We start from the raw sequence: 56,188 nt of genomic DNA, 5'->3' as shown, positions 1-56,188 counted from the left end.
TCAGACATGATTACTCCTGTTTCATCATGATGACCCTGATCGGATCAGCTAAGGGTGAATGCTTTTTCTGCCGGTAAACTGGTTAAACGCATCAGGCGTGCGGCGGGCTCGTTGGCGCGCTCGGGCACATCAGGAAGGCTACGCCATCCCTGTTGGCTGTCAAATTCCCAGATTTTCATGCGTTCGATGGCGGGGGTAACCGCAATGGACCAAATGAGCACATCCTCTGCGTCGCTGAGCGCCTCTACCAGCGTGGCCTGAGTGGCGCGCAGACGTCCGGAGCCTGGAAGCAGTTGCAGCATGCTGGCGTCGTCTGAGGCGCATCCACAGAGCTTGCGAATGCTCTGGCGCAGGGTAATGAGCTGGGCTCGGGCTTCGACAGGATCGTTCTGGTTGCGTACCCACAGCTTCTCATTGCTGGAGAGCGGATAGTCTTCATGCGCATTACCGCCATGGAAGCTGCGCGTCGCGCGCTGAAGTTCCATGTCGAGCCCACAATCCCCTTCGGTGGTCAGCGCGACGCCAATGATATTGCCCGCGTAGGCAATTGAAAAACGTGGGAGCTCCGGGTCGGCAAAGACCGGGCGCCCTTCGGGTTGGGTAATTATATTAGGCAGCTCGCTGGTGCCGTACAGCATAAACAGCAGTTCTGCGAGAAGCGCTCTGGACGCTAAAAACCGCGTTCTGCGGTGTTCCGGGAGAGTGAGAGCTTCACTGTGACAGGCTGAAGAAATTCTTGCCGATACGAGACGTCCTTCCGTAAGTATCCCTCTTGCAAAGTGCGTAGCCATTTTTCGCTCCTTGATAATGGTCGTAATCGGTTAAACGGTTACATGATTATCGCTTAACTTGACTCCTGTTTTAATCAGTAAATGGGAGTAAGAGAAGCCTCAGGACCGAACTTTACATTTTCTTAGGCAAAAATTGGATCGCTGGCACCGTACAGCGCCTTGATGGTTTCCCGCAGCCAGAGGATTTTCGGATTATGGCTGTTCCGTTTATGCCAGATCAGCGTGAAGGGAACGGTAAGCTTTTCAGCCTGCGCTTCGTCAATGGGAATGGGCAGCGCGATCAGCTTCCGCTGGTGGAGTTGATTGTAGTGATGACAGTAGTGCGGAGCCGTGGCGATATAGTTGTGACCGGGCTGCGCTGCCATAAACATCGACTGCTCAAAGCCCGGCACGCTCATGGCAATGTTTCTCTCCTGACCCATCTCCTTTAGCACTTCGTCCAGTGCCCAGGTGTCGCTGCGTTCCCAGAAGATGCTGATGTGCGGGTAGCGCAGGAAGGTCTCAAGATTCCATTCGTCCTGTAGCGCGGGGTGATCCTCACGCAGATACACGCACGGACGGTCGCTGAACAGGATCTCATAGTCGATGAACCACGGCATTAGCTTCAGCAATTCACGCGATCGCGGGTGCGTTTCGCGTCCGGTGAATCCCAGATCCACCTCTCCACGCGTAATGGCGTCCAGCGAGTCATAATCCCAGTGACGCATCTTCACCGTAGCCTGCGGATAGCGCTGGTTCACCTGCTCCAGAAGGGCGTTAAAGCGGATCAGCATCAACGGTGTTTCGGCGGCCAGCACAAACGTTAGCCCGCCCGGGGAATCATGGTGGAATTTATCGAGGATCTGGTTGCCGATTTGCATCCAGTCAGCCAAATCCTGCTCGAGGCTTACCGTCAGCGGGGTCGGCAGCAGCCCCAACGGCGTTTTGACAAACAGCGGGTCGTCAAACCAGTCACGCAGCTTGGCCAGCGATTTACTCACCGCAGACGGCGTCACGTTCATCCGCTTCGCCGCTTTGGTGACGCTGCGCTCCTGCAGCAAAAGCTGCAGGCACAGCAACAGGTTAAGATCGAGACTGCTGATGGGCTTCTTCATAATGCGCCGCGGGCTGGATGACCATAAGTAAGGTAATGCACAGTATGCTACAGCCAATCAGAACCCCGATCAGCATATTCAGCGCGTTAAGCCCGATGACCGCCGCCAGCCAAATCCACAGCGACGAGCCGCAGACCTGCGCAATTCCCAGCACCGAGCTTGCCACGCCTGCCCGCAGCGAGAAGGGGCCAAGCGCCTGGCTCATCGCCACGCCAAAGCCAACCGAGAACCCGGCACAAATAAGGGTAATACCCGCCAGCATCACCGCATGCGAGCTGGTGGTTGCCAGGATCGCGCCAGCCGTGAGGAATAAAACCTGTGAGGTCAGCATCAGCGTGCGCTGGCGGAAGATATTCAGCGCAAACGGCGTCGAAAACGAAACGGCCATACTGACCATCGCGGTTAATGCCATCACCGTTGAATACTCACCGCGATCGAAGCCCATGGTCTCCATCAGTAAAACCGGGGAAACGTTTACATAGGTCAGGATCACCGCCACGCTTAACATGGTCACGGCCAGACGACTGAGGAAAAAGCGGTTAAGCAGCTTCTCGGCTGGGTGAATGGTTGCGGTATGACCGGTATTCTGCGAGCCCGGGTGGGTCTCTTTCAGCACGCCGATGGACAGGATAAACACCAGCGCGCCCATCGCCGCCATGGTCCAGAACAGGCTCTGCCACGGGAATTTCAGCATGATCAGATATCCCACGACCGGGGCCAGCACCGGGATAATGCAGGTAATACCGTTCAGCATCGAAAGCACCTTAGCGCGACGCTGGGCGCTGAGGGTGTCGCGCAAAATGGCAAACGCGACGACGTAGCAGCCACCTGCTCCAATGCCCTGAATAAACCGTCCGGCCAGGAACAGCGTGCTGTTTTGCGCCTGTGAGCAGAGAAGGGAGGCCAGGGCAAAGATGATGGCACCCGTTATTGCGACGGGCTGACGGCCTGCCTTATCCGCGATCTTCCCGGCAAAGACCATCGACGACGCCATCCCCGCAAGATAGGCCGAAAATGCGATGTGCAGCTGCGCCTCGCTGGCGCCCAGATCGCGGGCGATGTGCGGCAATCCTACCAGATACATATCAATGCCGGACGGATAAAGCAGAACTAATGCGAAACTACAAAACAGAAAACGCGCCATAAACCCCCCATAGATGCAGGCATGCAGGATAGGGGGTGAAAAGAGATTAGGCGAGTTGCCATTTGGACAATGGTGATTTCCAGGGAGGAAATCACCATTGATTAGCGGGAATTACTTACCAATACAGAAGCTCGAGAAGATCCGTCCCAGCAGATCGTCCGACGTAAACTCCCCGGTGATCTCGCTCAGATTCTGCTGCGCCAGACGCAGCTCTTCCGCCAGCAGTTCACCCGCCCACGCGCCGATCAGCTGCGCTTTACCCTGAACAAGGTGGTTCGCCGCCTCTTCCAGCGCCTGCAGGTGACGACGACGCGCCAGAAAGCCGCCTTCCATGCTGGTATCAAAGCCCATGCTCTGCTTGAGATGGTTACGCAGGTCGTCAACGCCTTCACCGGTACGCGCCGACAGGCGAATCAGTGAGTGACCATTTACATCGCTGATACCCAGCGTTTCGCCGGTGACGTCCGCTTTGTTACGCACCACGGTGATGGGCAGTTTAGCCGGCAGACGGGCGATAAAGTCTGGCCAGATCTCAGCCGGGTCAACGGCGTCGGTCGTGGTGCCGTCCACCATAAACAGCACACGGTCAGCCTGCTCGATCTCCTGCCAGGCACGTTCGATACCGATGCGCTCAACCTCGTCGCTGGCATCGCGCAGGCCGGCAGTGTCGATGATGTGCAGCGGCATCCCGTCGATGTGGATGTGCTCGCGCAGCACGTCGCGAGTGGTGCCGGCAATGTCGGTGACGATCGCCGCTTCACGGCCCGCCAGGGCGTTCAGCAGGCTCGATTTCCCGGCGTTAGGGCGTCCGGCAATCACCACCTTCATCCCTTCGCGCAGCAGGCTGCCCTGGCGCGCTTCGGCGCGAACGGCGTCGAGATCGGCCATCACCTGGTTGAGCTGCGCTTCGATTTTACCGTCAGAGAGGAAGTCGATCTCCTCATCCGGGAAGTCGATAGCCGCTTCCACGTAGATCCGCAGGTGAGTGAGTGCTTCCACAAGGTGATTTACGCGGGCGGAGAATGCCCCCTGCAGCGAGTTCAGAGCGGAGCGGGCCGCCTGTTCTGAGCTGGCGTCGATCAGGTCTGCAATCGCTTCTGCCTGCGCCAGGTCGAGCTTGTCGTTGAGGAAGGCACGCTCGGAGAACTCGCCCGGCTTCGCAATGCGCAGGCCCGGCAGGGTCAGGATACGTTTTAACAGCAGGTCGAGGATAACCGGGCCGCCGTGGCCCTGCAGCTCCAGCACGTCTTCGCCGGTGAAAGAGTTCGGGCCGGGGAACCACAGCGCAATGCCCTGGTCCAGCGGCGTGCCGTCGGTATCTTTAAACGGCAGGTAATCAGCGTAGCGCGGCTTTGGCAGTTTACCCAGCACCGCTTCGGCCACCTCGCGCGCCTTCAGGCCGGAGATACGCAGAATGCCTACACCACCGCGTCCCGGTGGGGTTGCCTGGGCGACGATAGTGTCGTTATGGCTCATGGTTGGTCTCGTTCAATACAAATAAAAAAGGCGGTCAATCGACCGCCCTTATTTTAGCGTTAACTTACCGAATCAGGACTTTTTCTTTTCGCGGCTATGCAGGCCACGTTTTTCCAGACCACGGTAAATCAGCTGCTGCTGGATGATGGTCACCAGGTTGCTGACGATATAGTACAGCACCAGACCTGACGGGAACCACAGGAAGAACACGGTGAAGATGACCGGCATAAAGGTCATGATCTTCTGCTGCATCGGGTCGGTCACGGTGGTCGGCGACATCTTCTGGATGAAGAACATCGTCACGCCCATCAGGATCGGCAGGATGTAGTACGGGTCCTGTGCGGACAGGTCATGGATCCACAGTGCGAACGGCGCGTGGCGCAGCTCAACGGAACCCATCAGCATGTAGTACAGCGCAAGGAAGATTGGCATCTGAATCAGCAGCGGGAAGCAACCACCCAGTGGGTTCACTTTCTCTGCTTTGTACAGGGCCATCATTTCCTGGCTCTGACGCTGTTTGTCATCGCCCAGACGCTCACGCATTGCCTGAATCTTCGGCTGCAGCATACGCATCTTCGCCATGGAGGTGTACTGCGCTTTAGTCAGCGGGTACATGATGCCACGAACGATGAAGGTAATAACGATGATGGAGAAGCCCCAGTTACCCAGGAAGCTGTGGATGAACTTCAGCAGCTTAAACAGCGGCTGAGAGATGAACCACAACCAACCGTAATCAACGGTCAGATCCAGGTGCGGCGCAACAGCGGCCATTTTGTCCTGAATTTCCGGGCCGACCCACAGGGTGCTTGCCATCTTACCGGTTTGACCCGGCTGAACCAGAACCGGCTGAGATTTGTAGCCGATGGCTGCAAGACCGTTGCCCAGGTTCGCGGTATAGAAGTTATTCGTACCGTCGTTGTTTGGGATCCAGGCCGTAGCGAAATACTGTTGCAGCATCGCAACCCAACCGCCTTTGGAACTAACGTTCAGGTTTTCGTTATCCGCAATGGTGTCGAATTTGTATTTCTCATACTTCGCGTCTGGCGTGGAGTACGCCGCGCCACGGAAGGTATGCAGCGCAAAGTTGCTGCTTCCGGTATCACGGTGAGACGGCAGATTGATGGACTGCTTCAGCTGGCCAAAGGTAGACAGTTCCAGCGGTTTCGCACTGGCGTTCTGTACGCTGTAGCCCACTTTCACCGCATATTCACCGCGCTTCAGGGTGAAGGTTTTAGTGAAGGTGTTGCCTGCGGCGTCGGTGTACGTCATCGGGATCGCGAGTTCGTTCTGACCATCAGCCAGCACAAAGGTGTCGCTCTCGACGTTATACAGTGGACGCGCACCGTTAGCCGGGTTATCCGGGCCATCACGACCGGTCAGGCCGCTCTGCGCCTGATAGATAAACTCAGGCGTGGTTTCCAGTAACTGGAACGGTTCGTTAGACTTCAGCTCTTTCGGGTAGGTCAACAGCAGCGCCTGCTCAATATCACCACCACGGGTGTTGATTGTCAGCTCAAGCACATCGGTCTTAACCGTAATCTGTTTCCCCTGGCCACTGGCCGGTACGCCCTGGTCGGCGGCGCTACCCGCTGCGGTGGTCGTAGTCTGCGTGGTCTGCTGCTGGGGTTGAGGATTTTTATCCTGCTCCCATGCCTGCCAGATCATGAAAGACACGAACAACAAAGCGATGATAAGAAGATTGCGTTGCGAATCCATCGTTAGTGTTCTCTGGTATCAAAGGGTCCTGGGGGGACGGGGTCGTCTCCACCTGGGTGTAAAGGGTGGCATTTTAATACGCGTTTCACCGTCAACCAACTGCCTTTTATCACTCCAAACCTGCGCAATGCCTCAATTCCGTAGCTTGAGCATGTTGGTGTGAAACGGCAGTGCGGCCCGAGTAGCGGACTAATCAGGCGTTGATAGACCCGAATGAGGGCTATCAGGACCCGTGAGCCAGGCGACAGTGGCGGCGCCATAATTTTTCCAACGCTTCCGAGAGAGCACGGTTATCGAGGTCGGCAACCCCTTTCTTCGCCACCACCACGAAATCCATTGAAGGCAGTTCGTGCTGACGTAAACGGAAGCTTTCACGCGTCAGACGTTTAATCCGATTGCGTTCATGCGCACGCTTAACATTTTTCTTGGCGACTGTGAGACCGATGCGGGGATGCCCCAGCGAATTTTGGCGGCCGAGGATGGTGATTTGCGGCGTGCCAGCCCGTAGTGGCTGCTGGAAGACGAAAGTGAAATGAGCGGGAGTTAACAAACGTAACTCCCTGGGAAATGCTAGCTTAACCACTCAGGGGTTAGCTTTATTACTTGGAAACGGTCAGACGAGCGCGGCCTTTAGCACGACGACGTGCCAGAACCTGACGACCATTTTTAGTAGCCATACGAGCACGGAAGCCGTGAGAACGGTTGCGCTTCAGTACAGACGGTTGAAAAGTGCGTTTCATGGCGATTTCTACCTAAACTTGAATAAATTCACTGACTTTTGCGTATACCCGAACGAGTTTCGAACGACTAACGCCTCAGCGTGGGTGATTAAAGAGGCCGGATTGTAATAATTGTACACTCCGGAGTCAATTCTCTTTCCTTATTTCCCGCGTATTTCCGCACGTTTTCGCGTGGAAAATGAGCAACGGACGACGCAGGAAGATGAGCATCACGCGCCGGGTCGAGGATTATACGGCCTCGCCAACAAAGCGCAAGGATCGTCCCGGATCTTCGTTAGATCATTTAAGCAATAAATTATCTGTGCTCATTAATTTTTCCAATATGCGGACTAAATCGTGGGGCACTGGCGCCAGGATCGTTTACACTTACCCGGTTCCGGATCTTCCTGTGGATAAATCGGGAAGAATCTGTGAGAAACAGAAGATCTCTGGCTCAGTTTAGGCTATGATCCGCGGTCCCGATCGGGAGCCAGCGATCCTGGCCGGGTATAACCGCAGATAGCGGTTCGCACATCACCCTCATTGGGTCATGTCGATGTGCGCCAACAATCATGAATATTCAATAGTTTTCTTTTATTGTTCGAGTGGAGTCCGCCGTGTCACTTTCGCTTTGGCAGCAGTGTCTTGCCCGATTGCAGGATGAGTTACCAGCCACAGAATTCAGTATGTGGATCCGCCCGTTGCAGGCGGAACTGAGCGATAACACGCTGGCTTTGTATGCGCCAAACCGTTTTGTGCTCGATTGGGTAAGGGACAAGTACCTTAATAACATTAATGGACTGCTGAACGATTTCTGCGGGTCAGATGCCCCGCAGCTGCGCTTTGAAGTGGGCACAAAGCCGGTCACCCAAACCGTTCGTGAAACCGTGAACGTAGCAGCACCCGCTCAGGCCGCTCCTGCTCCGGCCCCTCGCGTCGCACCCGCTCGTCAGGGCTGGGATAATGTCCCTGCACCGGCTGAGCCAACCTACCGCTCTAACGTTAACGTGAAACACACGTTCGATAACTTCGTTGAAGGTAAGTCGAACCAGCTGGCGCGCGCGGCGGCTCGTCAGGTTGCTGATAATCCCGGTGGGGCCTACAACCCGCTGTTCCTTTATGGCGGCACGGGTCTGGGTAAAACGCACCTGCTGCATGCGGTGGGTAACGGCATTATGGCCCGCAAGCCCAATGCCAAAGTAGTGTATATGCACTCCGAACGCTTCGTTCAGGACATGGTAAAAGCCCTGCAAAACAATGCGATCGAAGAGTTTAAACGCTACTATCGTTCCGTTGACGCGCTGCTCATCGATGACATCCAGTTCTTTGCGAATAAAGAACGATCGCAGGAAGAGTTTTTCCACACCTTCAATGCTCTGCTGGAAGGCAATCAGCAGATCATTTTGACTTCGGATCGTTATCCAAAAGAGATCAACGGCGTTGAAGATCGTCTGAAATCCCGCTTCGGCTGGGGCCTGACCGTGGCGATCGAGCCACCGGAGCTGGAAACCCGCGTCGCGATCCTGATGAAGAAAGCCGATGAAAACGACATTCGCCTGCCGGGCGAAGTGGCGTTCTTCATTGCCAAGCGTCTGCGCTCCAACGTGCGTGAACTGGAAGGGGCACTGAACCGCGTTATCGCCAATGCCAACTTCACCGGTCGTGCGATCACCATCGATTTTGTGCGTGAAGCGCTGCGCGATTTGCTGGCATTGCAGGAAAAACTGGTCACTATCGACAATATTCAAAAGACGGTGGCTGAGTACTACAAGATCAAAGTGGCAGATTTACTGTCTAAACGTCGTTCCCGCTCGGTGGCGCGTCCGCGTCAGATGGCGATGGCGCTGGCAAAGGAGTTAACCAACCACAGTCTGCCGGAAATCGGGGATGCGTTTGGTGGCCGTGACCATACGACCGTGCTGCACGCTTGTCGTAAGATTGAGCAGTTACGCGAAGAAAGCCACGACATAAAAGAAGATTTTTCCAATTTAATCAGAACATTATCATCGTGACGCTATGAAATTTACCGTTGAACGTGAACATTTATTAAAACCGCTGCAACAGGTGAGTGGCCCATTAGGTGGCCGCCCAACGCTGCCTATTCTCGGAAACCTGCTGCTTCAGGTCGCGGACGGTACGCTGTCGCTGACCGGTACAGATCTGGAAATGGAAATGATCGCGCGCGTTACGCTGACGCAGCCGCACGACGCGGGCGCGACCACGGTTCCGGCACGTAAATTCTTTGATATCTGCCGCGGGCTGCCGGAAGGCGCTGAAATCGCCGTGCAGCTGGAAGGCGACCGTATGCTGGTGCGCTCTGGCCGCAGCCGTTTCTCGCTCTCCACGCTGCCTGCTGCGGACTTCCCGAACCTGGACGACTGGCAGAGCGAAGTGGAATTCACCCTGCCGCAGGCGACGATGAAGCGTCTGATTGAAGCCACGCAGTTCTCCATGGCGCATCAGGACGTTCGTTACTACTTAAACGGCATGCTGTTCGAAACCGAAGGTGAAGAGCTGCGTACTGTAGCTACCGACGGCCACCGTCTGGCGGTCTGTTCCATGCCGATTGGCGACTCACTGCCAAACCATTCGGTGATCGTGCCGCGTAAAGGGGTGATTGAGCTGATGCGTATGCTCGACGGTGGCGACACGCCGCTGCGCGTGCAGATCGGCAGCAATAACATCCGCGCCCACGTGGGTGATTTTGTCTTCACCTCGAAGCTGGTTGACGGTCGTTTCCCGGATTATCGCCGCGTATTGCCGAAAAATCCGGACAAAACGCTGGAAGCAGGCTGCGATAGCCTCAAGCAGGCGTTTGCGCGTGCGGCCATTCTCTCTAACGAGAAATTCCGCGGCGTGCGCCTGTACGTGAGTGAAAACCAGATCAAAATCACCGCTAACAACCCGGAGCAGGAGGAGGCAGAAGAAATTCTGGACGTCACCTACGCCGGCGCTGAGATGGAAATCGGCTTTAACGTCAGCTACGTACTGGATGTGCTGAATGCGCTGAAATGCGAGAACGTGCGCATCCTGCTGACCGACTCCGTTTCAAGCGTACAGATTGAAGATGCCGCATCACAGTCGGCTGCCTATGTTGTTATGCCAATGAGACTGTAATGTCGCTCACCCGTCTGTTGATCCGCGACTTTCGCAATATCGAAAGCGCGGATCTCGCTTTATCCCCTGGCTTTAACTTCCTGGTTGGCGCAAACGGCAGCGGCAAAACCAGCGTGCTTGAGGCCATCTATACGCTCGGCCACGGTCGGGCGTTTCGCAGTTTGCAGATTGGTCGCGTCATTCGCCACGAGCAGGAATCCTTTGTTTTGCACGGGCGTTTGCAGGGGGCGGAGCGGGAAACTGCCATCGGCCTGACCAAAGACAAGCAGGGCGACAGCAAGGTGCGCATCGACGGCACCGACGGCCATAAAGTGGCGGAGCTGGCGCTGCTGATGCCAATGCAGCTGATTACGCCGGAGGGGTTTACTTTACTCAACGGCGGCCCCAAATACAGAAGAGCGTTCCTCGACTGGGGATGCTTTCACAACGAAGCCGGTTTCTTTAACGCCTGGAGCAACCTGAAGCGTCTGCTCAAGCAGCGTAACGCTGCACTGCGCCAGGTTACCCGTTACGCCCAGCTGCGTCCGTGGGACATGGAGTTAATTCCTCTCGCGGAACAAATCAGCAACTGGCGTGCCGAATACAGCGCAGGTATCGCCGAAGACATGGCCGACACCTGCAAACAGTTTTTACCTGAATTTTCTCTCACCTTCTCCTTCCAGCGCGGCTGGGAGAAAGAGACGGATTATGCCGAGGTGTTAGAGAGAAGCTTCGAGCGTGACCGCATGTTGACCTACACCGCGCACGGCCCGCACAAGGCGGATTTCCGCATTCGTGCCGACGGTGCACCGGTGGAAGACACGCTGTCGCGCGGGCAGCTCAAGCTCCTGATGTGTGCGCTGCGCCTGGCACAGGGAGAGTTTCTCACCCGCGAGAGCGGAAGACGCTGCCTGTACCTGATAGATGATTTTGCCTCGGAACTTGACGACGCGCGGCGCGGGCTGCTTGCCAGCCGCTTAAAAGCCACGCAGTCGCAGGTTTTCGTCAGCGCCATTAGCGCTGAACACGTTATAGACATGTCGGACGAAAATTCGAAGATGTTTACCGTGGAAAAGGGTAAAATAACGGATTAACCCAAGTTGAAATGAGCGAGAAACGTTGATGTCGAATTCTTATGACTCCTCCAGTATCAAAGTCCTGAAAGGGCTGGATGCGGTGCGTAAGCGCCCGGGTATGTATATCGGCGACACGGATGACGGCACCGGTCTGCACCACATGGTATTCGAGGTGGTAGATAACGCTATCGACGAAGCGCTCGCGGGTCACTGTAAAGACATCGTGGTCACCATCCATGCGGACAACTCCGTCTCCGTCACCGATGATGGTCGTGGCATCCCAACCGGTATTCACCCGGAAGAGGGCGTATCTGCTGCGGAAGTGATCATGACCGTCCTGCACGCAGGCGGTAAGTTTGACGATAACTCCTATAAAGTTTCCGGCGGCCTGCACGGCGTAGGCGTCTCCGTGGTTAATGCCCTGTCGCAGAAGCTGGAGCTGGTTATCCAGCGCGAAGGCAAAATTCACCGTCAGCTCTATACGCACGGCGTGCCGCAGGCACCGCTGGCCGTCACTGGCGACACCGACAAAACCGGTACCATGGTGCGTTTCTGGCCGAGCCTTGAAACCTTCACCAACGTCACCGAATTCGAGTACGACATCCTGGCGAAACGCCTGCGTGAACTGTCGTTCCTGAACTCCGGCGTCTCGATTCGCCTGCGCGACAAGCGTGATAACAAAGAAGACCACTTCCACTACGAAGGCGGTATCAAGGCGTTCGTTGAGTATCTGAACAAGAACAAAACGCCTATTCACCCGAATATCTTCTACTTCTCCACCGAAAAAGACGGTATCGGCGTGGAAGTGGCGCTGCAATGGAACGACGGTTTCCAGGAAAACATCTACTGCTTCACCAACAACATTCCGCAGCGTGACGGCGGTACGCACCTTGCAGGCTTCCGTGCGGCGATGACCCGTACCCTGAACGCCTACATGGACAAAGAAGGCTACAGCAAGAAAGCGAAAGTCAGCGCCACCGGCGATGACGCCCGTGAAGGCCTGATTGCCGTTGTCTCCGTGAAGGTGCCGGATCCGAAGTTCTCCTCACAGACCAAAGACAAGCTGGTCTCTTCCGAGGTGAAATCGGCGGTTGAACAGCAGATGAACGAACTGCTGAGCGAATATCTGCTGGAAAACCCGTCCGATGCGAAAATCGTGGTGGGTAAAATTATCGATGCGGCGCGTGCCCGTGAAGCGGCGCGTAAAGCCCGTGAAATGACCCGTCGTAAAGGCGCGCTGGACCTGGCAGGCCTGCCGGGCAAACTGGCTGACTGCCAGGAACGCGACCCGGCGCTGTCCGAACTGTACCTCGTGGAAGGGGACTCCGCGGGCGGTTCTGCGAAGCAGGGCCGTAACCGTAAGAACCAGGCGATTCTGCCGCTGAAGGGTAAAATCCTCAACGTTGAGAAAGCCCGTTTCGACAAGATGCTCTCTTCTCAGGAAGTGGCGACGCTCATCACCGCGCTGGGCTGCGGCATTGGTCGCGATGAGTACAACCCGGACAAACTGCGCTACCACAGCATCATCATCATGACCGATGCGGACGTCGACGGCTCGCACATTCGTACGCTGCTGTTGACCTTCTTCTATCGTCAGATGCCTGAAATCGTTGAACGTGGCCACGTCTACATTGCCCAGCCGCCGCTGTACAAAGTTAAGAAGGGCAAGCAGGAACAGTACATTAAAGATGACGAAGCGATGGATCAGTACCAAATCGCGATCGCCCTTGATGGCGCGACCCTGCACGCGAACTCGCACGCCCCTGCACTGGCCGGTGAGCCGCTGGAGCGTCTGGTGTCCGAGTTCAACGCGACGCAGAAAATGATTACGCGTATGGAACGCCGCTATCCGAAAACGCTGCTGAAGGAGCTGGTTTATCAGCCAACCCTGACCGAAGCCGATTTGAGCAACGAGCAGACCGTAACCCGCTGGGTGAACGCCCTGGTGACCGATCTCAACGAGAAAGAGCAGCACGGCAGCATGTGGAAATGCGATATCCAGCAGAACGCCGATAAGCAGTTCGAGCCTATTATTCGCGTGCGTACCCACGGCGTTGACACCGACTATCCGCTGGAACACGAGTTTGTGACTGGTCCGGAATACCGCCGTATCTGCACGCTCGGCGAGACGCTGCGCGGCCTGATCGAAGACGATGCGTTCATCGAACGTGGCGAACGTCGTCAGCCGGTAGCCAGCTTCGAGCAGGCGCTGGACTGGCTGGTGAAAGAGTCCCGTCGTGGCCTCGCGATCCAGCGCTATAAAGGTCTGGGCGAAATGAACCCGGAGCAGCTGTGGGAAACCACCATGGATCCGGAAAGCCGCCGCATGCTGCGCGTTACCGTTAAGGACGCGATTGCTGCTGACCAGCTGTTCACGACCCTGATGGGCGATGCGGTTGAACCACGTCGTGCCTTCATCGAAGAGAACGCCCTGAAAGCGGCAAATATCGATATTTAATCGACGTGATACCTCACGATAACTGGCCGCGCTTTTAGCGCGGCTTTTTTATGGACGCTGGAAGATCCAGTGACATCGCTGCCGGTAAACGGCTCGCCAGCGTATCTATCGCTATTCTTACCCTCAGCGGCAGATGTGGCGTCTGCTGCCACACGGCATGAACGTTGAAATGCACATCCGGTACCTGCTTTAAGAGCGGGACGAGTTTACCCTGGTGAATATCTTTGACGACCATCCAGCAGGGCAGCCATGCAATGCCGTGTCCGGCCAGCGCAGCGTCGCAGATCGCCTGCAAATCATCCATATTGAGGGACGATCGGGGTGTAAAGGTGTGCGACGTTCCTTCGTTATCCATCAGCTGCCAGGACAACACTCTGCCTGCGCTCAAATAGTTGATGGCCGTATGCTGGGATAAATCATTAACGCTTTGTGGCTGGCCTTTCTTCAGCAGATACTCCGGCGCGGCGCACAGCACCATGCGGTGTTCTCCCAGCTTTCTGGCGACCAGCACGCTGCTGTCCTGAAGCGTGCCGTTACGCACTGCCATATCAAACCCTTCCTCGACGAGATCCACCACGCGGTCGCTGAATGACATTTCCAGTTCAAGCCCGGGGTGTTCCTGCGCCAGCGCTATCAGCAGCGGGGCGACGCACTGGCGGCCAAACAGCACCGGCATGGCAACGCGCAGGCGGCCACTGACCTGCTGTTTCCCCGTTTCAAGCAGCGATTCTGCACCCCGAATCTCCTCCAGCGCGCGCAGGCAGCGTTCATAAAAAAGGGCGCCGTTATCGGTCAGACTCTGGCTGCGGGTGGTGCGCTGAAAAAGACGTACCCCCAGGCGTTGTTCAAGGCGAGCGATGCTTTTCCCCACCGCCGAGCGTGATAAATGCAGACGAATGGCGGCCTGAGCAAAACTTCCCGCCTCAACGGCGGCCACAAAAACAGGAATATCCTTCAGCGTATCGGTCATAGATTGTATCTATTTTGGCGTCAATAAAGAGAAAACTTATCGCCACTGGCGACCTTTAGTCAACGGTAGACTGTCAGGACTAAAGCTCATCTGATGGCAGGAGAAATAAAATGACAGAGACAATGCAACGCTGGTCCATGGACGCACTCGGGCGCGAGAATCTCAAGCTGACCCAGGCACCCGTTCCACAGCCTGGCCCGGGTGAAGTGCGCGTTAGGGTGAATGCTGTTGCGCTCAACTATCGCGATAAAATGGTTGTTGAAGGCACAATGCCGATCCCGCTTTCCTTCCCGTTTACCCCGGCGTCAGACATGGCGGGCGTGGTGGACAGCATTGGCGAAGGCGTCACGCGCTTCCAGCCCGGTGCCCGCGTCATCTCAACCTTCTTCCCGGAGTGGATCGACGGTAAGCCGCAGGCGGACGCGCGTAATTTGCCCTATAAAACGTCCGGCGGATACTTTCAGGGAATGCTGTCCGAGTATGTGATTGTGGGTGAAGACGCGCTGGCGGCCTCCCCGGAGACCCTGGATGACGCCGAGGCCAGCACCTTACCCTGCGCAGGGCTTACCGCCTGGTTTGCGCTGGTGGAACGCGGCCAGCTGCGCGCCGGGCAATCGGTGCTGGTACAGGGCACGGGCGGCGTGGCGATATTCGCCCTGCAAATTGCTAAAGCGCACGGCGCAGAAGTCATTGTCACATCCGGGAGCGATGAAAAGCTGGCGCTCGCCAAAAAACTGGGGGCCAGCCACGGCATCAACCGCCTTAAGGGCGACTGGGCTGAAAATACGCTGGCGCTCACGCAGGATCGCGGCATCGACCATATTATCGAAACCGTCGGTGGAGAGAACCTGAAGCATTCCCTGCGCGCCGTTGCCGTTCACGGACGTATCTCCGTCATTGGCGTGCTGGCCGGGACGGAGATTACGCTCTCTGCTGGCGAACTGTTGCTGAAATCCCCCGTCATTCAGGGGATTGGCGTAGGGCACCGCCGGGCGCTGGAAGATTTTGTCCGCGCTGTTGACGTCACGGGACTGAAGCCGGTGATCGAGCATCGCTACCGTTTTAACGAGCTTGAACAGGCGTTTGAACACCTCGATCGCGGCGCGTTCGGTAAAATTGTTCTCACCCGCGAGTAAGCCTTTGTTCCCCGGAGTAAACGTAAAAGGGGCATTCCTGTTGCGCAATGTAGCTCTATTTTTGTGTGCTTAATCGCGTTAGCATGAGGCAGCACTCATTTATCCCGGGGAACTCATGGCTATCAAACTCATTGCAATCGACATGGACGGCACGCTGCTGCTGCCAGACCACACCATCTCTCCAGCCGTTAAAAACGCGATCGCCGCGGCGCGCGCAAAGGGCGTGAATGTGGTCCTGACCACGGGGCGTCCGTATGCGGGCGTGCACAGCTACCTGAAAGAACTGCACATGAATCAGCCGGGCGACTACTGCATCACCTATAACGGCGCGCTGGTGCAGAAAGCCGCAGATGGCAGTACGGTTGCGCAAACCGCGCTGAGCTACGATGACTACCTGTTCCTGGAAAAACTGTCCCGTGAAGTGGGTTCCCACTTCCACGCCCTCGATCGCAATACGCTCTATACCGCCAACCGCGATATCAGCTACTACACGGTACATGAATCCTACGTTGCGACCATTCCGCTGGTGTTCTGTGAAGCGGAGAAAATGGACCCGGCGACGCAGTTCCTGAAAGTGATGATGATCGACGAGCCGGAGATCCTGGATAAAGCGATTGCGCGCATTCCGGCGGAGGTAAAAGAGAAGTACACCGTGCTGAAAAGTGCGCCGTACTTCCTCGAAATCCTCGATAAACGCGTCAATAAAGGCACCGGTGTTAAATCACTGGCCGATGCGCTGGGCATTAAACAGGAAGAGATCATGGCGCTGGGCGACCAGGAAAATGACATCGCGATGATCGAATTCGCCGGTATGGGCGTGGCGATGGATAACGCCATTCCATCCGTGAAAGAAGTGGCTAACTTCGTGACCAAATCCAACCTCGAAAACGGCGTGGCTTATGCCATTGAGAAGTTTGTGCTGAACTAAAAACCCGCTTGCGATACCCTGATGCGATAACTGCGCATCAGGGTATCCTCATGAAACAAATCACCTTCGCTTCCCGCAACCATCAGCTCACCAACATCAATACCTGGACGCCGGACAGCCAGTGGCTGGTCTACGACGTGCGCCCGTCCGGCGCGTCGTTCACCGGTGAAACCATCGAGCGGGTCAATGTCGGTACGGGCGAAGTAGAGGTGGTTTATCGCGCCACTGACGGCGCGCATGTCGGCGTGGTGACCGTTCATCCTGCAGAAGAGAAATATGTCTTTATCCACGGCCCGAAAAACCCGGATGCAGACTGGCACTACGATTTTCATCATCGTCAGGGAGTGATTGCGCAAAACGGTCAGGTGAGCAACCTGGACGCGATGGATATCACAGCGCCTTACACCGCAGGCGCGCTGCGCGGCGGCAGCCACGTCCATGTCTTCAGCCCGAACGGGCAGCTTGTCAGCTTTACCTATAACGACCATGTCCTGCACGACCACGATCCTAAACTCGATTTACGCAACGTCGGCGTGGCTGTGCCTTACGGCCCGGTGAACCCGGAGGGGAACCATCCCCGTGAATATTCGGGAACCTTCTGGAGCGTGCTGGTTAGCCGCACGACGCCCAACCCGCAGCCGGGCAGCGATGAAATCAACCGCGCTTACGAAGAGGGCTGGGTGGGCAACGACAGGCTGGCGTTTATCGGCGATACCCTCTCCGCGCAGGGCGAAAAAGTACCCGAACTGTTTATCGTCGACCTGCCGAAAGACGAGCAGGGCTGGAAGCGTGCGGGCGATGCGCCGCTACAGGGCACTACGGGGACCCTGCCAGCCCCGCCAGCAGGAGTAGAGCAGCGTCGTTTAACCTTTACGCATCAGAGGGCGTACCCGGGCCTGGTGAACGTGCCGCGTCACTGGGTTCGCAGCAACCCGCAGGGGACGCAGATTGCGTTTCTGATGCGGGATGATAACGGCATTGTGCAGCTTTGGCTGATCTCTCCTGAGGGCGGCGAGCCGCGCCAGTTGACGCGTACCGGGAGCGATATTCAGTCTGCATTTAACTGGCATCCTGCGGGCGGCAGTCTGGGGTTTGTGCTCGAAAATCGGATCGCCTGCTGCGACGCACAGACCGGAGAGGTGACGTTTTTGACGTCCGATCATGGCAACCCGCCGTCTGCTGATGCGGTCGTGTTTTCCCCTGACGGGCGCGTTATTGCGTGGATGGAGGAGACAGCCGGTTTCCGTCAGCTTTGGGCAACGGAAACCGCGCAGCGCTAGCGTAGAGGCATGTCAGCGGGCGGGATGACGGCGTTTGTTGCCAGATTCTCCTGCTCGCTTTTTTCTACCCGTGAGCGCACGGAGTTGTCCTTACGAAACACATCCCACGGCAGCAGAAGCGTATCCGCCACGGCCGTAAACGGCATATCCAGGATAACCAGGGATTTGGTGCCCCAGTTTGTATCGTCATCGGAGAGCATCGCCGCGCTGGCGCGCGTCCCCGGATATGTTCCTTCTTTACCGCCGGTGTGAGACATCACGCTCGAACACCCGCAAAGTAAAACTACCCCGCTGAACGTCGTCAGCTTTATCAGAACATTTTTCATCATCACTCAGTCATCGTTAATGGCACTGCATAGACCTGCAACTCAGGGTTATAGCGAGCCTTATCCAAAATGGATAGCCCGATAACCCCGCACTGTGGCAGCCATCGCAATTTAACCCTTTGTGCTGTTGTCCCAGTCTAAGCGAGATGCAGGAAAGTGCAAAAAAAAGTGCAGGTGTCGTTCTTGAAAAGCCCGATTGCAGACCCATTTTAAGAATGTGGCCCGATAACGAACTCGCCTGATGGGTGTTCGGGGGCGCAAAGGCCTGTCCATGGTGGAAGGCTACAATTTCTCGCTGATTTCAGGAGTTTTATTTATGCGTAACTTCGATCTTTCTCCGCTATACCGTTCTGCAATTGGTTTTGACCGCCTGTTTAACCATTTAGAAAATAACCAAAGCCAGAGCAACGGCTACCCTCCATACAATGTTGAGCTGGTTGACGAAAACCACTACCGCATCGCCATTGCCGTCGCCGGTTTTGCAGAAAACGAACTGGAGATCACCGCGCAGGACAACCTGCTGGTGGTGAAAGGTTCCCATACGGCCGAGCAGAAAGAACGTACCTACCTTTATCAGGGCATCGCCGAGCGCAACTTTGAACGCAAGTTCCAGTTAGCCGAGAACATTCACGTTAAAGGCGCGAACCTGGTCAACGGCCTGCTGTTTATCGAACTGGAACGTGTGATTCCGGAAGAGAAAAAACCGCGTCGTATCGAAATTAACTAATTACGCGGGTCGCGTGAGCGGCCCACCCAGACTTGCTTGCCGTAACGGGAGCATATGCGAATCCACCAGGATTTGCAGGAACAACTGCGCACAAAACTACACTGTGCCGAACTCGCTTCTCAGAAGGAGATTTAGTATGCGTAACTATGATTTATCCCCCCTGCTGCGTCAGTGGATTGGTTTTGACAAACTGGCTAACGCCCTGCAAAGCACCACCGAGCAACAGACGTTTCCGCCGTACAATATCGAAAAAAGCGACGATAACCACTATCGCATAACCCTTGCGCTGGCCGGTTTCCGCCAGGACGATCTGGACATCCAGCTTGAAGGCACTCGCCTGACCGTGAAAGGGGCGCCGGAAAAACAAGAGACCGAGACCAAATGGCTGCATCAGGGGCTCGTTAATCAGCCGTTTAGCCTGAGCTTTACCCTGGCAGACCATATGGAAGTGTCCGGCGCAACGTTTACCAACGGGCTGCTGCATATCGACCTGATCCGCAACGTGCCGGAAGCCATCGCGCCGCAGCGTATCGCCATTAGCGAGCGGCCTGCGTTGAATAGCTAATAGCGTGCGGGCTGATGCCCTCACCCCGACCCTCTCCCGCAGGGAGAGGGTGAAAAGATAAAGCCCTGCCCCGGCAGGGCTTTTTTGTGCGCCATCGCCCATACAACCGACCCCAGCTCTGAGAGAATCCTTAGCATAACTAAGGTTATGATAAGGAAGTGGGTCATGAGTGATATCGCGTTAACCGTCAGCGTGTTGGCCCTGGTCGCTGTTGTTGGCCTGTGGATAGGTAATATCAAAATCCGTGGCGTCGGGTTTGGGATAGGCGGGGTACTGTTTGGCGGCATTTTTGTCGGCCACTTCGCCGACAAACTCGGGCTGGTCCTCAGCGCCGAAATGCTCCACTTTACTCAGGAGTTTGGCCTGATCCTCTTCGTTTATACCATCGGTATTCAGGTGGGACCGGGCTTTTTCGCCTCACTTCGGGTCTCCGGATTACGGCTCAACCTGTTTGCCCTCGGCATTGTGGTGATGGGCGGGCTGGTCACCGCCATTCTGCACAAAATCTTCGATATCCCGCTCCCCGTGGTGCTGGGCATTTTCTCCGGGGCGGTCACCAACACGCCTGCGCTCGGTGCCGGGCAGCAAATCCTTCGCGATTTGGGCATCGAACCCGGCATCGTCGACCAGATGGGGATGAGCTACGCCATGGCCTATCCGTTTGGGATTTGCGGCATTCTGCTCTCCATGTGGCTGGTACGCGTTCTGTTTCGCATTAACGTCGACAAAGAGGCGAAGGACCACGAAACCACGCTAACCAACGGCCATATGCCGATCAAAACCATCAACATTCGGGTCGATAACCCCAACCTGAACAATATGGCGATTCAGGACGTGCCGATCCTGAACAGCGCCAATATCATCTGCTCTCGCCTCAAGCGTGACGATATGCTGATGGTGCCCGCGCCCGGCACCGTCATTCAGCAGGGCGATCTGCTGCACCTGGTCGGCCAGCCCGGAGATTTAAACAACGCGCGGCTGGTGATTGGCCAGGAAGTGGATACCTCGCTCTCAACCCGAGGCACCGACATGCGCGTGGAACGCGTTGTGGTGACTAACGAGCACGTTCTCGGCAAGAAAATACGCGATCTGCAGGTAAAAGAGCGCTACGACGTAGTGATCTCCCGCCTCAACCGTGCGGGTGTTGAACTGGTCGCCAGCCCGGAGGCCAGCCTGCAGTTCGGGGATATCCTCAACCTGGTTGGGCGCCCGTCGTCCATCGACGCCGTCGCGGATATGGTGGGTAACGCACAGCAAAAACTGCAGCAGGTGCAGATGCTGCCGGTGTTTATCGGCATCGGGCTCGGCGTGCTGCTCGGTTCTATTCCTGTGTACGTGCCGGGCTTCCCCGTGGCGCTCAAGCTGGGCCTGGCGGGCGGGCCGCTGATTATGGCGCTGATCCTCGGGCGTATCGGCTGCATCGGTAAGCTCTACTGGTTTATGCCGCCGAGCGCCAACCTGGCGCTGCGCGAGCTGGGTATCGTGCTGTTCCTGGCGGTGGTCGGCCTGAAATCCGGCGGTGATTTTGTCGATACCCTGGTCAGGGGCGAAGGGATGAGTTGGGTCGGCTACGGTATTTTCATCACGGCGATCCCGCTGTTGACGGTAGGCATACTGGCGCGGATGTTCGCCAAAATGAATTACCTGACGCTGTGCGGGATGCTGGCGGGCTCCATGACCGATCCGCCCGCGCTGGCTTTTGCCAACAACCTGCACACTACCAGCGGCGCGGCCGCGCTCTCCTATGCCACCGTCTACCCGCTGGTGATGTTCCTGCGCATCATCACCCCGCAGCTACTGGCGGTGCTGTTCTGGGGGATGAGCTAGCAGATCGTCCGGGTGGATGCGCCGCAGATGGTAGTCCACCTGGTAATCACTGGTATTTCGGAACATCACGGAATAATTGAGGAACTCGCCGCTGTCGCTGTAGGAGAGAGAGGTAATTCGCAGCAGCGGCGTCTGTTCCGGCAGGTTCATATAACCGGCCAGCGTTTTATCTGCCAGCACCGGCGTCAGGCTCTCGTAGTTGCCGCTGATAGTGATCCCGCACTCCTTCTCGATGTAATCAAACTTAGACCCCTCAAGATGCGCCAGCGAAAGATTGCGAAACAGCTTCACCGGCATAAAGCTGTCCTCCAGCATCAGCGGCTTTCCGTCCACGTAGCGCACCCGCCGGGAAAAGTAGATCCGCTCATCCACCTGAATTCGCAGCTGGCTGGCAATGGCGGGCGGGGCGGGCATCACTTCGAACTGCAGCACCTTGCTCTGCACCTCTTTTCCCTGCTGACGCAGCACCTCCACCAGCCCGGTTAGATTGGTGGTTTCGTGGTGAACGTCTTTGCGTGAGACAAACGTTCCGCTGCCGTGCCGTCGCTCAACCAGCCCCCAGCTCACCAGCAGATCCAGCGCCTTGCGGATGGTCATTCGCGCCACGCCGAACTCCTGCGCCAGCGTTTTTTCGCCGGGTAGCGGGCTGCCGATGTTGTAGTCCGACGAATTCAGCCGCAGCCGCAATCTGTCAGCAATAGATTTGTAGATCACCAGTAGACCTCTCTGCCCTTATCAGGGCGTGGATTGTGTCCTGACATGTCCATATTTACGCCAAAAAGTAGACCTGATTGGTCAAAATAAAACCATGAATGCGATCACGAATCGCAGCGGCACGCCATGTTCGCGCATCAGTAAGTTCTTATGCTCAGCTCAGGCCAGCAAAAAACCATAAAGGCCTCTACCCCTACAGGTTGTTTCATGAGGATTTAAAAATGCTCAGTCAAATACAACGTTTTGGCGGTGCCATGTTTACCCCGGTGTTGCTGTTTCCGTTCGCCGGGATCGTGGTGGGAATCGCCATCATGCTTCGCAACCCGCTGTTTGTCGGCGAAGCCTTAACGGCCCCCGATCATCTTTTCGCGCAGATTGTGCACATCATTGAAGAGGGCGGCTGGGCGGTGTTTCGCAATATGCCGCTGATTTTTGCCGTTGGCTTACCGATTGGCCTGGCGAAGCAGGCGCAGGGCCGCGCCTGTCTGGCGGTGCTGATTAGCTTCCTGACCTGGAACTACTTCATTAACGCGATGGGGATGACCTGGGGCCACTTCTTCGGCGTCGACTTCTCCGCCGAACCGACGGCCGGAAGCGGGCTGGCGATGATTGCCGGGATCAAAACGCTCGATACCAGCATCATCGGTGCCATTGTGATCTCAGGCATCGTCACCGCCATCCACAACCGCTACTTCGACAAGCCGCTGCCGGTCTTTCTGGGGATTTTCCAGGGCAGCTCGTTTGTCGTTATCCTCGCGTTCTTCGTCATGATCCCCTGCGCCTGGCTGACGCTGCTGGGCTGGCCGAAAGTACAGATGGGTATCGAGTCTCTGCAGGCGTTCCTGCGCTCCGCCGGTGCGCTGGGCGTGTGGGTGTATACCTTCCTGGAACGCATTCTGATCCCAACCGGATTGCACCACTTCGTCTACGGTCCGTTCATCTTCGGCCCGGCGGCGGTGGAAGGCGGGATTCAGGTCTACTGGGCGCAGCACCTGCAGGCGTTCAGCCAGAGCACCCTGCCGCTGAAAACCCTCTTCCCGGAAGGCGGATTCGCGCTTCACGGCAACTCAAAAGTGTTTGGCTCGGTGGGGATTGCATTCGCTATCTGGTACACCGCGTCGCCAGAAAACCGCGTCAAGGTGGCGGGGCTGCTGGTCCCGGCCACGCTCACCGCCGTGCTGGTGGGCATCACTGAACCGCTTGAGTTCACGTTCCTGTTTATCTCGCCGCTGCTGTTTGCCGTGCACGCGGTGCTGGCAGCCACCATGGCAACGGTGATGTATACCTTCGGCGTGGTCGGGAATATGGGCGGCGGCCTGCTGGACCAGTTCCTGCCGCAAAACTGGATCCCAATGTTCCATAACCATGCCTCGACGGTATTCACCCAGATCGGTATCGGCGTCTGCTTCACCGGCATCTACTTCGTGGTCTTCAAAACGCTGATCGAACGCCTGAACCTGAAAACGCCGGGCCGGGAAGAGAGCGAAATCAAACTCTACAGCAAGGCCGACTATAAGGCGGCGCGCGGGCAAACCACCGCCCCGGCGGCGGCCAGCCAGCAGGTTGGGCAGGCAGCCGGATTCCTGCAGGCGCTCGGCGGCGCGGCCAACATCGAAAGCATCAACAACTGCGCCACCCGCCTGCGCATTGCGCTGGTGGATATGGCGAAAACGCAAAGCGATGACGTCTTCAAAGCCCTCGGCGCCCACGGCGTGGTGCGACGCGGCAACGGCATTCAGGTGATTGTCGGCCTGCACGTTCCTCAGGTGCGCGACCAGCTTGAATCGCTGATGAAAACCCCTTTATCGAATGAACAAACCACCCTGACAGAGGCTATATCATGAAAAAATTCTCAGTTGTCATTGCAGGCGGCGGCAGCACCTTTACGCCTGGTATCGTCCTGATGCTGTTAGCCAACCGTAACCGTTTCCCGCTGCGCGCGCTGAAGTTCTATGACAATGACGGCGCGCGTCAGGAGACCATCGCCGAAGCGTGCAAAATCATCCTTAAGGAACAAGCCCCGGAGATTGAGTTCAGCTACACCACCGATCCGAAAGCGGCGTTTACCGATGTGGATTTCGTGATGGCGCATATCCGCGTGGGCAAATACCCGATGCGCGAAAAAGATGAAAAAATCCCGCTGCGCCACGGCGTGCTGGGCCAGGAAACCTGCGGCCCGGGCGGCATCTCCTACGGCATGCGCTCTATCGGCGGCGTGCTGGAGCTGGTGGATTATATGGAGCAGTACTCGCCGAACGCGTGGATGCTGAACTACTCCAACCCGGCGGCGATTGTTGCGGAAGCCACGCGTCGCCTGCGCCCGAACGCCAAAATCCTCAACATCTGCGATATGCCGATCGGCATTGAAGGGCGCATGGCGCAGATTGTCGGCCTGAAAAACCGCAAAGAGATGCGCGTGCGCTACTACGGCCTGAACCACTTCGGCTGGTGGACGTCTATTGAAGATCTGAACGGCAACGATCTGATGCCGAAACTGCGCGAATACGTCGCTAAAAACGGCTATGTTCCGCCTTCGGAAGATGCGCACACCGAAGCGAGCTGGAACGATACCTTTGCCAAAGCAAAAGACGTGCAGGCGCTGGATCCGGATACCATGCCGAACACCTACCTGAAGTATTACCTGTTCCCGGACTACGTGGTCGCGCACTCCAACCCGGAACGCACCCGCGCCAATGAGGTCATGGATCATCGTGAGAAGCACGTGTTCAGTTCCTGCCGGGCGATTATCGAAGCCGGTCACTCCTCCGCCGGCGAGCTGGAAATTGACGAACATGCGTCGTACATCGTCGATCTGGCGACGGCAATTGCTTTTAACACCCAGGAGCGAATGCTGCTGATTGTGCCAAACAACGGGGCCATCCATAACTTTGATGCCGACGCGATGGTGGAGATTCCGTGCCTGGTAGGCCATAACGGGCCGGAGCCGCTTACGGTGGGCGATATTCCACACTTCCAGAAAGGGCTTATGAGCCAGCAGGTGGCGGTGGAAAAACTGGTGGTGGATGCCTGGGAGCAGCGCTCATACCAGAAACTCTGGCAGGCGATCACCCTGTCGAAAACCGTGCCGAGCGCGTCCGTCGCGAAAGCGATTCTCGATGACCTGATCGCGGCCAATAAGGACTACTGGCCAGAGCTGCACTAATCGTCCTGACCGGCATCGCCCGATGCCGGTCTCCTTGTCCTTATCGATTTACGCTATGCTGAAGCCTGCCCGAAGCACGACAAGGAACCTTCATGAAAATTTCCCGCCTCGGCGAAGCGCCGGACTACCGCTTCTCTCTGGCCAATGAACGCACGTTTTTAGCGTGGATCCGCACCGCGCTGGGCTTTCTTGCCGCAGGGGTGGGTCTCGATCAGCTTGCGCCCGATTTCGCCACGCCGCTGATTCGCGAAGTGCTGGCGCTGCTGCTGTGCCTGTTCGCAGGCGTGCTGGCGATTTACGGCTACCTGCGCTGGCTGCGCAATGAGAAGGCGATGCGTCTGAAGCAGGATCTGCCCTATACGCGCGGGCTGCTGATCATCAGCACGATTCTGCTGACGGTGGCGGGCGTGGTGATGGTGCTGGTGTTCTATGGCGGATAGCCGCAAAGCGCGGCGCGAAGCGGACCCCGGCCTACAGCCGGAGCGGACGTCGCTGGCCTGGCTGCGCACGCTGCTGGGGTATGGCGCGCTGATTGCCCTGGCGATTAAGCACAACTGGCACCGCACAGGGGTGCCATTCTGGATTTCTATTGTTGTGCTGGCGCTGGTGGCCATCATTTTATGGCGCTATACCCGCAGCCGTAACCTGATGGACGTGGCGCAGAATGATTTTGTACAGCCGAAGGCGGTGCGGGATAAATTCCTGATCGCCCTGGCTGTGCTGTTGCTGTCGCTGCTGTTTGCGGTAACCCATATTCAGCAAATTTTGAGCCTGTAAGCCCGGTGGCGGCTACGCTTTACCGGGCCTGCAACTGCCACGAACCGTAGGCCGGGTAAGGCGCAGCCGCCACCCGGCATAATTACTTCCCTTTCGCCAGATACTTCGCCATCTCGTCTTCCGGCACCATACCGCCGCCGGTCGCCCACACCAGGTGGGTAACGCTGGCATCTGAAGGCACGCGCACCGGCCCGGCCATGCCCGCCAGCGCGGACGGCTCCAGACGGATCCCTTCCTCCTGCGCCAGCCAGCCGAGCATGTCGTACATGCTCTGATCGGAGAGCGTATAGAACCCGTCAAGCAGACGCTCCATCGCACGGCCCACGAAGCCCGACGCGCGTCCTACCGCCAGACCGTCCGCCGCCGTCACGTTATCAATGCCCAGATCCTGCACCGCGATTTCATCGTGCAAGCCGGTGTAGACGCCGAGCAGCATGCACGGGGAGTGCGTTGGCTCCGCGAAGAAGCAGTGGACGTTATCGCCAAAGGCCAGCTTCAGGCCAAACGCCACGCCGCCAGGGCCGCCGCCGACGCCGCACGGCAGGTAGACGTGCAGGGGATGATCCGCATCCACCACGCGGCCCTGTTCGGCAAACTGCGCCTTCAGGCGCTCGCCCGCCACCGCATAGCCCAGGAATAAGGTGCGGGAATTTTCATCGTCAATGAAGAAACAGTTCGGATCGCTTTCCGCCGCTTTTCGTCCCTGCTCTACCGCCACGCCGTAATCCTGCTCATATTCCACGACGATCACGCCGTGGCTGCGCAGTTTGGCTTTCTTCCACTCGCGGGCGTCGGCAGACATATGTACCGTCACCTTAAAGCCGATGCGAGCGCTCATAATGCCGATGGACATCCCGAGGTTGCCGGTTGAGCCTACCGCAATGCTGTACTGGCTGAAGAAGTCCTTAAAGCGCGGCTCCAGCAGAATGCTGTAGTCGTCTTCAACGCTCAGCAACCCGGCTTCCAGCGCCAGTTTTTCCGCATGGGTTAGTACCTCATAGATGCCGCCGCGCGCTTTAATCGAGCCGGAAATCGGCAGATGGCTGTCTTTTTTCAGCAGCAGCGTGCCGGGAATAGGCTTACCGGTTTCTCTCTCCAGCCGCTTTTGCATCGCCGGGATGGCAACCAGTTCGGATTCGATAATCCCGCCCGTTGTCGCCGTTTCCGGGAAGGCTTTCGCCAGATACGGCGCGAAGCGTTTCAGGCGCGCGTGCGCGTCGTCCACATCGGCTTTGGTCAGCCCGACATACGGCAGCCCTTCCGCCAGCGTCGTGGTGCGCGGGTTAAGCCAGGTGGTTTCTTTCAGGGCAATCAGATCCTCAACCAGAGGAAACTGTGCGGTTAAAGTAGTGATAGTTGCGTTTTCCATAATACGTCTCTTCGCGCTCAGATAATGAAGGAAAGCAGGAATGTGCCGCCAAGTGCAAGCACCGAGGCGATAAACGTCGCCGTCGTATAGTATTTGAAGGTCTCATTCAGGGTCGCGCCGCAGTATTGCTTCACCAGCCAGAAGAGGGAATCGGTCACGATCGTGCAGCCAATGGCGCCGGAACCGATGGCAATGGTGATGATCTCCGGGCTCACGTTCGGATAGAGCGGCAGCATCGGCGCGACGATCGCCGTGGCGCCCATCATCGCCACCGTCGCGGAGCCTACGGCGGCATGCAGCACCAGCGCCACCAGCCAGGCGAGCAGGATAGGGTGCATGTGCAGGTTCGATAGAATATGCGCCAGCGAGTGATCGCCAGCGGCATAGCATGGCGGAACGGGGGCCACGGTGACAACTCGGCAGCCCGGCATTGCCCGTTCCACGGTATATAAAATTCTTGAGGAAGGGAAGTCCGCTTAGAACATCAGAAAGTCGCCATTAAATTTTGGTTAAGAGCTACCGTCTGGTTACTATAGACACTTAACCCACATGGAAAATAGGGATTTTATATGGAACAGCAATATACTAACGAACTGAATCCGGAATTAGCCGCCTCACTGGCACGTCTGCCTTTCTCGGCGGAGAAAAAGGCCGGGATGTCTGACGGTGCCCGTCAGACTGTCGAAGAGCAGGAGGCTTTCATGCGTGAACATCCGTTGATGGCGATTTACCGGATCGCGGTTGATGGGGCGCTAACCCAGCGCGGTGGGATGGTTCGAGCGGCGTGGAATGGCGCTGAAATCGAGCTTGATGGCGGGTTGAAGGTCAATATTGCGCTGGTCGGGGATGAGGTGGTTTACCCTGACGGAACCACTGCCCGTATTGTTACCGGCAGCGGGTCGAAATTTCAGAAAATCGGGCAGAGTATCGCGCTGGTCGGCAGCAGGCTGAGCAACGGTGATGTGATTATCAGCACCCCACAGGAGGGATGTACGCTGAATGAGCTGAAAGGTTTGCCGATGGATGCTGATTTTTTACCGGCAGAGGGCTGAATTATGTCCATCATGAGAGGGTGTAGCGTTCACGGCAAGAATGTCGGATTACACGGAGATAAAACCTCTTCGGGGGCTCAATGTATCGCGGCCCGGCCCGGTATGTCGGTCATGGGGTTGCTAAAACTCTATATCGGCGACAAGACCACCCCCTGCCCGAAATGTGGGAAAGTGGGGATCATTGTGGATGGCGATCACCGGTGCTCAAACAGTGTCGCTGTTGCGGTGGACGGCGCGGAGATCCGTTGCGGGTGTCCGCAGGGGACCAATTTTCTGATTGCACCGGGTACGATCCCGCAGCTGTCAGCGGCAAGCGCCAGGATGGCACCGGTTGCAGCCCCGGAGCCGGAACAGCACGCACAGGCGGCGAAAAAGCCCCGCCCTGAACCTCTTCCGTTGCCGGCGCGGATTTACCAGACAGTGCGGCAGATGGATGATTACCGGGCTAAAGACATGCGCTATGGCGATCTGGACACGCTGGCACTGCGTAATCAGTTTTATATCGACGTGGACAATGTGTCCGCGAAGGTGAACCCCAGAACGCTGAAACTGCAGTCGACAGCGAGCACCGCCACCCAGTATTCCCCTTATGCCATGCAGGATCTTGAACAGCAGCAGCAGCCGTCCGTCAGCAGGGATGAGGCGACGCGCCTGATGTTTGATGAGTTTCGGGAGCTGGCGAAGCTGTACTCCTTCCACGGTCCGTACAAGAGCATCATCGCCGAGATGATTACGCATATGCAGGAGAACTACGGCACGCCGTACAGCAGCCCGTTGTTGGATCAGGCACTGAAAGAGCAGATCCTGAATGACCATTCAGATAAAAGCTCGTTGTTGAAAATAAAAAAAGCCATGAAGTCTGCCATTGATTATGAATATGGATTTATCCCTTTATCTAGGGAGAACGTTTTTTATAGAGAAATCAGTGAGGCAATACTTCCTAAGTTTGATCGTAAGATAGATAGCACCAATGGGCTGGTTATCACTGTACATGATACCTGGTCGACACATATCACGCTCGTATCACTGCAGGTTAGCGGTAACAGTTACAGGGCAATGGTTCATTACCGGGTTCAGGATCACTTTGGTCTTGATGACGATGATGTTCTTAACCCAGTGTACCGTGAGTTCCGAATTTTCCGCCTGTGGTTCGCACTCCAACGCTGGGATCAATACGGGTATAAGCCATTTATCACTGAGATGAATGCCACCGTGGAGATAACGGGAGATGTGGAGTGAATAAGCGACAGATCGGCGGTGCGATTGTAGTGGCTGTCTGCGGCTATGTACTCTGGCAGTTTCTTACGCCGGTTGAAATATCTGCTGTTCATGGGGAGAACGTGTGCAGCAAAATGTATGACTGCCATGGAGATATTTTGCTGGTCAAACATTTTCCATATCTGAAAAGCCGTCAGATCGCTTGGTGGGAAGCTAATAAGACCATGATTCAGGGAAAGTACGGTATTCCGCATAAAAATGATGATGGTTATTACAATGTAACCATTATGGACTTTGGCGATGGGTATCGGATCGACCACGATACAGATCAAGACTCTGACCTGCTTTGTTTTTATGAAATGTCTGTAGATGCGCGGTGTATAGAGAAAAAAACTCTTATGTCCGTAGGAAGTGCCCCCAATGCTGCGCTGTATTACGATTAGATATTAAACAACCACGTCGGCGTCGCGATGGGCAGAAAGCGGCTGGTGCAGAAACGGCTTGAGCGGGGCGAGCTTATCGCCCCGTTTGGTGAAAAAACTCTGAAATGCCATCAGCACTACTATATTTCGACGCTCTCTGGCCGACAGTGGCCGAAAATAGACGCCTTTATCGGCTGGCTGAGAGAACTGGCAGGTTGAAGAATTATTACGCTTTCGCTCTACACGAAATGTGAAAAAGCGTGCTAAATACAGGTAATGCTTTCGATTTATCCAGGGTAAACCGTGTTAAAGCCTTTTATTGCCTCTGCATTATTGATCTCTTCCGGTTGGGCGATGGCCGCTGAGCCGCCGCTGACGGCTGACCGTTATGCGCAGCAGCTGGGCGTCGGGATGGATGTGGACTGGGCGCGCACCGAGCGCGGCATACGCGAATTCGACCCGCTTGTAGTACGCGATTTTCGTGCAAAAGGCATTACCCACGTGCGCATTCGTGTAGCCGATGAGCCGACGGAAGCGCGGCTGATCCACCTGCGCAAGCTGGTGGAAGCCTGCGAGCAGTATGGCGTGATCCCGATAGTCGCTTATCAGGCTGATGAATATAAAAACGACCCGAAAGCCGATAACGAAAAAGAGACGATCAACTGGTGGATTGCCGTTGCGCACTATTTCGGTCAGAGCTACCCGCTGCTGGGTTTTGATCTCATTTATGAGCCAGCCGACAAGCTTAACCACAACCTCGCGTCGCTAAACCGTGTCTATGAAAAAACCATTAAAGCGATCCACGACATTGACCCGCAGCGCATGATCTTCATTGCGCCGCGCCTGCGCGCCGCGCCGGAGGATCTATCCAGCCTGAAGTTGCCCGCGCACAGCCAAAACTACCTGCTGGCGGAGTGGCATATTTTCCCGTGGGGGCCGCTGAAGAATGGCGGCAAATACCCGTGGACGTCCGGCACGGCGGCGGAGAAAGCGGCTATCCATAACCGCATCAACGCCGCGCTGCACTGGCAGCAAAAAACCGGACACGTTAGCTGGGTCGGGGGCTGGGGCGTGGGGGAGTCAAGCCGCTTCACGCCAACCGCTTCGCAAATAGCGTTCGCCACCTTTATGGCCTGCGAGCTGCAAAAGGCGAAAATCCCGTATGCGCTTAACGCAGATTTCCAGTTTTACGACGGGGAAGAGGGCGCCTGGCGGCCTGCGCCGGAGCCGTTATTGCAGGCGATGATTGCGCCCGTATGTGAAAAGCCCGGCGAGAAGCCGGGCCATCATGCGGTTAAACCGGCTGCTCGTGATGCGGAACACGCGACGCCAGCGGTAGCCAGCACAGTAAAATCAGCAGCCCCATCAGCGTCATCAGCAGGCCCAAACTAGCCTGCCCGGTCTGCGGCATCATCGCCGATAGCCAGGCCAGCGCGCCGGAGCCGATATTCTGCAAACCGCCCACCAGTGCGCCAGCCGTACCAGCGAGGAACGGGAACGGCTCCATCGCGCCGCTGGTCGCCAGCGGGAACAGCATCCCCGCGCCGAAGAAGAACAGCGCAGCCGGGATGAGCAGCGTCCAGACCGTCATCACGCCAAACAGCCCTGGGATCCACATCATCAGACCCGCCAGCAGACAGCTGATCACCGACTGCCACATCAGGGTGGAGAATCGTTTGTTCTGGCGTCCGGCAAACCACGCGCCGAAGAACGCCGCCGGGATCGGCAGAATAAACAGAATACTCACGACCATGCTGCTCAGGCCCAGCCCCGCGCCCAGCAGCACGCCGGAACAGGCTTCAAATACCGCGATGCCCGCCAGGCCGCCGATCAGCATCAGCAGGTAGCAGGTAAACGACCCGTTGCCGAACAGCGTTTTATAGCTGGTGATAAGCTTCGTGCGCGGCGCGTCCTGCGGGCGCGTCTCCGGCATCCAGCGCGCCATGCTGAAGGTGACAATCACGCACAGCACCAGCAGGAAGGCGTAGCAGGCTCGCCAGGACCACATTGTGTCCAGCAGGCCGCCAATCAGCGGGGCGAGAAGCGGGCTGACCAGAATACCCATATTCAACAGGCTGTTGGCATGACGGAGCTGGGTGCCCTGATACATATCGCGCGGTAAGGTTCGCGCCATCACCCCACCGACGCCGGTCCCGACGCCCTGCAGGGCGCTGGCGGCAATCAGTACGGTCAGGCTGTGCGTGGTAATGGCAATCACTGTCGCCACCATGAAAATGCTCATGCCCACCAGGATCACCGGGCGACGCCCGACGCGGTCAGAGAGCGGGCCGTAAAAGAGCTGCGAAACGCCATAGGTCAGCAGATAGGCTGCCATCACGCTCTGTACTGCGCCCTCGCGGACGTTCAATTCCTTTGCCATGTCGGCAATCGCCGGAATGTAGATGGTTTGTGCCATCTGACCGACGGCCACCAGTAACACCAGCATCAACAATAAGTTAACGTTCCTTTGTTTTTTCATGTCGCTGAATACTTTTGCCAAAAGAGAAAAATGAAGAATAAGTGACTGCGCATTCCCATAAATGCGCGAGGAATCTACCACAGAGAGATGACAATTTAAGCATTGTCGTGGTGAATGAAAAAACCGGGAAAGGCAGGATTTGTAAACAAGAACGGCAACTAATGTTGCCAGTGATTTACGCCATGCGCAGCAGAATGGCACCGCCGGCAATACCCAGCGCCGCCGCGATGCGCAGGCCCGCAACCTTCTCTTTTAAAAGGACAAACGCGATAAGCGCCCCAAAGAGAATCGAGGTTTCACGCAGCGCCGCGACCACCGCCAGCGGTGCCTGCGTCATGGCCCAAAGCGCCAGACCGTAAGAGCCCATGGTGCCAACGCCGCCGAGTAACCCCTTTTTCCAGTGCAGGCGCAGGTAGCCGGACGCCTCGCGCCGACGCGCCACCATCGCCCAACTCAACAGGCAGAAGCCGTTCATAAAGAAGGTCCACAGCGTGTAGCCCAGCGCGGTGTCCGACAGCCGCACGCCGGTGCCGTCCACCAGCGTATACCCGGCAATGAAGCAGGCGTTCAGGAGCGCCAGCCAGATCCCTTTGCGTGACTGCGTGCGGCCATGCATCGCCATCGCCAGAATCGAAAGGCAAATTACTCCGATGCCGGACCAGGCGAGCCAGGAGAGACGATCCCCGAGCGCCAGCACGCCGATCAGCGCCACCAGCAGCGGGGCGGTGCCGCGCATCAGCGGATAGGTCTGGCTCATATCGGAGACCTGATAGGTCTTCGCTACCAGCACGGTGTAGACCACCTGTAAGGCACAGGAGACGATCAAAAACGGCCAGCTTGCAGCAGATGGCTGTGGGGAAAACGGCAGTAAGACCAGAGCGATAAGCGTGGCGGACCCGCTGACGCTTATGGCGGAATAGAGCTTGTCCGTTCCGGCCTTAACGATGGCGTTCCAGCTGGCATGCAGCAGCGCGGCGAAGAGCAAAATGCAGAAAACGGTGGTGGTCATGGCGTATCGGGTGATGAATTGTCACTCAACTGTAACATTCACACCCTGATGCTGCCAGCCGGTTACACGGCACAAAACAGGCGGTGCGTCACCCGCGGCTCGTCCGAGACCAGCGTAAAACCCGCTTGATGATAAAATCCGTACGCGCTGTCCGGCGCGTGGGTATTCAGGAAATCAAACCAGATGCTGGCATTGGCCATCACCACGGTTAAAAGCTGTTTGCCAATGCCCAGCCCGCGGCACTTCTCGCTGACGTAGAGATGGCGAATACGTCCGGCGCGCGGCTGCTGGCTGAACGGATCGCGGTTGAGGCCGCATACGCCGACCAGCCTGCCGTTGAGAAACGCGCCCAGCAGCTTTTCTCCCGGCGCGTTAAAGCGGTTCTCGCCGCGCTGCCAGTTCTCTTCAAGCCTGCGCAGCATGTTGAAATTCAGTGCGATACTTTCAGCCTTCAGGGCGATATACCCCGGTTCATCCGGTGTGACAGGCTCAATTAACAGACGCGACATAGCATTCCCTCGTTATTAAAGAGGGGCGGTTGCCCGCCCCTCTCAGGTGCGACTTGAACCTGAATTACCGAAGGAATTTCAGGACAGCATCAAGCAGTTGCAGTACAGCAACAATGAGTTTGAGGATAAGTATCACCATATCCACTACGCTCATACGCGTCTCCTTTTGGTTAAAAGGAGCACGATGCTGGCGTACCTTTCCGCCGCCTGTTGCCAGCACCTGGATTGACGTAACACAGTGTGCTCACTTCAGGGGTTAAGGCACTGACGGCACCACCCGTTTCAGCCAGGACTTCGTTGCGCCGGTAAAACTGCGGCCCCCTCGCTCACTGCGAACACCCTCAGTATAGATAAATACTGTATGCATGAACAGTATTTTTTGGACAAAATCAGGAAGGCGATCCATACTCAAAAGCGTCAAAATCCGTGCCTGAATTGCGCGTTCGTCTTCGATCGCGTATACTTTTTGCGTTGACGTAACACAGTGTGTTCTGCGACGACCAACCGCAAAACCCTGATAAAAACCTCGCTTAGGCGGGGTTTTTTGTTTTCATCACCCAACAAACGAAACGTGATCCCTGACGCATTTTTGTGCAGATGAAAATATTTCCATTGTCACGCCCGAAAACCTGTGTTTGTATAAATTCCATCAATGATTCCAAACACAGGTCCCCAATGACTTCATCCATCTTCACTTCGACCCTACTAAAAACTGCGCAACCAGCCGCAGTGGTCGTCGTGCGTGTGGTGGTGGTCGTCGGCAATGCGCCGTAGGGACTGGATCAACACACGAATCCAAAACCCCGCCGGCGCAAACCGGGCGGGGTTTTTCGTTTAAGAGCCTCCCCGGAACGTCGGCCCAGAAGAAAAGGACTGGAGCATGGCAATTTCGGGCACAACATCCACAAAGAGGCGTTTTACTGGCGCGCAGCTGATCGTTCATTTGCTGGAACGACAGGGCATCACTACCGTTGCGGGTATCCCGGGCGGCACGGTGCTGCCGCTGTACGATGCGTTGAGCCAAAGCACGCAGATCCGCCACGTGCTGGCGCGCCACGAGCAGGGGGCAGGCTTTATCGCTCAGGGCATGGCGCGTACGCAGGGCAAACCGGCGGTCTGCATGGCCTGCAGCGGTCCGGGGGCGACCAACCTGGTCACCGCCATCGCCGACGCGCGCCTCGACTCCATTCCGCTGATCTGCATTACCGGCCAGGTACCGTCCTCGATGATCGGCACCGATGCGTTCCAGGAAGTGGACACCTACGGCATCTCTATCCCCATCACCAAACATAACTATTTAGTTCGCGATATCAGCGAGCTTCCTCAGGTTATCAGCGATGCGTTTCGCATTGCGCAGTCTGGCCGCCCGGGCCCGGTGTGGATAGACATTCCTAAGGATGTCCAGACCGCAGAGATCGAGATCGACGTTCTGCCGGAGCCGGGCGAGCGTGCCCCCGCGCCGGAATTCAGCGCTGAGAGCGTGCGCGACGCCGCCGCCATGATTAACGCCGCCAAACGCCCGGTGCTTTATCTGGGCGGCGGGGCGATTAACGCTGCGGATGAAATCCGCCAGTTTGCGGAAAAAGCCAACCTGCCCACTACCATGACCCTGATGGCGCTGGGCATGCTGCCTAAGGCGCACCCATTGTCATTAGGTATGCTGGGCATGCACGGCGCGCGCAGCACCAACTACATCCTGCAAGAGGCGGATTTGCTGATTGTTATGGGCGCGCGTTTTGATGACCGGGCGATCGGCAAAACCGAGCAGTTCTGCCCGAACGCCAAAATCATTCACGTGGATATCGACCGCGCCGAACTGGGTAAAATCAAGCAGCCGCACGTGGCGATTCAGGGCGACGTGGCCGAGGTGCTGGCACAGCTGATCCCGCAGACGGACGCAGCCGAGCGCGCGGACTGGCGTCAGCTGGTGACCGATCTGCAGCGTGAGTTCCCGGGCGCCATCCCAACCGAAGGCGACCCGCTGAGCCATTACGGCTTGATCAACGCCGTGGCCGCCTGCGTGGACGACAGCGCAATCATCACCACCGACGTGGGCCAGCATCAGATGTGGACCGCCCAGGCCTACCCGCTGAACCGTCCGCGCCAGTGGCTGACCTCCGGCGGCCTCGGCACTATGGGCTTTGGTCTGCCCGCAGCAGTCGGTGCGGCGCTCGCCAACCCGGACCGCAAGGTCATCTGCTTCTCCGGCGACGGCAGCCTGATGATGAACATTCAGGAAATGGCGACCGCGGCCGAAAACCAGTTAGACGTGAAAATCATCCTGATGAACAACGAGGCGCTGGGGCTGGTACACCAGCAGCAGAGCCTGTTCTACAAGCAGGGCGTGTTTGCCGCGACCTATCCGGGGATGATTAACTTTATGCAGATTGCCGCCGGCTTTGGCCTGCACACCTGCGATCTGAACGCCGAAGGGGATGCCCATGCGGCGCTGCAGGCGGCGATTTCTCGCCCCGGCCCTGCGCTGATCCACGTGCGTATCGACCCTGAACAAAAAGTGTATCCGATGGTGCCGCCGGGTGCGGCAAATACTGAGATGGTGGGAGAATAAGCCATGCAGAAACAACATGATAACGTCATTCTGGAACTCACCGTCCGCAACCACCCTGGCGTCATGACCCACGTCTGCGGGCTGTTTGCCCGCCGGGCGTTTAACGTGGAAGGCATTCTCTGTCTGCCGATTCAGGGCAGCGAGCACAGCCGCATCTGGCTACTGGTTAATGATGACCAGCGTCTGGAGCAAATGATGGCCCAGATCGACAAGCTGGAAGACGTCACCAAAGTGGCTCGCAACCAGTCCGATCCCACCATGTTTAACAAAATTGCGGTGTTCTTCGAATAAATCGCTCATTGCTTGAACACCCGCGCGCTTATCGTTAAGGTAGGCGCGTTTTTTTATCCGCCCGCCAGGAATGCGCCATGACCACCATCGCCCTTATCGACGACCATCTTATCGTCCGCTCCGGATTTGCCCAGCTTCTGAATCTCGAAGCGGATTTTCAGGTTGTGGCCGAGTTTGGCTCCGGTCGCGAGGCGCTGGCGGGCCTGCCGGGGCGTGGGGTGCAGGTCTGTATCTGCGACATCTCGATGCCGGATCTTTCCGGACTGGAGCTGTTAAGCCAGCTGCCGAAAGGGATGGCGACGATCATGCTCTCGGTCCACGACAGCCCGGCGCTGGTCGAGCAGGCGCTCAACGCGGGAGCGCGCGGCTTTCTCTCCAAGCGCTGTAGCCCCGACGAACTGATCGCCGCCGTGCGTACGGTCTCCACCGGCGGCTGCTATTTAACGCCGGATATCGCCATCAAGCTGGCGGCCGGACGGCAGGATCCGCTCACCCGGCGCGAGCGTCAGGTGGCTGAGAAGCTCGCGCAGGGAATGTCGGTAAAAGAGATTGCCGCCGAGCTGGATCTGTCCCCGAAAACCGTGCACGTTCACCGCGCCAACCTGATGGAAAAGCTCAACGTCAGCAACGACGTCGAGCTGGCGCGCCGCATGTTTGACAGCTGGCAATGAGTTCCGCTTTTTCACGGCTGATCGCCGTCGTCGCCAGCTTTTTTATCTTCTCCGCCGCCTGGTTCTGCCTGTGGAGCATTAGTCTGCATCTGGTGGAGCGCCCGGAGCTGGCGGTGCTGCTGTTCCCCTTCGGGCTGCGTCTGGGGTTAATGCTCCAGTGTCCGCGCGCCTATTGGCCGGTTTTGCTCGGCGCAGAGTGGCTGATGCTGGTCTGGCTGGCGCAGGAGGTGGCCCTCGCGCACCTGCCCTTATTGATGACCGGAAGCCTGCTCACGCTTCTCCCGGTTGCGCTGATTTCCCGCTACCGCCACCAGCGCGACTGGCGCACGCTGCTGCGGCAGGGGGCGGCGCTGATGGCCGCCGCGCTGCTGCAATCTCTGCCGTGGATTGGCGACAAGGAGATGCTCAATGCCCTGCTGCTGACCCTCACCGGCGGCCTGACGCTCGCGCCGACCTGCCTCGTTATCTGGCACTACCTCACCAGCACCGTCTGGCAGCCGCTCGGCCCGGGGCTGGTTTCCCAACCGGTGAACTGGCGCGCCCGGCACCTCATCTGGTATCTGCTGCTGTTTGTGGTGAGCCTGTGGCTCCAGCTTGGCCTGCCCGCTGAACTATCACGCTTCACGCCGTTCTGTCTGGCGCTGCCGATTATCGCTCTGGCCTGGCACTACGGCTGGCAGGGGGCGCTGATCGCCACGCTGATGAACGCCATCGCGCTGATCGCCAGCCAGACCTGGCACGATCATCCTGTGGATTTGCTGCTTTCCCTGCTGGCCCAAAGCCTGACCGGGCTGCTGCTCGGCGCGGGCATTCAGCGCCTGCGCGAGCTGAACCAGTCCCTGCAGACCGAGCTGGCGCGCAACCGCCGTCTGGCGGAGCGTCTGCTGGAAACCGAAGAGAGCGTGCGGCAGGAGGTCGCCCGCGAGCTGCACGACGATATCGGCCAGACCATCACCGCTATCCGCACCCAGGCGGGCATAGTCCAGCGCCTGGCGGCTGAAAACGCTGGCGTGAAGCAGGGCGGGGCGCATATCGAACAGCTTTCGCTGGGCGTCTATGACTCCGTTCGACGCCTGTTAGGACGGCTACGTCCACGCCAGCTCGACGACCTGTCGCTGGAGCTGGCGGTGCGTTCCCTGATGCGCGAGATGGAGCTGGAAAGCCGCGGCATTGTCAGCCATCTCGACTGGCGCATTAACGAATCTACGCTCAGCGAAGGTCAGCGCGTGACGCTGTTCCGCGTCTGTCAGGAAGGGCTGAACAATATCGTCAAGCACGCCAGCGCCAGCGCGGTCACGATCCAGGGCTGGCAGCAGGACGACAGCCTGAGGCTGATAATTGAAGACGACGGCTGCGGCCTGCCGCCGGGCTCCGGCCAGCAGGGTTTTGGCCTGGCGGGCATGCGGGAGCGCGTCAAGGCGCTGGGCGGCACGCTGAACCTCTCCTGCACCCACGGGACGCGCGTCAGCGTCAGCCTGCCGCTACGGAGTTACCATGTTTAAAACCCCTGCCAGCGCCGCGCCGATTGGCGATAAAGCGGAAATCGACGCCCGCTACCGCTACTGGCGTCGCCATATCCTGATGGCCATCTGGCTCGGCTACGCGCTGTTCTACTTCACCCGCAAAAGCTTCAACGCCGCCGCGCCGGAGATCCTCGCCAGCGGCGTGATGACGCGCACCGATATCGGCCTGCTGGCGACGCTGTTTTACATCACCTACGGCCTGTCGAAGTTCTTCTCCGGCATCGTCAGCGACCGCTCCAACGCGCGCTATTTTATGGGCGTTGGGCTGATCGCCACCGGCGTGGTGAACATTCTGTTTGGATTCTCCACCTCGCTGTGGGCCTTCGCCCTGCTGTGGGCGCTGAACGCCTTTTTCCAGGGCTGGGGCGCGCCGGTCTGCGCCCGCCTGCTCACCGCCTGGTACTCGCGCAACGAGCGCGGCGGCTGGTGGGCAATCTGGAACACCGCGCATAACGTCGGCGGGGCGCTGATCCCGATGGTCGTGGGTGCTGCGGCGCTGCACTACGGCTGGCGCGCGGGTATGATGATTGCCGGTGGCCTCGCGATTGTCGCCGGGCTGTTTCTCTGCTGGCGCCTGCGCGACAGGCCGCAAACCGTCGGCCTGCCGGCGGTGGGCGACTGGCGGCACGACGAAATGGAGATTGCCCAGCAGCAGGAAGGCGCAGGGCTGACCCGCAGGGAGATCCTCACAAAATATGTGCTGAAAAACCCCTACATTTGGCTCCTCTCGCTCTGCTACGTGCTGGTTTACGTGGTGCGCGCGGCGATCAACGACTGGGGCAATCTGTACATGTCCGAGACGCTCGGCGTGGATCTGGTGACCGCCAACTCGGCGGTGACGATGTTCGAGCTGGGCGGGTTTATCGGCGCGCTGGTGGCGGGCTGGGGATCGGATAAGCTTTTCAACGGCAACCGCGGCCCGATGAACCTGATTTTCGCCGCCGGGATTTTGCTCTCCGTCGGCTCGCTGTGGCTGATGCCGTTCGCCAGCTATGTGATGCAGGCGGCGTGCTTCTTCACCACCGGCTTCTTCGTGTTTGGCCCGCAGATGCTGATCGGCATGGCGGCGGCGGAGTGTTCCCATAAAGAGGCGGCAGGCGCGGCGACGGGCTTTGTCGGTCTGTTTGCCTACCTCGGCGCATCGCTCTCCGGCTGGCCGCTGGCGCGGGTGATTGACGTCTGGCACTGGAGCGGTTTCTTCGCGGTGATCGCCATTGCGGCGGGGATCTCCGCGCTGCTGCTGCTGCCCTTCCTGCACGCGCAGGCCCCGCGCGAGGTGAGCGAAGCGTGATGTGCCTCACCTTTCTGGCCCGAGTGGCGTAAAACTAAGAAATTTTCCCGGTTTTACCTGGACGCTGTCTCAGGCATCTCTCCTGGCTGATTTTTACAATGCCTGCCATTCGCAGGTAAAAATCAGCTCAGGAGCAAACCATGCTGGCCTTCCTCAATCAGGTGCGCAAGCCGACCCTGGATCTGCCGCTCGACGTGCGGCGCAAGATGTGGTTCAAACCGTTCATGCAGTCCTATCTGGTGGTCTTCATCGGCTACCTGACCATGTACCTGATCCGCAAAAACTTTAACATCGCGCAGAACGATATGATCTCAACCTACGGGTTGAGCATGACGCAGCTGGGGATGATTGGCCTGGGCTTCTCCATCACCTATGGCGTGGGGAAAACCGTCGTTTCCTACTACGCGGACGGCAAAAACACCAAGCAGTTCCTGCCGTTTATGCTGATCCTCTCCGCCATCTGTATGCTCGGTTTCAGCGCCAGCATGGGCGCGGGCTCCGTCAGCCTGTTCATGATGATCGCTTTCTACGCCCTGAGCGGTTTCTTCCAGAGTACCGGCGGGTCGTGCAGCTACTCCACCATCACCAAATGGACCCCGCGCCGCAAGCGTGGTTCCTACCTCGGCATGTGGAACATCTCCCACAACCTCGGCGGGGCGGGGGCGGCAGGCGTGGCGCTGTTTGGTGCGAACTATCTGTTCGACGGCCACGTGATCGGCATGTTTATCTTCCCGTCGATTATCGCCCTGATTGTCGGCTTTATCGGCCTGCGCTACGGCAGCGACTCCCCGGAATCTTACGGCCTCGGCAAAGCCGAAGAGCTGTTCGGCGAGGAGATCAGCGAAGAGGACAAAGAGACCGAAGAAAACGAGATGTCCAAATGGCAGATCTTTGTTGAGTACGTGCTGAAAAACAAAGTGATCTGGCTGCTGTGCTTCTCGAATATCTTCCTCTACGTGGTGCGTATTGGTATTGACCAGTGGTCGACCGTGTATGCTTTCCAGGAGCTGAAGCTCTCTAAAGAAGTGGCGATTCAGGGCTTCACCCTGTTCGAAGTGGGCGCGCTGGTCGGCACGCTGCTGTGGGGCTGGCTTTCGGATCTTGCCAACGGCCGTCGCGCGCTGGTGGCCTGCGTCGCGCTGGCGCTGATTATCGCCACGCTCGGCGTCTACCAGCACGCCAGCAACCAGTACGTTTACCTGGCGTCCCTGTTCGCGCTCGGCTTCCTGGTGTTTGGTCCACAGCTGCTGATCGGCGTGGCGGCAGTCGGCTTCGTACCGAAAAAAGCGATCGGCGCCGCCGATGGGATTAAAGGCACCTTCGCCTACCTGATCGGCGACAGCTTCGCCAAGCTTGGCTTAGGTATGATTGCCGACGGCACGCCAATTTTCGGCCTCACCGGCTGGGCGGGCACCTTCGCGGCGCTGGATGCGGCGGCCATCGGCTGTATCGTCCTGATGGCGATGGTCGCGGTGCTGGAAGAACGTAAAATTCGCCGTGAGAATCGTGCGCAGAAATTAAAAACAGCCTGAGTGTGCAGGTAACTTCTTTGCCCGGTGTGTGACGCCGGGCTTTTTTATGCCTGTCGCTGTCGACGCCGTGCGTTTCCCGCTATGATGAGCGGCTATTCATAGGAGAACGCATGGTCTGGATAATGCTGGCAACGCTTGCCGTGGTGTTTGTGGTGGGATTTCGCGTCCTGACCTCGGACTCCCGCCGCGCGATCAAACGTTTAAGCGAGCGTCTGGGGATTACCCCGATGCCGGTTGAGTCGATGATCGACCAGTTCGGAAAAACGTCGGGGAATGAGTTTATCCGCTACCTTGAGCGCCCCGACGAGGCGCATCTGCAAAACGCCGCCCAGGTGCTGCTGATCTGGCAGGTCTGCATCGTCGACGGCAGCGAGGAGAACCTGCATACATGGCACCGCATGCTGCGTAAAGCCCGCCTGGCCGCGCCCATTACCGATGCGCAAATTCGTCTGGCGCTTGGCTTCATGCGCGAGATGGAGCCCGATCCGCAGGAGCTGAACGCCTTCCAGCTACGCTATAACCAGCTCTTCCTGCCGGAAGAGGGTGTGTTTTACCTGCACTGATCCCTTGTAAAAACGACAAAAGTTGTCAAATCGTTAAATTCGTCACACTTTTGATGATAAACTGCGCGACTTTTCCGCACGTTTTTATCTTCAGGTGACGCCATGACAGAACATATCCAGCCCACGACCAGACCGCAGACCAAAGAGGTTTCACGCCCCAACTGGTCGGCGGTTTTCTCCGTGGCGTTCTGCGTCGCCTGCCTGATTACCGTTGAGTTTCTGCCGGTGAGCCTGCTGACGCCGATGGCGCAGGATCTGGGCATTTCCGAAGGCGTGGCGGGGCAGTCCGTCACCGTCACCGCCTTCGTGGCGATGTTCGCCAGCCTGTTTATCACCCAGGTGATTGGCACTATCGACCGCCGCAAGGTGGTCATCCTGTTCAGCGTGCTGCTGACGCTCTCCTGCCTGCTGGTCTCCTTCGCGGAAAGCTTCACCCTGCTGCTGCTGGGGCGCGCCTGCCTGGGGCTGGGATTAGGCGGCTTCTGGGCGATGTCGGCCTCGCTCACCATGCGCCTGGTGCCCGCGCGGACGGTGCCAAAAGCGCTTTCCGTTATCTTCGGTGCGGTCTCTATCGCGCTGGTGATTGCCGCGCCGCTGGGCAGCTTCCTGGGCGGGATTATCGGCTGGCGTAACGTCTTCAACGCGGCGGCGGTGATGGGCGTGCTGTGTATTATCTGGGTGTGGAAGGCGCTGCCGTCCCTGCCAGGCGAAGCGGCGCACCATAAGCAGAACATGTTCGCGCTGCTGAAGCGCCCCGGCGTGCTGGCGGGGATGACCGCGATCTTTATGGCCTTTGCCGGGCAGTTTGCCTTCTTTACCTATATCCGCCCGGTGTTTATGAACATGGCGGGCTTTGACGTAGACGGCCTGACGCTGGTGCTGCTGAGCTTCGGTATCGCCAGCTTTGTCGGCACGTCACTGTCTTCGCAGTTCCTGAAGCGCTCCCTGAAGGTGGCGCTGGCGGGTGCGCCGCTGGTGCTGGCGGCGAGCGCGGCGGTGCTGGTGCTGTGGGGCAGCGATAAGTGGGTCGCGTCTGCCATTGCGATTATCTGGGGCTTTGCCTTTGCGCTGGTGCCGGTGGGCTGGTCGACGTGGATCACCCGAACGCTGGCCGATCAGGCGGAAAAAGCCGGGTCGATTCAGGTGGCGGTGATCCAGCTGGCGAATACCTGCGGTGCGGCCATTGGCGGCGTGGCGCTCGACCATCTGGGGCTGACATCGCCGCTGGTACTTTCCGGCACGCTGATGCTGCTGACCGCGCTGCTGGTGGCGGGGAAGGTTAAGGCACGTTGATTGATAAGTAGTCACTTCATCGATATACTTGTACCGTAACTTGTACAGGAGGAAATATGCAGGTTGTGACGTTTACCGAAGCACGAAGCCGACTCAAAGATGTGTTGGACGACGTGAATGACAACGTGGAGACAACCATCATCAGCCGCCGCAACGGGGGTGATGCGGTGGTGATGTCTCTTCAGCACTACAACTCAATGATGGAAACCATCCATCTGATGAGTTCGCCTGCTAACGCCAGCCGACTGATGGAGTCAATCGCACAGGCAAATACCGGAAAAACCACGCAGAGGGATCTGATAGATGACCAGGCTATTGATTTGGACTGATAATGGCTGGGATGATTACCTGTGGTGGCAGGAGCAGGATAAGAAAACGCTTCGCAGAATCAATAAATTGATTGAAGATGCGAAGCGTCAACCCTTCGATGGACTGGGTAAGCCGGAACCGCTTAAAGGTAATCTTTCCGGATACTGGTCCCGCCGAATCAATGATACGGACCGTCTGGTTTATGGGGTGTCAGATAGCGCTCTCACTATTTTAATGTGCCGCTATCACTATTATTCGTAGATCACGCCGATGTCTGAACCCGTCTTCTCGAATCCATCGAAATCAGCACCACCGACGACACAATCAGCAGCGTCCCCAGCCAGTCCGGCAGGGTGAACGCCACCCCCAGCAAAATCACCGACAGCAACGCGCTGCTCAGCGGCTCGGCGCAGCTCAGAATGCTCGCCTTCGGCCCGCCGATCATCTGTGCACCCTTCAGATAAAGGCTGAACGTCAGCGCGGTGCCGATCACCACCAGGTAGAAAAACGCCAGCAGCAGGCTGCCGTCAATCACGAAGGTCGTCCCGCGTCCGGCGTAGAACGGCGTCAGCATTAATCCGGCAATCAACATACTCCAGCCGACAATCGGCAATGTGCCATAGCGGGCGATCAGCGTTGACGGATAGGTGGTGTAAAACGCGGCGGCAAACGCCGAGGCGATGCCGAAGAACAGCGCGGCAGGCGAGATGGAGAGCGAGGTTGGGTCGCCGTGGGTGACCAGCAGGAACGTCCCGACAAGGGAGGTCACAATCGCGGACAAAACAAACACGCCGGGGCGCTTTTTCCGCGCCAGCGCGAACCACGCCACGATAATGGTTGGCGACAGAAACTGCAGCACGGTGGCCGTTGCCGCATTGGATTTCTCAATCGTCAGCAGGAAAGTGAGCTGCACGGTGAGCGCGCCGACCAGCGAGAAAAACAGCAGGCTGAGTGCGTCTTTGCGCTGCTTGATGACCGAGAATATCTTGTCGCCGTGAACGAAAGAAAGCGTCAGGAGGATCACGCCGGTAAACAGCAGGCGAACCATGGTCAGGTAAGGCGAAGAAATGTGGCTTTTCTCCATGATGTACTGCGCGCAAACGCCGGAACTGCCCCATAAAACGGCGGCGATCAGAACGTTCAGCATCCCTTTACGTGTGGAACCCATTTTCTCCCCTGCTATGTTGTCGTTTATTCGGTCAACAGCATAGCATGATAGCGTGCGCTCTGATGCCCTCACCCCAGCCCTCTCCCACGGGAGAGGGAGCAAACACTAAAAACGGCAACTCTCGTTGCCGTTTTGCTTCTACCTTGCTTAGAACCACGCCTCCCACATCGCGCCGACGTTGAAGTCGTCGAGGGTTTCGTCTTTGGTGTTGTTCACGCGCGCGGTGCGTGCGTTATCCACTTTGCCGCCGGTCACGTAGAAGCGCAGCATCGGGCGGAACTCCGGCCCCATGGCGATAGACATGTTCTGCGACAGGGTCAGCTTCCAGCCCTTGTTGTCGCCGCCGTTATCGTAGTCAACGTGCTGCCAGCCTGCTTCCAGCCAGGTGGAGTGAACGTCGTTCCACCAGTGCATCGGACGCACGATGGCGTTGTAGTTCTTGCGGTTGTCGGTCTTATCGCGGCTGTTGTCGTAGTCGTGGAAGGCGAGGATGTACTCCACCTGCGTGGCCTGGGTGAATTTGTACAGCCCTTCGAAGCTGGCGTAGACCGTGGTCAGGTCCTCGGTTTTATTGAACACGCTGTTGTCCGCGTTATCGGAGTAGCGGGCAATCACCTTGTTCACGCCGCTGTCATTGGTGTGGCTCAGCACCACGCCGCCCTGCCACGCGTTCAGACGCTCGTCGCTCTCCACCGCTTTGGAGTCAAAGCCGTAGTTGGCGTACAGCTCCATGTCGATCGGGCCGAGCTTCATGCCGTGGATTTTTGAGGTCGCGGCGTAGTTGCCTTTGTCGCCCGTGCCGGAACCGCCGGTACAGGTGATGCGCGACGGGTTGGCTTCATCTTCCATCACTTCCGGGCTACAGGATTCCACCGCCGCCACGGCGGCGACGTCAAACTGCACGCCGCCGATGTCGAAGTTCTTCACCCCGGCGCCCTGGCCGTCGTGGTTCATCCAGAAGTAATCGTTGATGCCCTGCTGCGGACGCTGGTGGAAGTCACGCCCGGCCCAGAAATAGGCGTTCGGGTTGGAGGCCATAATGTTGGTCACCCCCGCGTAGGCTTTTTTCAGGTTAACTTCGTCGCCCCAGTGGTCGATCATCACGTTGATATCCCAGATGGCGCCGTTTTCACCCTTGAAGGCCTTGGAAAGCTGGAATTCCCCGCCGTTGCCTTCGTTGCCCAGACGACCAATGGCGGACGCGCCGTTGTAGGATCCGTCCACCGCCACGTATTTCTGATCGGCAGCCTGGAAGTGCGCGCCGTAGCGGGCGTAGCCAGTGAATTTAACCCCGAACGGGATCGCCATATCCGGGGATTGCGCCGCGCTTTGCGGCTCTGTCACCACGTCCGCTTTTTTCGCGACCGCCGCATCCATTTTAGCCTGACGTTCGGCCAGGGCTTTATCCACCGCTTTCGCCACAATGGCGTCGATTTGCTCCTGGGTGAATTCCTGTGCGAGCACGGAAATTGGGCAAAGCGCGGCGATAACCGCCATGGTTAATGGAAGTTTTTTAATCGTATTCATGGTTATCTCAATATAGTTTAATTTTATTCAGACAATAACCATCCCGCTCCGATCTGACAGAGTATGTCGCTATCATCAGAACAAGTGGATCTCTATTTAGGGTACTGAGGTATTACAATACTTATTTCGCCATAGACTATCTCTGATATAAATGAATAATTTCTTCGGACAGTTCACGCGCCAATAAGGAGTTCATTAAGTGATCCTGCGCGTGCACCATAATTAACGTCATCGGCTGGCGGCCTTCGCCAGCATCCTGCTCGATCAGTTTGGTCTGCATCTTGTGCGCCTGGCGCGCGTAGCCGTCGGCTTCGCGCAGCAGGCTTTTGGCTTCGTCAATATTGCCCTGGCGCGCGGCGTGCAGGGCTTCAAAGCACAGGCTGCGGGACTGTCCGGCATTGACGATAATTTCCATTACGGCTTCTTCTAATGCGATCATCATCATTACTCTTTATCAAAACTATTATTTAACGCGGTGGCGGCAAACCACTCTCCGCTTTTCTTAATGGTGCGTTTCTGCGTCTCTAAATCGAGCTGGATAAATCCGTAGCGATTTTTATAGGCATTACACCACGACCAGTTATCAATAAACGTCCACATATGGTAACCGAGACAATTGCACCCTTCGCTAATACCCTTATGCAGCCAGGCTAAATGTTCGGAAATAAACTCGATGCGGTACCGATCGTTAATCTGGCCATTTTCAATAAAGCACTGCTCGTTTTCGACGCCCATGCCGTTTTCAGAAATAAAGCAGCGTGGGTTGCCGTAATTGTCGCGCAGGTTAACCAGAATATCGTAAATACCCGGCTCGTAGATTTCCCAGCCGCGGTACGGGTTCATCTTGCGGCCCGGCATCTCGTAGCTATCAAAGAACCACTCCGGCATAAACGGCGCCTGCGGGTTCACCGCGCTGTCGCGGCACTTCACGCGACGCGGTTGATAGTAGTTAATGCCAAGCAGATCGATTTTCCCTTCCGCAATCAGAAAACCGTCTTCCGGTTTACAGGCGGGAAGCTGATCGTAAGATTTCAGTAACGCCACCAGATCTGCCGGGTATTCGCCGCGCAGAACCGGGTCAAGGAAGCTGCGGTTAAACATCAGATCTGCAACGTGCGCCGCCTTCACGTCCGCCGGGTTCTGCGAGCGCGGATAGGACGGCGTCAGGTTCAGTACGATGCCAATTTCCCCCGCGTAATGCCCGGCGCGGTAGGCCTGCACCGCCTTCGCATGGGCCAGCACGGTGTGATACGCCACGGTGGCTGCCCGACGAAAATCCACCACGTTCGGGTAATGGAAGTCGTACAGATAACCGCCTTCCACCGGGACGATCGGCTCGTTGAAGGTAAACCAGTGCAGCACGCGATCGCCAAACAGCTCGAAGCAGATCTGCGCATAGCGGGCGTAAGCCTCCACCACGTCGCGGTTTTCCCAGCCGCCGATCTCCTGCATCGCCATCGGCATGTCGAAATGGAACAGGGTCATAAACGGCGTGATGCCCTGTTCATTCAGCTCATCAATGACCTGATTGTAAAAATCGACCGCGTCCGGGTTCACTTCACCGATACCGTCGGGGATCAGGCGCGCCCAGCTAATCGAGGTGCGAAAGCTGTTGTGGTTCAGCTGCTTTAACAGCTGAATGTCCGTCTTCCAGTGCTGATAAAACGTGGAGGTCTGCTGCGGCCCCACGCCGTTGTGAAAACGGTTTGGCTCGCGGGCAAACCAGTAATCCCACGTGGTTTCCCCCTCTCTTGCCCCTTCGGTCTGGAGAGCGGAGCTTGCGCTGCCCCACCAGAAGTTATCGGGAAATGCGTATTTCATGACTCTTCCTCTTTGACTTAATTGCTGGCGGTCTCGGCGGCACCGACGGTTGCCTGGGCCTTCTGCTCTTCGTTTTTGATGAGCGTACGCTCATAGGCGCGCAGGAACGGCAGGTACATCAGCGCGGACATCACCATACAGACCAGGCACATCACCACCGGGCTCAGCGCCCAGTTCGCCGCCCACGAGGCGCCGATCGGTGCAGGGGTAGTCCACGGGGTTAACGAGACGACCTGTGCCAGCCAGCCGAGCCTGGTTGCCGCGTACGCCAGGCAGGCGTTAACCAGCGGAACGAACACGAACGGGATAAACAGCATCGGGTTCATGATGATCGGCGCGCCGAACAGAATCGGTTCGTTGATGTTAAAGAAGCTCGGCACAACGCCCATTTTGCCGATGGTGCGCAGGTGGGTAACGCGGCTGCGCAGCAGCAGGAACGCCAGCGGCAGCGTGGAGCCTACGCCGCCAATCAGCAAATAGTGATCCCAGAAGCCCTGGAGGTAGACGTGCGGCAGCGCCGCGCCGGCCGCCAGCGCCGCCTGGTTTGCGGAGAGGTTCGCCATCCAGAACGGGTTCATGATGCCGGTGACAATCAGCGAGCCGTGGATACCGGCGAACCAGAAGATCTGGCACAGCAGCACGGAGAGCAGAATGGCGGGAAGGGAGTCAGACGCGGACACCAGCGGCTCAAGCAGGTGCATGATCGCCTGCGGGATGATCATTCCGGTCTGCGCTTCAATGAACAGGTTCAGCGGGTGCAGCGTGCCGATCACCACCATCACCGGGATCAGGATCTCAAACGAACGCGCCACGCCGGTCGGGACTTCCTTCGGAAGGCGAATGGTGACGTTGTTCTGCTTCAGCCACGCGTAAACGCGGGTGGCGTAAATGGCGGTGATCAGCGCGGTAAAAATCCCCTGTCCGGAGAGGTACTGGGTCGAGATCTTGCCGTCGGCATACGGCGCGGCGACCAGCAGGAAGGCCATAAAGGCCAGCAGGCCGGACATCACCGGGTCGAGGTTGAACTGACGCCCCAGGCTTGCCCCAATCCCCACCGAAATGAAGAAGGTCATCACGCCCATGCTGAGGTTAAACGGCAGCATCAGCTGTTCGCGATAGGTCTGGGAGAAATCCAGCCAGCCGCGGGCGAAGCTGTTAGTGGTATCCGCCGAGAACGGCGGGAAGATGAACACCAGCATAAACGAGCCGATGATCATAAACGGCAGGGCGGCGGTAAAGCCGTCGCGGATGGCAATAACATACTTTTGCTGACCCAGCTTCGCGGCCAGCGGAGTAATCGACTGCTCAATCACCGCGACCATGGATTGATATAACGAACTCATGTGAACACCTTTTAGTGTGCCGCTTCGATGAGCGACAGAGCATAGTCCAGTACTTTATCGCCACGCTGCATGCCGTAGTCCATCATATCGATGGGCTGCACCGGAATGCCATGCGTCGCCGCCTTGTCTGAGAGTGTCTGTAACATGTATTTCACTTGCGGTCCGAGAAGTACCACCTGGTATTGCGGAAACTGCGTATCAAATTCGGAAACGCCGTACGCATCAATCTTTACCGGCAAACCACGTTCTTTCGCGACATCGATCATTTTGCTGACCAACAGGCTGGTGGACATCCCGGCAGAGCAGCACAGCATAATTTTGAACATCGACAACCATCCTCTAAATGTAAAAAGTTATTGCGAGGATGATTGGACATTATACGGAAACCGGTTTCCATCCATAAAAGACAGAAGTGTGACAACCATCAAGATCCCTTACTTATGAGGCTAATTAACCCGATGTGCGTCACATAATTTGGCTGTTTTGACATCATTTGGATTGGAAACGGAAAATCGGTTTCCATGAAAAACGGAAACGGATATACTCCGTTCTGGCTATAATGTGAGCCGAAGCGGTGATGGAATTTGCAGGCGCGAGGTAAGCCTGCCAGGGGAAAGAGATGTCGACAATCAATGATGTATCACGTCTTGCCGGGGTGTCTAAAGCCACGGTATCGCGAGTGTTGAGTGGGTCGCGTGGCGTAAAGGAAGCCAGCCGTCAGGCCGTATTAAAAGCGGTGGATGAGCTGAACTACCGGCCTAACGTGATAGCCCAGTCGCTGCTGAGCCAGTCGACGGGGTGTATCGGGGTCATTTGCGCGCAGGAAAATATTAACCAGACCACCGGTTATCTCTACGCGCTGGAAAAACAGCTCAGCCAGCATCAAAAACACCTCCTGCTGCGCTTCGCGCACAGCAAAGCGGAAGTGATGCACGCCCTTGAAGAACTCTCCTGCGGGCTTTGCGATGACATCCTGGTGATTGGCGCCCGTTTCCCGCTGGACGTGGAGATGGACAACGTCATTCTGGTGGACTGCATGGAGTCTGATAACGCCAACAGCATTCAGTTCGATCACGCCTTTGCCGCAGAGACCGCCTGTAACTACCTCACCAGCCAGGGGCGTCGCCAGATTGCGCTGATCCACCCGCACGGCAGCGGTTTTGCTGACCAGGTGCTGCTCGGCTACAAGCATGCGCTGGAGAAAAATTTCCTGCCCTTTAATCGCAGCCTGGTCTTTATGGACGCCACCTCCTCGTCCGTTGCGCTGCAGGAGCTGCTTAATAACGCCAGTACTCTGAACTTCAACGCGCTGCTGGTGGCTGACGAGCAGGAAGCCCAGCGGGTGATCCCGCAGCTGCAGGCGTTTAACAAATCGGTGCCGGACGACATCATGGTCTTCAGCCTTGCCGGATCGCTGCACCTGCCGGGTATTCCGGTGATCCCGGCGATTGAATATTCCATGGACGCGATGGCGGCGCGCATTGTGAGCTGGTTGACGGAGAAAACGCAGATGCTCGGGTCCTATGTTCTGCGCGGGGATCTCATCATTCCGGATATGCGGAAGCGCTGAAAAAAGCGTGAAGCCCGGCTTCACGCTTAATAATCCTCCATACAATCCACCTGACCAATCGCCCCCCAGTAGGCATCCAGGTTGTCGCGCTTCACGGCGGTAATGGCATTTTTGATCAGCAACTGATTGGCCTCGGACGACAAAATCATCGCCTGCCAGGCTTTATCGCTCTGCTTTTTCTGTGGCGTGCAGGTTTTCTTAATATCTTTAAGGACCTGCTGCTTTATTTGCGCCTCTTTCGCAGGGTCATCCTTTTCCTGAGCATGGACAAACGCGGCGAAGAGCAGACAAACCAGCAGGCAGACCAGGTGCGCAGCTTTCATCAACAACCCCCTTTCGAAGTCACAGGCTTCCCATGAAATATATCGTTACATTCAGTGTAGCGACGCCAGCCGAAAGTATGAATTTTCTCCAGGAGATCTGTGTGAGATAGTGAAGCGGCACAGATAACAAGGAGATAAAAATATGCACCTGAGCATTACTCATGCGGTTACGGCGCAGGAAAAAGAAGAGTTACTCGTCGGTCTGAGAGCCTTTAACGGACAGTTTATCGATCTGGCGAACTTTAGCGGCGACATTGGCGTTTACTTGCGGGACGATAAAGGCGCCATGCTCGGCGGGCTAATTGGGGTGCGTAAAGGCGACTGGCTGAATATTGATTTTCTGTGGGTCAGCGAGACCGTGCGCGGATCCGGCGTGGGCAGCCAGCTCATCAAAGCGGCCGAAGAGGAAGCCCGACGCAAAGGCTGCAAGCATGCGCTGGTCGACACCGCCAGCTTCCAGGCGCGCCCGTTCTATGAAAAACAGGGGTACAAGCTGCAGATGTCTTTGCAGGATTATCCGTACCCGGGCATGCAGCGACATTACCTGGCGAAAGCCCTTTAAGCCCTGAATCTGTCGGCCGGGTAAGCGCTGCGCCACCCGGCAATACTCGCATATAACCGATCCTTCTTATTGATTCTTTTTCGGTTTTTATTTCACCGCTTCGTTGTCGATATAGTCACTACAACATTCAGCAAAAGGAACTGTCTTGTGAAACGTCGATTGGGTGCTCTGGTACTGGCTGGCCTGCTGCTGGCAGGGTGCGATCAAAGTGGCAGCGATGCCAAACACATTAAAGTGGGCGTCATCAACGGCGCTGAACAGGACGTAGCGGAAGTCGCCAAAAAGGTGGCAAAAGAGAAATATGGCCTGGACGTGGAGCTGGTCGGCTTCAGCGGTTCGCTGTTGCCTAACGATGCGGCTAACCAGGGGGAACTGGATGCCAACGTCTTCCAGCATCGTCCGTTCCTTGCAGAAGATAACAAGGCGCATGGCTACAAGCTGGTGGCCGTGGCGAACACCTTCGTTTTCCCGATGGCCGGCTATTCCCGCAAAATCAAATCCGTCTCTGACCTGAAGGACGGGGCAACCATTGCCATTCCAAACGACCCGACCAACCTTGGCCGCGCGCTGTTGCTGCTGCAAAAGGAGAAGCTCATTACCCTGAAGCCGGGCACCGGGCTGCTGCCGACGGCGCTGGATATTACCGCCAACCCTAAACAGCTGAAAATTATGGAGCTGGAAGGGGCACAGCTGCCGCGCGTGCTGGACGATCCGAAAGTGGATGTCGCCATCATCAGCACTACCTATATTCAGCAAACCGGGCTGTCGCCGGTGCATGACAGCGTCTTTATTGAAGACAAAAACTCGCCGTACGTGAACATTGTGGTGACGCGCGAAGACAACAAAGACGCGGAGAACGTGAAGGAATTTATCCAGTCGTATCAATCGCCTGAGGTAGCGAAAGCGGCGGAGACGATCTTTAACGGCGGGGCGGTGCCGGGCTGGTAAACGATCTGACGGAAAACGGGTTGCTTAAATTGGCCCGATTCCATCGGTAATCGCCCTTTAACCCACAGCGTCAGCTGCGACTGCTGGCTATCCTCCTTATCACACCAACCGGAGGATAGCCCATGAACATTACCCATATTCGCAACGCCACCCAGCTGATTACCTACGCCGGAAAACGTCTTTTAATCGACCCGATGCTGGCTCCGAAGGGGGCTTATCCGGGCTTTCCCGGCACGGCGTATGCCGAACGCCGTAACCCGACGGTCGAACTCCCCGTTGACGTCAATACGCTGCTGGACGCCGACGCGGTGATCGTCACCCATACCCATGACGATCACTGGGATCGCGCCGCGGCGGAACTGATCGCCAAAGACAAACCGATCTACGTGCAAAACGACCGTGACGCCGCGCTGCTGCGCAGCCAGGGATTCAGCAACCTGACGGTCATGACCGACGCGACCTTCTTCGGCGATATTCAGATTGCGAAAACCCACGGCGGGCAGCACGGCACCGATCGCGCTTACGCCGTGCCGGAGCTGGCGGAGCGGCTGGGCGAGGCCTGCGGCGTGGTGCTGCGTCATCCCGATGAGAAGACGCTCTATCTTGCCGGAGATACCGTCTGGCGTGACGAAGTAGCGGCCGATCTGCAAAAGCACCAGCCGGACGTGGTGGTACTGAACGCCGGTTATGCCCACGTCATTGGCTTTGGGCCCATTATTATGGGGCAGGAGGATGTGCTTAACGTTCATTTCCTGCTGCCGCAGGCCAACATTGTGGCGAGCCATATGGAGGCGATTAACCACTGCCTGTTGACCCGCAGCGCGCTGCGTGAGTACGTTGAAGCCAATCAGGTGAGTGAAGCGGTGAGCATTCCCCAGGATGGCGAAACCGTTATATTCTGAGCGTCTAAAAGGGAAAGGAGAGACAGATGTCGCTAATCAACGTCGCGATTGTCGCGGTAGACGGGTTCAGCCCGTTCCACTACTCCGTTCCCTGCATTCTGTTTGGCGATTCGGTCTCCTCCGAAAAGCGCTTTAACGTGACGATCTGCGCCGAAACGCCGGGGTTCCTCATCTCAAAGGACGGTTTTGCCCTCAACGCCACGCATGATTTCACCGCTATGGGTCAGGCCGATATTGTCGTCGTTCCCTACTGGCAGCACGTCCTTGAACGACCACCCCAGGCGCTGCTCGACAGCCTGATGCAGGCGAGAGACAACGGCGCGGAAATCGTCGGGCTGTGTCTGGGGTCGTTTGTACTTGCCTGGGCGGGGCTTCTCGACGGCAAACGTGCGGCCACCCACTGGGAGTTCGAACGTCAATTTCAGTCGCTCTTCCCGCGCGTTCAGCTGGATATTAATGCCCTTTACGTGGATGACAGCAATATCATTACCTCTGCCGGTACAGCGGCTGCGCTGGACTGCTGCCTGTATATCATTCGCCAGCGTTTTGGCAGCGTGGTCGCCAACCAGATTGCCCGTCGGATGATTGTTCCGCCCCACCGCGAGGGCGGTCAGGCGCAGTTCATCGCCCAGCCGGTACCCAAAGATACCCGCGACGGACGCATTAACTGCCTGATTGACTACCTACAGCAGCACATCACCGAACCGCATAGCCTGGACTCGCTGGCAGAGGTGGTTTCGATGAGCCGCCGCACCCTGACCCGGCATTTTATTAAAGCCACGGGGATGAGCGTCGCCGACTGGCTTACCGCCGAACGCCTGCGGCGCAGCCAGATCCTGCTTGAGGCCGGAAATATGCCGATTGAGCGTGTGGCTGAACTCGTGGGATTTAATTCCCCCGTCACCTGGCGACAGCAGTTTAAGGCGCGTTTTGGGGTCAGTCCGGCGGAGTGGAGAAAAACGTTTCGTCTCCACAGCTAGTGTATTACGGCTAACTTACGATTTAAGGCTTAGTTAAATAACTTCTTATTTTTTCTTAATCTACCTCTCATTTTTCTGAAAAAATATTTTATTTTCTTCGCCCTAACGCAAATTAGATATACTCGCATTAAGAATACTCTTATATTTCGAAAATATTAATTGCGAATAAATTTTGTGGCAAGGATGAATAGCAATAAAATAGAAAGAAGAATAATTTCATTAGCAAATTATATTATTTTTATCTTATCGGGTGCGCTTCTTTCAGCAAGCATTAACGCTGCCCCCTTGTCGCCAGCCGATCGCGATACTATTCAGCAGCAACAGCAGCAGCTTTTATTACAGAACCAGCAACAGCGCGAAGAGCTGGAGCGGAGTATTCCTCGCCCCGCGCCTGCCAGGCCTCTGCCTGCAACCGGCTCCGGGCCCTGTTTCACCATTCATACCATTACCCTTTCCGGTGCGACCTTAATCTCCCCGAAAACCCGTCAGACCCTTGTCGCGCCGTGGCAGGGCCGGTGTCTGTATATGGCGAAAATAACGGAACTTCTCGCCCATATTTCTGACTGGTATATCAGCCGGGGATATATCACCAGCCGCGCCTTTCTCACCGAGCAGGATCTCTCCGGCGGTCAGCTGAATATTGTTGTGCTGGAAGGCAGACTGGAAGCAATTCGTCTGGAAGGCGAAACGCCGCACATGCTGAAAATGGCGTTTCCGGGACGGGTGGGCGGCATCCTTAATTTACGCGACATTGAACAGGGCATGGAGCAAATTAACCGTTTGCGTACCGAGCCGGTGCAGATTGAAATTCTGCCGGGAACGCAGGCCGGATATTCCATCGTTAATCTCACGGCCAAACCGGAATTTCCCTTAAGTGTATCCGTAAGCCTGGATAATAGCGGGCAGAAGAGTACCGGCGAAGATCAGCTGAGTGGCGTGCTCACCGCCAATAATATGCTGG

The 56,188-nt window shown here is 57.1% G+C and carries 59 protein-coding genes, 2 pseudogenes and 1 other annotated feature (1 of these 62 cut by a window edge); of the genes and pseudogenes, 36 read left to right on the top strand and 25 right to left on the bottom strand.

The window, feature by feature from the left end:
* From ACOTZB_RS21430 to rpmH, 9 genes are all read right to left on the bottom strand, one after another.
* Positions 1-8 carry the 5' portion of an NADPH-dependent FMN reductase gene (locus tag ACOTZB_RS21430; RefSeq protein WP_023309798.1) on the bottom strand. 559 nt of this gene lie to the left of the window's left edge, so the window shows 8 of its 567 coding nt (coding positions 1-8); its start codon is at positions 6-8; its stop codon lies beyond the left edge, outside the window.
* 36 nt (positions 9-44) lie between these two features.
* Complete coding sequence (locus ACOTZB_RS21425; RefSeq protein ID WP_047743287.1) at positions 45-791, bottom strand: 4'-phosphopantetheinyl transferase family protein; 747 nt, start codon at positions 789-791, stop codon at positions 45-47.
* A gap of 122 nt (positions 792-913) precedes the next feature.
* Positions 914-1,885 carry an HTH-type transcriptional regulator YidZ gene (gene yidZ / locus ACOTZB_RS21420; protein ID WP_421628489.1) on the bottom strand — a complete coding sequence of 324 codons (972 nt, stop codon included), beginning with the start codon at positions 1,883-1,885 and terminating at the stop codon, positions 914-916.
* The gene (locus tag ACOTZB_RS21415; protein ID WP_421628488.1) at positions 1,854-3,029 is read right to left on the bottom strand and encodes an MFS transporter; all 1,176 of its coding nucleotides are present in this window, start codon (positions 3,027-3,029) and stop codon (positions 1,854-1,856) included. The genes yidZ and ACOTZB_RS21415 overlap by 32 nt, the downstream gene beginning before the upstream one ends.
* 111 nt (positions 3,030-3,140) lie before the next feature.
* A complete protein-coding gene (mnmE, locus tag ACOTZB_RS21410; RefSeq protein ID WP_021242672.1) occupies positions 3,141-4,505 on the bottom strand; it encodes a tRNA uridine-5-carboxymethylaminomethyl(34) synthesis GTPase MnmE in 1,365 nt (454 codons plus the stop codon).
* Positions 4,506-4,577: 72 nt separating this feature from the next.
* Complete coding sequence (yidC, locus tag ACOTZB_RS21405) at positions 4,578-6,221, bottom strand: membrane protein insertase YidC (RefSeq protein WP_421628487.1); 1,644 nt, start codon at positions 6,219-6,221, stop codon at positions 4,578-4,580.
* Between the two features lie 2 nt (positions 6,222-6,223).
* A complete protein-coding gene (gene yidD / locus ACOTZB_RS21400) occupies positions 6,224-6,481 on the bottom strand; it encodes a membrane protein insertion efficiency factor YidD (protein ID WP_001307474.1) in 258 nt (85 codons plus the stop codon).
* Positions 6,445-6,804, bottom strand: a complete 360-nt coding sequence (gene rnpA, locus ACOTZB_RS21395) for a ribonuclease P protein component (RefSeq protein WP_032640303.1) — start codon at positions 6,802-6,804, stop codon at positions 6,445-6,447. Before rnpA ends, yidD begins: the two co-directional genes overlap by 37 nt.
* Before the next feature lie 16 nt (positions 6,805-6,820).
* Complete coding sequence (gene rpmH, locus ACOTZB_RS21390; RefSeq protein WP_000831330.1) at positions 6,821-6,961, bottom strand: 50S ribosomal protein L34; 141 nt, start codon at positions 6,959-6,961, stop codon at positions 6,821-6,823.
* A gap of 596 nt (positions 6,962-7,557) precedes the next feature.
* Here rpmH and dnaA point away from each other — a divergent pair.
* From dnaA to gyrB, 4 genes are read left to right on the top strand one after another with little or no spacing between them, the layout of a single operon-like run.
* A complete protein-coding gene (gene dnaA / locus ACOTZB_RS21385; RefSeq protein WP_010426558.1) occupies positions 7,558-8,952 on the top strand; it encodes a chromosomal replication initiator protein DnaA in 1,395 nt (464 codons plus the stop codon).
* 4 nt (positions 8,953-8,956) lie between these two features.
* Complete coding sequence (gene dnaN / locus ACOTZB_RS21380) at positions 8,957-10,057, top strand: DNA polymerase III subunit beta (RefSeq protein WP_008500170.1); 1,101 nt, start codon at positions 8,957-8,959, stop codon at positions 10,055-10,057.
* Complete coding sequence (gene recF / locus ACOTZB_RS21375; RefSeq protein WP_023309805.1) at positions 10,057-11,130, top strand: DNA replication/repair protein RecF; 1,074 nt, start codon at positions 10,057-10,059, stop codon at positions 11,128-11,130. The genes dnaN and recF overlap by 1 nt, the downstream gene beginning before the upstream one ends.
* A 28-nt stretch (positions 11,131-11,158) precedes the next feature.
* Complete coding sequence (gene gyrB, locus ACOTZB_RS21370; protein ID WP_421628486.1) at positions 11,159-13,570, top strand: DNA topoisomerase (ATP-hydrolyzing) subunit B; 2,412 nt, start codon at positions 11,159-11,161, stop codon at positions 13,568-13,570.
* 34 nt (positions 13,571-13,604) lie between these two features.
* On the opposite strand, the gene ACOTZB_RS21365 is transcribed toward gyrB, so the two are convergent.
* The gene (locus tag ACOTZB_RS21365; RefSeq protein ID WP_421628485.1) at positions 13,605-14,540 is read right to left on the bottom strand and encodes a LysR family transcriptional regulator; all 936 of its coding nucleotides are present in this window, start codon (positions 14,538-14,540) and stop codon (positions 13,605-13,607) included.
* 110 nt (positions 14,541-14,650) lie between these two features.
* Between ACOTZB_RS21365 and ACOTZB_RS21360 the strand changes: the two genes are divergently transcribed.
* The 3 genes from ACOTZB_RS21360 (at position 14,651) to ACOTZB_RS21350 (ending at position 17,884) form a co-directional block, all read left to right on the top strand.
* Positions 14,651-15,676, top strand: a complete 1,026-nt coding sequence (locus ACOTZB_RS21360; RefSeq protein WP_421628484.1) for a zinc-dependent alcohol dehydrogenase family protein — start codon at positions 14,651-14,653, stop codon at positions 15,674-15,676.
* Between the two features lie 115 nt (positions 15,677-15,791).
* The gene (yidA, locus tag ACOTZB_RS21355) at positions 15,792-16,604 is read left to right on the top strand and encodes a sugar-phosphatase (RefSeq protein WP_421628483.1); all 813 of its coding nucleotides are present in this window, start codon (positions 15,792-15,794) and stop codon (positions 16,602-16,604) included.
* A 50-nt stretch (positions 16,605-16,654) separates the two neighbouring features.
* Positions 16,655-17,884: a DUF3748 domain-containing protein gene (locus ACOTZB_RS21350; protein ID WP_421628482.1), complete on the top strand. Its 1,230-nt coding sequence runs from the start codon at positions 16,655-16,657 to the stop codon at positions 17,882-17,884.
* Here ACOTZB_RS21350 and ACOTZB_RS21345 read toward each other — a convergent pair.
* Positions 17,881-18,213 (bottom strand): YceK/YidQ family lipoprotein, encoded by a 333-nt coding sequence (locus ACOTZB_RS21345; RefSeq protein ID WP_047650018.1) that lies wholly within the window; start codon positions 18,211-18,213, stop codon positions 17,881-17,883. The two genes, ACOTZB_RS21350 and ACOTZB_RS21345, sit on opposite strands and share 4 nt — an antisense overlap.
* Before the next feature lie 248 nt (positions 18,214-18,461).
* Positions 18,462-18,533 (top strand) — a sequence feature (ROSE (Repression Of Heat Shock gene Expression) occurs in the 5'-region of heat shock genes and acts as an RNA thermometer to modulate expression.).
* On the opposite strand from ACOTZB_RS21345, the gene ibpA reads away from it, so the two are divergent.
* The 3 genes from ibpA (at position 18,527) to ACOTZB_RS21330 (ending at position 21,329) form a co-directional block, all read left to right on the top strand.
* Positions 18,527-18,937 (top strand): small heat shock chaperone IbpA, encoded by a 411-nt coding sequence (ibpA, locus tag ACOTZB_RS21340; protein WP_008500162.1) that lies wholly within the window; start codon positions 18,527-18,529, stop codon positions 18,935-18,937. It overlaps the preceding feature by 7 nt.
* A 136-nt stretch (positions 18,938-19,073) precedes the next feature.
* Positions 19,074-19,502: a small heat shock chaperone IbpB gene (ibpB, locus tag ACOTZB_RS21335; protein ID WP_126330352.1), complete on the top strand. Its 429-nt coding sequence runs from the start codon at positions 19,074-19,076 to the stop codon at positions 19,500-19,502.
* A gap of 165 nt (positions 19,503-19,667) precedes the next feature.
* Positions 19,668-21,329 carry a putative transporter gene (locus tag ACOTZB_RS21330; RefSeq protein ID WP_047650015.1) on the top strand — a complete coding sequence of 554 codons (1,662 nt, stop codon included), beginning with the start codon at positions 19,668-19,670 and terminating at the stop codon, positions 21,327-21,329.
* Here the strand turns inward: ACOTZB_RS21330 and ACOTZB_RS21325 are convergent.
* Positions 21,297-22,043, bottom strand: a complete 747-nt coding sequence (locus ACOTZB_RS21325; protein WP_257833275.1) for a GntR family transcriptional regulator — start codon at positions 22,041-22,043, stop codon at positions 21,297-21,299. The genes ACOTZB_RS21330 and ACOTZB_RS21325 overlap by 33 nt on opposite strands.
* Before the next feature lie 221 nt (positions 22,044-22,264).
* Between ACOTZB_RS21325 and ACOTZB_RS21320 the strand changes: the two genes are divergently transcribed.
* From ACOTZB_RS21320 to ACOTZB_RS21305, 4 genes are all read left to right on the top strand, one after another.
* Entirely contained in the window at positions 22,265-23,887 is a 1,623-nt protein-coding gene (locus tag ACOTZB_RS21320; protein ID WP_421628481.1) for an alpha-glucoside-specific PTS transporter subunit IIBC, read from the top strand.
* On the top strand, positions 23,884-25,206 hold the full coding sequence (locus tag ACOTZB_RS21315) for a 6-phospho-alpha-glucosidase (protein WP_421628480.1): 1,323 nt from the start codon (positions 23,884-23,886) through the stop codon (positions 25,204-25,206). The genes ACOTZB_RS21320 and ACOTZB_RS21315 overlap by 4 nt, the downstream gene beginning before the upstream one ends.
* A gap of 92 nt (positions 25,207-25,298) precedes the next feature.
* Positions 25,299-25,646, top strand: a complete 348-nt coding sequence (locus ACOTZB_RS21310) for a YidH family protein (RefSeq protein WP_023309821.1) — start codon at positions 25,299-25,301, stop codon at positions 25,644-25,646.
* Positions 25,636-25,983: a DUF202 domain-containing protein gene (locus tag ACOTZB_RS21305; RefSeq protein ID WP_421628479.1), complete on the top strand. Its 348-nt coding sequence runs from the start codon at positions 25,636-25,638 to the stop codon at positions 25,981-25,983. The genes ACOTZB_RS21310 and ACOTZB_RS21305 overlap by 11 nt, the downstream gene beginning before the upstream one ends.
* Positions 25,984-26,065: 82 nt before the next feature.
* Here ACOTZB_RS21305 and dsdA read toward each other — a convergent pair whose 3' ends face one another.
* Positions 26,066-27,352: a D-serine ammonia-lyase gene (gene dsdA, locus ACOTZB_RS21300; protein ID WP_421628478.1), complete on the bottom strand. Its 1,287-nt coding sequence runs from the start codon at positions 27,350-27,352 to the stop codon at positions 26,066-26,068.
* 17 nt (positions 27,353-27,369) lie between these two features.
* Positions 27,370-27,720: pseudogene (locus tag ACOTZB_RS21295) on the bottom strand (D-serine transporter DsdX); the annotation flags it as partial.
* Between the two features lie 201 nt (positions 27,721-27,921).
* Between ACOTZB_RS21295 and ACOTZB_RS21290 the strand changes: the two are divergent.
* The 5 genes and pseudogenes from ACOTZB_RS21290 to ACOTZB_RS21270 all read left to right on the top strand — a co-directional run bounded on the left by ACOTZB_RS21290 (position 27,922) and on the right by ACOTZB_RS21270 (position 31,436).
* On the top strand, positions 27,922-28,404 hold the full coding sequence (locus tag ACOTZB_RS21290; protein WP_421628477.1) for a PAAR domain-containing protein: 483 nt from the start codon (positions 27,922-27,924) through the stop codon (positions 28,402-28,404).
* A gap of 3 nt (positions 28,405-28,407) precedes the next feature.
* Positions 28,408-29,643 carry a PAAR domain-containing protein gene (locus ACOTZB_RS21285; protein WP_421628476.1) on the top strand — a complete coding sequence of 412 codons (1,236 nt, stop codon included), beginning with the start codon at positions 28,408-28,410 and terminating at the stop codon, positions 29,641-29,643.
* A complete protein-coding gene (locus ACOTZB_RS21280) occupies positions 29,640-30,065 on the top strand; it encodes a DUF943 family protein (RefSeq protein ID WP_421628475.1) in 426 nt (141 codons plus the stop codon). The genes ACOTZB_RS21285 and ACOTZB_RS21280 overlap by 4 nt, the downstream gene beginning before the upstream one ends.
* Positions 30,066-30,074: 9 nt before the next feature.
* Positions 30,075-30,263: pseudogene (locus ACOTZB_RS21275) on the top strand (DNA-binding transcriptional regulator DsdC); the annotation flags it as partial.
* Positions 30,264-30,347: 84 nt separating this feature from the next.
* Positions 30,348-31,436, top strand: a complete 1,089-nt coding sequence (locus ACOTZB_RS21270; RefSeq protein WP_421628474.1) for a cellulase family glycosylhydrolase — start codon at positions 30,348-30,350, stop codon at positions 31,434-31,436.
* Here ACOTZB_RS21270 and emrD read toward each other — a convergent pair.
* The 4 genes from emrD to tisB form a co-directional block, all read right to left on the bottom strand.
* Positions 31,339-32,523: a multidrug efflux MFS transporter EmrD gene (gene emrD, locus ACOTZB_RS21265; protein ID WP_193805399.1), complete on the bottom strand. Its 1,185-nt coding sequence runs from the start codon at positions 32,521-32,523 to the stop codon at positions 31,339-31,341. The genes ACOTZB_RS21270 and emrD overlap by 98 nt on opposite strands.
* A gap of 175 nt (positions 32,524-32,698) precedes the next feature.
* Positions 32,699-33,532, bottom strand: coding sequence for an EamA family transporter (locus ACOTZB_RS21260; protein WP_421628473.1), 834 nt, complete (start codon positions 33,530-33,532; stop codon positions 32,699-32,701).
* A 62-nt stretch (positions 33,533-33,594) separates the two neighbouring features.
* Positions 33,595-34,041, bottom strand: coding sequence for a GNAT family N-acetyltransferase (locus ACOTZB_RS21255; protein WP_421628472.1), 447 nt, complete (start codon positions 34,039-34,041; stop codon positions 33,595-33,597).
* A gap of 64 nt (positions 34,042-34,105) precedes the next feature.
* On the bottom strand, positions 34,106-34,195 hold the full coding sequence (gene tisB, locus ACOTZB_RS21250) for a type I toxin-antitoxin system toxin TisB (protein ID WP_023309830.1): 90 nt from the start codon (positions 34,193-34,195) through the stop codon (positions 34,106-34,108).
* A 521-nt stretch (positions 34,196-34,716) separates the two neighbouring features.
* Between tisB and ivbL the strand changes: the two genes are divergently transcribed.
* The 11 genes from ivbL to ACOTZB_RS21195 all read left to right on the top strand — a co-directional run bounded on the left by ivbL (position 34,717) and on the right by ACOTZB_RS21195 (position 44,344).
* Entirely contained in the window at positions 34,717-34,815 is a 99-nt protein-coding gene (gene ivbL, locus ACOTZB_RS21245) for an ilvB operon leader peptide IvbL (protein ID WP_057979964.1), read from the top strand.
* A gap of 106 nt (positions 34,816-34,921) precedes the next feature.
* On the top strand, positions 34,922-36,610 hold the full coding sequence (gene ilvB / locus ACOTZB_RS21240) for an acetolactate synthase large subunit (RefSeq protein ID WP_193805402.1): 1,689 nt from the start codon (positions 34,922-34,924) through the stop codon (positions 36,608-36,610).
* Between the two features lie 3 nt (positions 36,611-36,613).
* On the top strand, positions 36,614-36,901 hold the full coding sequence (ilvN, locus tag ACOTZB_RS21235) for an acetolactate synthase small subunit (protein ID WP_010426528.1): 288 nt from the start codon (positions 36,614-36,616) through the stop codon (positions 36,899-36,901).
* Positions 36,902-36,978: 77 nt separating this feature from the next.
* A complete protein-coding gene (uhpA, locus tag ACOTZB_RS21230) occupies positions 36,979-37,572 on the top strand; it encodes a transcriptional regulator UhpA (protein ID WP_047649998.1) in 594 nt (197 codons plus the stop codon).
* Positions 37,569-39,074, top strand: a complete 1,506-nt coding sequence (gene uhpB, locus ACOTZB_RS21225) for a signal transduction histidine-protein kinase/phosphatase UhpB (protein ID WP_421628471.1) — start codon at positions 37,569-37,571, stop codon at positions 39,072-39,074. The genes uhpA and uhpB overlap by 4 nt, the downstream gene beginning before the upstream one ends.
* Positions 39,067-40,386 (top strand): MFS transporter, encoded by a 1,320-nt coding sequence (locus ACOTZB_RS21220; RefSeq protein ID WP_047743257.1) that lies wholly within the window; start codon positions 39,067-39,069, stop codon positions 40,384-40,386. The genes uhpB and ACOTZB_RS21220 overlap by 8 nt, the downstream gene beginning before the upstream one ends.
* A gap of 140 nt (positions 40,387-40,526) precedes the next feature.
* Positions 40,527-41,918, top strand: coding sequence for a hexose-6-phosphate:phosphate antiporter (gene uhpT / locus ACOTZB_RS21215; protein ID WP_023333957.1), 1,392 nt, complete (start codon positions 40,527-40,529; stop codon positions 41,916-41,918).
* Positions 41,919-42,028: 110 nt separating this feature from the next.
* Entirely contained in the window at positions 42,029-42,481 is a 453-nt protein-coding gene (locus ACOTZB_RS21210; RefSeq protein WP_047646739.1) for a DUF1198 domain-containing protein, read from the top strand.
* Between the two features lie 102 nt (positions 42,482-42,583).
* Positions 42,584-43,774 (top strand): purine ribonucleoside efflux pump NepI, encoded by a 1,191-nt coding sequence (gene nepI, locus ACOTZB_RS21205; RefSeq protein WP_421628470.1) that lies wholly within the window; start codon positions 42,584-42,586, stop codon positions 43,772-43,774.
* A 56-nt stretch (positions 43,775-43,830) separates the two neighbouring features.
* The gene (locus ACOTZB_RS21200) at positions 43,831-44,103 is read left to right on the top strand and encodes a type II toxin-antitoxin system Phd/YefM family antitoxin (RefSeq protein WP_421628469.1); all 273 of its coding nucleotides are present in this window, start codon (positions 43,831-43,833) and stop codon (positions 44,101-44,103) included.
* Positions 44,078-44,344: a Txe/YoeB family addiction module toxin gene (locus tag ACOTZB_RS21195; RefSeq protein WP_041911701.1), complete on the top strand. Its 267-nt coding sequence runs from the start codon at positions 44,078-44,080 to the stop codon at positions 44,342-44,344. The genes ACOTZB_RS21200 and ACOTZB_RS21195 overlap by 26 nt, the downstream gene beginning before the upstream one ends.
* A 1-nt stretch (position 44,345) precedes the next feature.
* On the opposite strand, the gene ACOTZB_RS21190 is transcribed toward ACOTZB_RS21195, so the two are convergent.
* The 6 genes from ACOTZB_RS21190 to ACOTZB_RS21165 all read right to left on the bottom strand — a co-directional run bounded on the left by ACOTZB_RS21190 (position 44,346) and on the right by ACOTZB_RS21165 (position 50,268).
* Positions 44,346-45,251, bottom strand: coding sequence for a DMT family transporter (locus ACOTZB_RS21190; protein ID WP_421628468.1), 906 nt, complete (start codon positions 45,249-45,251; stop codon positions 44,346-44,348).
* 147 nt (positions 45,252-45,398) lie between these two features.
* Entirely contained in the window at positions 45,399-46,778 is a 1,380-nt protein-coding gene (locus ACOTZB_RS21185; RefSeq protein ID WP_047649991.1) for a carbohydrate porin, read from the bottom strand.
* Positions 46,779-46,914: 136 nt separating this feature from the next.
* A complete protein-coding gene (locus ACOTZB_RS21180; RefSeq protein ID WP_029741865.1) occupies positions 46,915-47,217 on the bottom strand; it encodes a PTS lactose/cellobiose transporter subunit IIA in 303 nt (100 codons plus the stop codon).
* Between the two features lie 5 nt (positions 47,218-47,222).
* On the bottom strand, positions 47,223-48,599 hold the full coding sequence (locus ACOTZB_RS21175; RefSeq protein ID WP_421628467.1) for a glycoside hydrolase family 1 protein: 1,377 nt from the start codon (positions 48,597-48,599) through the stop codon (positions 47,223-47,225).
* Between the two features lie 17 nt (positions 48,600-48,616).
* A complete protein-coding gene (locus ACOTZB_RS21170; protein ID WP_126330380.1) occupies positions 48,617-49,942 on the bottom strand; it encodes a PTS sugar transporter subunit IIC in 1,326 nt (441 codons plus the stop codon).
* Between the two features lie 11 nt (positions 49,943-49,953).
* Entirely contained in the window at positions 49,954-50,268 is a 315-nt protein-coding gene (locus tag ACOTZB_RS21165) for a PTS sugar transporter subunit IIB (RefSeq protein WP_421628466.1), read from the bottom strand.
* 293 nt (positions 50,269-50,561) lie between these two features.
* Between ACOTZB_RS21165 and ACOTZB_RS21160 the strand changes: the two genes are divergently transcribed.
* Entirely contained in the window at positions 50,562-51,512 is a 951-nt protein-coding gene (locus ACOTZB_RS21160) for a LacI family DNA-binding transcriptional regulator (RefSeq protein WP_421628465.1), read from the top strand.
* Positions 51,513-51,538: 26 nt separating this feature from the next.
* Here the strand turns inward: ACOTZB_RS21160 and ACOTZB_RS21155 are convergent, their stop codons facing one another.
* Positions 51,539-51,835 carry a YicS family protein gene (locus tag ACOTZB_RS21155; protein WP_047649986.1) on the bottom strand — a complete coding sequence of 99 codons (297 nt, stop codon included), beginning with the start codon at positions 51,833-51,835 and terminating at the stop codon, positions 51,539-51,541.
* Between the two features lie 142 nt (positions 51,836-51,977).
* On the opposite strand from ACOTZB_RS21155, the gene ACOTZB_RS21150 reads away from it, so the two are divergent.
* From ACOTZB_RS21150 to ACOTZB_RS21130, 5 genes are all read left to right on the top strand, one after another.
* Positions 51,978-52,397, top strand: a complete 420-nt coding sequence (locus ACOTZB_RS21150) for a GNAT family N-acetyltransferase (protein WP_421628464.1) — start codon at positions 51,978-51,980, stop codon at positions 52,395-52,397.
* A gap of 147 nt (positions 52,398-52,544) precedes the next feature.
* On the top strand, positions 52,545-53,345 hold the full coding sequence (gene nlpA / locus ACOTZB_RS21145; protein ID WP_421628463.1) for a lipoprotein NlpA: 801 nt from the start codon (positions 52,545-52,547) through the stop codon (positions 53,343-53,345).
* Positions 53,346-53,467: 122 nt separating this feature from the next.
* Entirely contained in the window at positions 53,468-54,247 is a 780-nt protein-coding gene (locus ACOTZB_RS21140; RefSeq protein ID WP_421628462.1) for an MBL fold metallo-hydrolase, read from the top strand.
* A 26-nt stretch (positions 54,248-54,273) separates the two neighbouring features.
* Entirely contained in the window at positions 54,274-55,227 is a 954-nt protein-coding gene (locus ACOTZB_RS21135) for a GlxA family transcriptional regulator (RefSeq protein ID WP_421628461.1), read from the top strand.
* A 183-nt stretch (positions 55,228-55,410) separates the two neighbouring features.
* Positions 55,411-56,188 (top strand): ShlB/FhaC/HecB family hemolysin secretion/activation protein (locus ACOTZB_RS21130; protein ID WP_421628460.1); only part of this gene is annotated, 778 nt, incomplete at its 3' end.

Source organism: Enterobacter cloacae complex sp. SHL020 (assembly GCF_049236945.1).
GTDB classification, from domain to species: Bacteria; Pseudomonadota; Gammaproteobacteria; order Enterobacterales; family Enterobacteriaceae; genus Enterobacter; species Enterobacter dykesii.
Note: the sequence above shows the minus strand (reverse complement) of the source record. Positions and strands in the feature narration are given on the sequence as shown.

Coding starts and splice junctions, on each gene's coding strand:
- ACOTZB_RS21255 (WP_421628472.1), bottom strand. CDS start 34,041: ATGTCGCGTCTGTTAATTGAGCCTGTCACACCGGATGAACCGGGGTAT.
- ACOTZB_RS21350 (WP_421628482.1), top strand. CDS start 16,655: ATGAAACAAATCACCTTCGCTTCCCGCAACCATCAGCTCACCAACATC.
- ACOTZB_RS21180 (WP_029741865.1), bottom strand. CDS start 47,217: ATGATCGCATTAGAAGAAGCCGTAATGGAAATTATCGTCAATGCCGGA.
- uhpT (WP_023333957.1), top strand. CDS start 40,527: ATGCTGGCCTTCCTCAATCAGGTGCGCAAGCCGACCCTGGATCTGCCG.
- ACOTZB_RS21320 (WP_421628481.1), top strand. CDS start 22,265: ATGCTCAGTCAAATACAACGTTTTGGCGGTGCCATGTTTACCCCGGTG.
- mnmE (WP_021242672.1), bottom strand. CDS start 4,505: ATGAGCCATAACGACACTATCGTCGCCCAGGCAACCCCACCGGGACGC.
- dsdA (WP_421628478.1), bottom strand. CDS start 27,352: ATGGAAAACGCAACTATCACTACTTTAACCGCACAGTTTCCTCTGGTT.
- ACOTZB_RS21200 (WP_421628469.1), top strand. CDS start 43,831: ATGCAGGTTGTGACGTTTACCGAAGCACGAAGCCGACTCAAAGATGTG.
- ACOTZB_RS21190 (WP_421628468.1), bottom strand. CDS start 45,251: ATGGGTTCCACACGTAAAGGGATGCTGAACGTTCTGATCGCCGCCGTT.
- ACOTZB_RS21160 (WP_421628465.1), top strand. CDS start 50,562: ATGTCGACAATCAATGATGTATCACGTCTTGCCGGGGTGTCTAAAGCC.
- gyrB (WP_421628486.1), top strand. CDS start 11,159: ATGTCGAATTCTTATGACTCCTCCAGTATCAAAGTCCTGAAAGGGCTG.
- ibpA (WP_008500162.1), top strand. CDS start 18,527: ATGCGTAACTTCGATCTTTCTCCGCTATACCGTTCTGCAATTGGTTTT.
- ACOTZB_RS21330 (WP_047650015.1), top strand. CDS start 19,668: ATGAGTGATATCGCGTTAACCGTCAGCGTGTTGGCCCTGGTCGCTGTT.
- ilvN (WP_010426528.1), top strand. CDS start 36,614: ATGCAGAAACAACATGATAACGTCATTCTGGAACTCACCGTCCGCAAC.
- ACOTZB_RS21310 (WP_023309821.1), top strand. CDS start 25,299: ATGAAAATTTCCCGCCTCGGCGAAGCGCCGGACTACCGCTTCTCTCTG.
- ACOTZB_RS21365 (WP_421628485.1), bottom strand. CDS start 14,540: ATGACCGATACGCTGAAGGATATTCCTGTTTTTGTGGCCGCCGTTGAG.
- ACOTZB_RS21140 (WP_421628462.1), top strand. CDS start 53,468: ATGAACATTACCCATATTCGCAACGCCACCCAGCTGATTACCTACGCC.
- ACOTZB_RS21150 (WP_421628464.1), top strand. CDS start 51,978: ATGCACCTGAGCATTACTCATGCGGTTACGGCGCAGGAAAAAGAAGAG.
- dnaN (WP_008500170.1), top strand. CDS start 8,957: ATGAAATTTACCGTTGAACGTGAACATTTATTAAAACCGCTGCAACAG.
- ACOTZB_RS21345 (WP_047650018.1), bottom strand. CDS start 18,213: ATGATGAAAAATGTTCTGATAAAGCTGACGACGTTCAGCGGGGTAGTT.
- tisB (WP_023309830.1), bottom strand. CDS start 34,195: ATGAGCGTAGTGGATATGGTGATACTTATCCTCAAACTCATTGTTGCT.
- uhpB (WP_421628471.1), top strand. CDS start 37,569: ATGAGTTCCGCTTTTTCACGGCTGATCGCCGTCGTCGCCAGCTTTTTT.
- rpmH (WP_000831330.1), bottom strand. CDS start 6,961: ATGAAACGCACTTTTCAACCGTCTGTACTGAAGCGCAACCGTTCTCAC.
- ACOTZB_RS21315 (WP_421628480.1), top strand. CDS start 23,884: ATGAAAAAATTCTCAGTTGTCATTGCAGGCGGCGGCAGCACCTTTACG.
- ACOTZB_RS21170 (WP_126330380.1), bottom strand. CDS start 49,942: ATGAGTTCGTTATATCAATCCATGGTCGCGGTGATTGAGCAGTCGATT.
- uhpA (WP_047649998.1), top strand. CDS start 36,979: ATGACCACCATCGCCCTTATCGACGACCATCTTATCGTCCGCTCCGGA.
- ACOTZB_RS21425 (WP_047743287.1), bottom strand. CDS start 791: ATGGCTACGCACTTTGCAAGAGGGATACTTACGGAAGGACGTCTCGTA.
- ACOTZB_RS21260 (WP_421628473.1), bottom strand. CDS start 33,532: ATGACCACCACCGTTTTCTGCATTTTGCTCTTCGCCGCGCTGCTGCAT.
- ACOTZB_RS21285 (WP_421628476.1), top strand. CDS start 28,408: ATGTCCATCATGAGAGGGTGTAGCGTTCACGGCAAGAATGTCGGATTA.
- ACOTZB_RS21135 (WP_421628461.1), top strand. CDS start 54,274: ATGTCGCTAATCAACGTCGCGATTGTCGCGGTAGACGGGTTCAGCCCG.
- ACOTZB_RS21290 (WP_421628477.1), top strand. CDS start 27,922: ATGGAACAGCAATATACTAACGAACTGAATCCGGAATTAGCCGCCTCA.
- ACOTZB_RS21415 (WP_421628488.1), bottom strand. CDS start 3,029: ATGGCGCGTTTTCTGTTTTGTAGTTTCGCATTAGTTCTGCTTTATCCG.
- ivbL (WP_057979964.1), top strand. CDS start 34,717: ATGACTTCATCCATCTTCACTTCGACCCTACTAAAAACTGCGCAACCA.
- ACOTZB_RS21210 (WP_047646739.1), top strand. CDS start 42,029: ATGGTCTGGATAATGCTGGCAACGCTTGCCGTGGTGTTTGTGGTGGGA.
- ACOTZB_RS21175 (WP_421628467.1), bottom strand. CDS start 48,599: ATGAAATACGCATTTCCCGATAACTTCTGGTGGGGCAGCGCAAGCTCC.
- ACOTZB_RS21360 (WP_421628484.1), top strand. CDS start 14,651: ATGACAGAGACAATGCAACGCTGGTCCATGGACGCACTCGGGCGCGAG.
- ibpB (WP_126330352.1), top strand. CDS start 19,074: ATGCGTAACTATGATTTATCCCCCCTGCTGCGTCAGTGGATTGGTTTT.
- emrD (WP_193805399.1), bottom strand. CDS start 32,523: ATGAAAAAACAAAGGAACGTTAACTTATTGTTGATGCTGGTGTTACTG.
- ACOTZB_RS21165 (WP_421628466.1), bottom strand. CDS start 50,268: ATGTTCAAAATTATGCTGTGCTGCTCTGCCGGGATGTCCACCAGCCTG.
- ACOTZB_RS21195 (WP_041911701.1), top strand. CDS start 44,078: ATGACCAGGCTATTGATTTGGACTGATAATGGCTGGGATGATTACCTG.
- nepI (WP_421628470.1), top strand. CDS start 42,584: ATGACAGAACATATCCAGCCCACGACCAGACCGCAGACCAAAGAGGTT.
- recF (WP_023309805.1), top strand. CDS start 10,057: ATGTCGCTCACCCGTCTGTTGATCCGCGACTTTCGCAATATCGAAAGC.
- yidZ (WP_421628489.1), bottom strand. CDS start 1,885: ATGAAGAAGCCCATCAGCAGTCTCGATCTTAACCTGTTGCTGTGCCTG.
- yidD (WP_001307474.1), bottom strand. CDS start 6,481: ATGGCGCCGCCACTGTCGCCTGGCTCACGGGTCCTGATAGCCCTCATT.
- yidC (WP_421628487.1), bottom strand. CDS start 6,221: ATGGATTCGCAACGCAATCTTCTTATCATCGCTTTGTTGTTCGTGTCT.
- ACOTZB_RS21220 (WP_047743257.1), top strand. CDS start 39,067: ATGTTTAAAACCCCTGCCAGCGCCGCGCCGATTGGCGATAAAGCGGAA.
- ACOTZB_RS21155 (WP_047649986.1), bottom strand. CDS start 51,835: ATGAAAGCTGCGCACCTGGTCTGCCTGCTGGTTTGTCTGCTCTTCGCC.
- ilvB (WP_193805402.1), top strand. CDS start 34,922: ATGGCAATTTCGGGCACAACATCCACAAAGAGGCGTTTTACTGGCGCG.
- yidA (WP_421628483.1), top strand. CDS start 15,792: ATGGCTATCAAACTCATTGCAATCGACATGGACGGCACGCTGCTGCTG.
- ACOTZB_RS21185 (WP_047649991.1), bottom strand. CDS start 46,778: ATGAATACGATTAAAAAACTTCCATTAACCATGGCGGTTATCGCCGCG.
- ACOTZB_RS21305 (WP_421628479.1), top strand. CDS start 25,636: ATGGCGGATAGCCGCAAAGCGCGGCGCGAAGCGGACCCCGGCCTACAG.